This is a genomic window from Neorhizobium huautlense, from assembly GCF_030811685.1.
Taxonomy (GTDB): Bacteria; Pseudomonadota; Alphaproteobacteria; order Rhizobiales; family Rhizobiaceae; genus Neorhizobium; species Neorhizobium huautlense_A.
Genome location: NZ_JAUSRF010000009.1, coordinates 109,357 through 163,748, shown reverse-complemented (window position 1 = coordinate 163,748; position 54,392 = coordinate 109,357). Strand labels below are relative to the sequence as shown.

General features: G+C 59.4%; 62 protein-coding genes and 1 pseudogene (2 of these 63 only partly in view). 39 read left to right on the top strand and 24 right to left on the bottom strand.

What is annotated here, in order from left to right:
- A protein-coding gene (locus J2T09_RS15135) for an invasion associated locus B family protein (RefSeq protein WP_306836049.1) crosses the window boundary here: on the bottom strand, nt 1–172 show its 5' portion. Its footprint begins 407 nt before the window's first position; only the first 172 of its 579 coding nucleotides appear in the window; its start codon is at nt 170–172; its stop codon lies off the left edge, out of view.
- A 321-nt stretch (nt 173–493) separates the two neighbouring features.
- On the opposite strand from J2T09_RS15135, the gene coxB reads away from it, so the two are divergent.
- The 13 genes from coxB to rnhA all read left to right on the top strand — a co-directional run bounded on the left by coxB (nt 494) and on the right by rnhA (nt 11,996).
- A complete protein-coding gene (gene coxB, locus J2T09_RS15130; RefSeq protein ID WP_306836047.1) occupies nt 494–1,375 on the top strand; it encodes a cytochrome c oxidase subunit II in 882 nt (293 codons plus the stop codon).
- Nucleotides 1,376–1,391: 16 nt separating this feature from the next.
- Nucleotides 1,392–3,104, top strand: coding sequence for a cytochrome c oxidase subunit I (ctaD, locus tag J2T09_RS15125; protein ID WP_306836045.1), 1,713 nt, complete (start codon nt 1,392–1,394; stop codon nt 3,102–3,104).
- 71 nt (nt 3,105–3,175) lie between these two features.
- Nucleotides 3,176–4,147, top strand: a complete 972-nt coding sequence (locus J2T09_RS15120) for a heme o synthase (RefSeq protein ID WP_306836039.1) — start codon at nt 3,176–3,178, stop codon at nt 4,145–4,147.
- Complete coding sequence (locus J2T09_RS15115; RefSeq protein WP_306836219.1) at nt 4,144–4,284, top strand: hypothetical protein; 141 nt, start codon at nt 4,144–4,146, stop codon at nt 4,282–4,284. The genes J2T09_RS15120 and J2T09_RS15115 overlap by 4 nt, the downstream gene beginning before the upstream one ends.
- Before the next feature lie 96 nt (nt 4,285–4,380).
- The gene (locus J2T09_RS15110) at nt 4,381–4,971 is read left to right on the top strand and encodes a cytochrome c oxidase assembly protein (protein WP_306836215.1); all 591 of its coding nucleotides are present in this window, start codon (nt 4,381–4,383) and stop codon (nt 4,969–4,971) included.
- 51 nt (nt 4,972–5,022) lie between these two features.
- Complete coding sequence (locus J2T09_RS15105) at nt 5,023–5,898, top strand: cytochrome c oxidase subunit 3 (RefSeq protein ID WP_306836036.1); 876 nt, start codon at nt 5,023–5,025, stop codon at nt 5,896–5,898.
- Between the two features lie 143 nt (nt 5,899–6,041).
- Nucleotides 6,042–7,292 carry a glycosyltransferase family 4 protein gene (locus J2T09_RS15100; protein WP_306836034.1) on the top strand — a complete coding sequence of 417 codons (1,251 nt, stop codon included), beginning with the start codon at nt 6,042–6,044 and terminating at the stop codon, nt 7,290–7,292.
- A 61-nt stretch (nt 7,293–7,353) separates the two neighbouring features.
- Entirely contained in the window at nt 7,354–7,497 is a 144-nt protein-coding gene (locus J2T09_RS15095) for a hypothetical protein (RefSeq protein WP_306836032.1), read from the top strand.
- Between the two features lie 241 nt (nt 7,498–7,738).
- Entirely contained in the window at nt 7,739–8,221 is a 483-nt protein-coding gene (locus J2T09_RS15090) for a L,D-transpeptidase family protein (RefSeq protein WP_306836030.1), read from the top strand.
- Between the two features lie 29 nt (nt 8,222–8,250).
- Nucleotides 8,251–9,054: an SURF1 family protein gene (locus J2T09_RS15085; RefSeq protein ID WP_306836028.1), complete on the top strand. Its 804-nt coding sequence runs from the start codon at nt 8,251–8,253 to the stop codon at nt 9,052–9,054.
- Between the two features lie 132 nt (nt 9,055–9,186).
- The gene (gene ispH / locus J2T09_RS15080; protein ID WP_306836027.1) at nt 9,187–10,239 is read left to right on the top strand and encodes a 4-hydroxy-3-methylbut-2-enyl diphosphate reductase; all 1,053 of its coding nucleotides are present in this window, start codon (nt 9,187–9,189) and stop codon (nt 10,237–10,239) included.
- Between the two features lie 303 nt (nt 10,240–10,542).
- A complete protein-coding gene (locus J2T09_RS15075) occupies nt 10,543–11,517 on the top strand; it encodes a homoserine kinase (protein WP_306836025.1) in 975 nt (324 codons plus the stop codon).
- Complete coding sequence (gene rnhA, locus J2T09_RS15070) at nt 11,514–11,996, top strand: ribonuclease HI (RefSeq protein ID WP_306836024.1); 483 nt, start codon at nt 11,514–11,516, stop codon at nt 11,994–11,996. Before J2T09_RS15075 ends, rnhA begins: the two co-directional genes overlap by 4 nt.
- Before the next feature lie 195 nt (nt 11,997–12,191).
- On the opposite strand, the gene J2T09_RS15065 is transcribed toward rnhA, so the two are convergent.
- Nucleotides 12,192–13,268: an NAD(P)-dependent alcohol dehydrogenase gene (locus tag J2T09_RS15065; protein WP_306836019.1), complete on the bottom strand. Its 1,077-nt coding sequence runs from the start codon at nt 13,266–13,268 to the stop codon at nt 12,192–12,194.
- Nucleotides 13,269–13,459: 191 nt separating this feature from the next.
- The gene (locus J2T09_RS15060) at nt 13,460–14,569 is read right to left on the bottom strand and encodes a peptidoglycan-binding domain-containing protein (protein ID WP_306836017.1); all 1,110 of its coding nucleotides are present in this window, start codon (nt 14,567–14,569) and stop codon (nt 13,460–13,462) included.
- Nucleotides 14,570–14,866: 297 nt separating this feature from the next.
- Here J2T09_RS15060 and J2T09_RS15055 point away from each other — a divergent pair, with 297 nt between their 5' ends.
- Nucleotides 14,867–15,175, top strand: coding sequence for a Dabb family protein (locus J2T09_RS15055; protein WP_306836016.1), 309 nt, complete (start codon nt 14,867–14,869; stop codon nt 15,173–15,175).
- A 38-nt stretch (nt 15,176–15,213) separates the two neighbouring features.
- Here J2T09_RS15055 and J2T09_RS15050 read toward each other — a convergent pair whose 3' ends face one another.
- The 4 genes from J2T09_RS15050 to J2T09_RS15035 all read right to left on the bottom strand — a co-directional run bounded on the left by J2T09_RS15050 (nt 15,214) and on the right by J2T09_RS15035 (nt 17,704).
- Nucleotides 15,214–15,699, bottom strand: coding sequence for a peroxiredoxin (locus J2T09_RS15050; RefSeq protein ID WP_306836013.1), 486 nt, complete (start codon nt 15,697–15,699; stop codon nt 15,214–15,216).
- A gap of 51 nt (nt 15,700–15,750) precedes the next feature.
- Nucleotides 15,751–16,395 carry a PIN domain-containing protein gene (locus J2T09_RS15045; RefSeq protein WP_306836011.1) on the bottom strand — a complete coding sequence of 215 codons (645 nt, stop codon included), beginning with the start codon at nt 16,393–16,395 and terminating at the stop codon, nt 15,751–15,753.
- Between the two features lie 3 nt (nt 16,396–16,398).
- Nucleotides 16,399–16,755: a hypothetical protein gene (locus tag J2T09_RS15040; RefSeq protein ID WP_306836008.1), complete on the bottom strand. Its 357-nt coding sequence runs from the start codon at nt 16,753–16,755 to the stop codon at nt 16,399–16,401.
- A gap of 76 nt (nt 16,756–16,831) precedes the next feature.
- Nucleotides 16,832–17,704: a protein-disulfide reductase DsbD domain-containing protein gene (locus J2T09_RS15035; RefSeq protein ID WP_306836006.1), complete on the bottom strand. Its 873-nt coding sequence runs from the start codon at nt 17,702–17,704 to the stop codon at nt 16,832–16,834.
- Nucleotides 17,705–17,869: 165 nt separating this feature from the next.
- On the opposite strand from J2T09_RS15035, the gene J2T09_RS15030 reads away from it, so the two are divergent.
- From J2T09_RS15030 to J2T09_RS15020, 3 genes are all read left to right on the top strand, one after another.
- The gene (locus J2T09_RS15030) at nt 17,870–18,475 is read left to right on the top strand and encodes a YqgE/AlgH family protein (protein WP_306836003.1); all 606 of its coding nucleotides are present in this window, start codon (nt 17,870–17,872) and stop codon (nt 18,473–18,475) included.
- 129 nt (nt 18,476–18,604) lie between these two features.
- On the top strand, nt 18,605–18,796 hold the full coding sequence (locus J2T09_RS15025; protein WP_112734162.1) for a CsbD family protein: 192 nt from the start codon (nt 18,605–18,607) through the stop codon (nt 18,794–18,796).
- A gap of 102 nt (nt 18,797–18,898) precedes the next feature.
- A complete protein-coding gene (locus tag J2T09_RS15020) occupies nt 18,899–19,963 on the top strand; it encodes a zinc-binding metallopeptidase family protein (protein ID WP_306836000.1) in 1,065 nt (354 codons plus the stop codon).
- Nucleotides 19,964–19,989: 26 nt separating this feature from the next.
- Here J2T09_RS15020 and J2T09_RS15015 read toward each other — a convergent pair whose 3' ends face one another.
- The 4 genes from J2T09_RS15015 to J2T09_RS15000 all read right to left on the bottom strand — a co-directional run bounded on the left by J2T09_RS15015 (nt 19,990) and on the right by J2T09_RS15000 (nt 22,100).
- Nucleotides 19,990–20,448 carry a type VI secretion system tube protein Hcp gene (locus tag J2T09_RS15015; protein WP_306835998.1) on the bottom strand — a complete coding sequence of 153 codons (459 nt, stop codon included), beginning with the start codon at nt 20,446–20,448 and terminating at the stop codon, nt 19,990–19,992.
- A gap of 77 nt (nt 20,449–20,525) precedes the next feature.
- Nucleotides 20,526–21,230: an alpha/beta fold hydrolase gene (locus tag J2T09_RS15010; RefSeq protein WP_306835996.1), complete on the bottom strand. Its 705-nt coding sequence runs from the start codon at nt 21,228–21,230 to the stop codon at nt 20,526–20,528.
- Nucleotides 21,231–21,367: 137 nt separating this feature from the next.
- Nucleotides 21,368–21,769 carry a hypothetical protein gene (locus J2T09_RS15005; RefSeq protein ID WP_306835994.1) on the bottom strand — a complete coding sequence of 134 codons (402 nt, stop codon included), beginning with the start codon at nt 21,767–21,769 and terminating at the stop codon, nt 21,368–21,370.
- Between the two features lie 97 nt (nt 21,770–21,866).
- Nucleotides 21,867–22,100: a hypothetical protein gene (locus J2T09_RS15000; RefSeq protein ID WP_306836214.1), complete on the bottom strand. Its 234-nt coding sequence runs from the start codon at nt 22,098–22,100 to the stop codon at nt 21,867–21,869.
- Nucleotides 22,101–22,351: 251 nt separating this feature from the next.
- Here J2T09_RS15000 and J2T09_RS14995 point away from each other — a divergent pair, with 251 nt between their 5' ends.
- Nucleotides 22,352–22,729: a hypothetical protein gene (locus tag J2T09_RS14995; protein WP_306835993.1), complete on the top strand. Its 378-nt coding sequence runs from the start codon at nt 22,352–22,354 to the stop codon at nt 22,727–22,729.
- 24 nt (nt 22,730–22,753) lie between these two features.
- Here the strand turns inward: J2T09_RS14995 and J2T09_RS14990 are convergent, their stop codons facing one another.
- The 4 genes from J2T09_RS14990 to thrC form a co-directional block, all read right to left on the bottom strand.
- Complete coding sequence (locus J2T09_RS14990) at nt 22,754–25,624, bottom strand: EAL domain-containing protein (protein ID WP_306836212.1); 2,871 nt, start codon at nt 25,622–25,624, stop codon at nt 22,754–22,756.
- 23 nt (nt 25,625–25,647) lie between these two features.
- Nucleotides 25,648–26,277, bottom strand: coding sequence for a GNAT family N-acetyltransferase (locus tag J2T09_RS14985; protein WP_306835990.1), 630 nt, complete (start codon nt 26,275–26,277; stop codon nt 25,648–25,650).
- Between the two features lie 312 nt (nt 26,278–26,589).
- On the bottom strand, nt 26,590–27,888 hold the full coding sequence (locus J2T09_RS14980; RefSeq protein ID WP_306835988.1) for a M16 family metallopeptidase: 1,299 nt from the start codon (nt 27,886–27,888) through the stop codon (nt 26,590–26,592).
- Between the two features lie 28 nt (nt 27,889–27,916).
- Entirely contained in the window at nt 27,917–29,323 is a 1,407-nt protein-coding gene (thrC, locus tag J2T09_RS14975) for a threonine synthase (RefSeq protein WP_306835986.1), read from the bottom strand.
- Between the two features lie 245 nt (nt 29,324–29,568).
- Between thrC and J2T09_RS14970 the strand changes: the two genes are divergently transcribed.
- From J2T09_RS14970 to fdhA, 4 genes are all read left to right on the top strand, one after another.
- Complete coding sequence (locus J2T09_RS14970) at nt 29,569–30,201, top strand: PilZ domain-containing protein (RefSeq protein ID WP_306835985.1); 633 nt, start codon at nt 29,569–29,571, stop codon at nt 30,199–30,201.
- Between the two features lie 105 nt (nt 30,202–30,306).
- Nucleotides 30,307–31,224, top strand: coding sequence for a hypothetical protein (locus tag J2T09_RS14965; RefSeq protein ID WP_306835982.1), 918 nt, complete (start codon nt 30,307–30,309; stop codon nt 31,222–31,224).
- Between the two features lie 6 nt (nt 31,225–31,230).
- Nucleotides 31,231–31,527, top strand: a complete 297-nt coding sequence (locus J2T09_RS14960) for a hypothetical protein (RefSeq protein ID WP_306835980.1) — start codon at nt 31,231–31,233, stop codon at nt 31,525–31,527.
- A gap of 194 nt (nt 31,528–31,721) precedes the next feature.
- The gene (fdhA, locus tag J2T09_RS14955) at nt 31,722–32,912 is read left to right on the top strand and encodes a formaldehyde dehydrogenase, glutathione-independent (protein WP_306835978.1); all 1,191 of its coding nucleotides are present in this window, start codon (nt 31,722–31,724) and stop codon (nt 32,910–32,912) included.
- A 180-nt stretch (nt 32,913–33,092) separates the two neighbouring features.
- Here fdhA and J2T09_RS14950 read toward each other — a convergent pair.
- From J2T09_RS14950 to J2T09_RS14945, 3 genes and pseudogenes are all read right to left on the bottom strand, one after another.
- Nucleotides 33,093–33,245: pseudogene (locus tag J2T09_RS14950) on the bottom strand (HAD family hydrolase); the annotation flags it as partial.
- A gap of 151 nt (nt 33,246–33,396) precedes the next feature.
- On the bottom strand, nt 33,397–33,816 hold the full coding sequence (locus J2T09_RS27595) for a GtrA family protein (protein WP_373458469.1): 420 nt from the start codon (nt 33,814–33,816) through the stop codon (nt 33,397–33,399).
- Entirely contained in the window at nt 33,801–34,493 is a 693-nt protein-coding gene (locus tag J2T09_RS14945; protein WP_306835975.1) for a class I SAM-dependent methyltransferase, read from the bottom strand. Before J2T09_RS14945 ends, J2T09_RS27595 begins: the two co-directional genes overlap by 16 nt.
- A gap of 113 nt (nt 34,494–34,606) precedes the next feature.
- Between J2T09_RS14945 and J2T09_RS14940 the strand changes: the two genes are divergently transcribed.
- From J2T09_RS14940 to J2T09_RS14930, 3 genes are all read left to right on the top strand, one after another.
- Nucleotides 34,607–36,628, top strand: coding sequence for a hypothetical protein (locus tag J2T09_RS14940; protein ID WP_306835973.1), 2,022 nt, complete (start codon nt 34,607–34,609; stop codon nt 36,626–36,628).
- 8 nt (nt 36,629–36,636) lie between these two features.
- Nucleotides 36,637–37,614 carry a glycosyltransferase family 2 protein gene (locus J2T09_RS14935; protein ID WP_306835971.1) on the top strand — a complete coding sequence of 326 codons (978 nt, stop codon included), beginning with the start codon at nt 36,637–36,639 and terminating at the stop codon, nt 37,612–37,614.
- Nucleotides 37,615–37,827: 213 nt separating this feature from the next.
- Complete coding sequence (locus tag J2T09_RS14930; protein ID WP_306835969.1) at nt 37,828–38,367, top strand: SMI1/KNR4 family protein; 540 nt, start codon at nt 37,828–37,830, stop codon at nt 38,365–38,367.
- A 33-nt stretch (nt 38,368–38,400) separates the two neighbouring features.
- Here the strand turns inward: J2T09_RS14930 and J2T09_RS14925 are convergent, their stop codons facing one another.
- Together J2T09_RS14925 and J2T09_RS14920 are read right to left on the bottom strand one after the other, a co-directional pair.
- Nucleotides 38,401–39,087: an HAD family hydrolase gene (locus J2T09_RS14925; RefSeq protein WP_306835968.1), complete on the bottom strand. Its 687-nt coding sequence runs from the start codon at nt 39,085–39,087 to the stop codon at nt 38,401–38,403.
- A 76-nt stretch (nt 39,088–39,163) separates the two neighbouring features.
- Nucleotides 39,164–39,847 (bottom strand): ArsR/SmtB family transcription factor, encoded by a 684-nt coding sequence (locus J2T09_RS14920; RefSeq protein ID WP_306835965.1) that lies wholly within the window; start codon nt 39,845–39,847, stop codon nt 39,164–39,166.
- A 106-nt stretch (nt 39,848–39,953) separates the two neighbouring features.
- Here J2T09_RS14920 and J2T09_RS14915 point away from each other — a divergent pair, with 106 nt between their 5' ends.
- The 3 genes from J2T09_RS14915 (at nt 39,954) to J2T09_RS14905 (ending at nt 40,955) form a co-directional block, all read left to right on the top strand.
- On the top strand, nt 39,954–40,283 hold the full coding sequence (locus J2T09_RS14915) for an NIPSNAP family protein (protein ID WP_306835963.1): 330 nt from the start codon (nt 39,954–39,956) through the stop codon (nt 40,281–40,283).
- The gene (locus J2T09_RS14910) at nt 40,280–40,627 is read left to right on the top strand and encodes an antibiotic biosynthesis monooxygenase family protein (RefSeq protein WP_306835961.1); all 348 of its coding nucleotides are present in this window, start codon (nt 40,280–40,282) and stop codon (nt 40,625–40,627) included. The genes J2T09_RS14915 and J2T09_RS14910 overlap by 4 nt, the downstream gene beginning before the upstream one ends.
- A gap of 64 nt (nt 40,628–40,691) precedes the next feature.
- Entirely contained in the window at nt 40,692–40,955 is a 264-nt protein-coding gene (locus J2T09_RS14905; RefSeq protein ID WP_306835959.1) for a hypothetical protein, read from the top strand.
- Between the two features lie 116 nt (nt 40,956–41,071).
- Here the strand turns inward: J2T09_RS14905 and J2T09_RS14900 are convergent, their stop codons facing one another.
- Nucleotides 41,072–41,440, bottom strand: coding sequence for a type II toxin-antitoxin system ParD family antitoxin (locus J2T09_RS14900; protein ID WP_306835958.1), 369 nt, complete (start codon nt 41,438–41,440; stop codon nt 41,072–41,074).
- Nucleotides 41,441–41,561: 121 nt separating this feature from the next.
- Between J2T09_RS14900 and J2T09_RS14895 the strand changes: the two genes are divergently transcribed.
- From J2T09_RS14895 to J2T09_RS14885, 3 genes are all read left to right on the top strand, one after another.
- Nucleotides 41,562–42,695 (top strand): site-specific DNA-methyltransferase, encoded by a 1,134-nt coding sequence (locus J2T09_RS14895; protein WP_306835955.1) that lies wholly within the window; start codon nt 41,562–41,564, stop codon nt 42,693–42,695.
- A gap of 196 nt (nt 42,696–42,891) precedes the next feature.
- Nucleotides 42,892–43,713 carry a hypothetical protein gene (locus J2T09_RS14890; RefSeq protein ID WP_306835953.1) on the top strand — a complete coding sequence of 274 codons (822 nt, stop codon included), beginning with the start codon at nt 42,892–42,894 and terminating at the stop codon, nt 43,711–43,713.
- A gap of 84 nt (nt 43,714–43,797) precedes the next feature.
- A complete protein-coding gene (locus J2T09_RS14885) occupies nt 43,798–43,956 on the top strand; it encodes a hypothetical protein (RefSeq protein WP_306835952.1) in 159 nt (52 codons plus the stop codon).
- 81 nt (nt 43,957–44,037) lie between these two features.
- Here J2T09_RS14885 and J2T09_RS14880 read toward each other — a convergent pair whose 3' ends face one another.
- Together J2T09_RS14880 and mutY are read right to left on the bottom strand one after the other, a co-directional pair.
- Complete coding sequence (locus tag J2T09_RS14880) at nt 44,038–44,652, bottom strand: HAD family hydrolase (RefSeq protein ID WP_306835951.1); 615 nt, start codon at nt 44,650–44,652, stop codon at nt 44,038–44,040.
- Between the two features lie 30 nt (nt 44,653–44,682).
- Nucleotides 44,683–45,762: an A/G-specific adenine glycosylase gene (gene mutY, locus J2T09_RS14875; RefSeq protein ID WP_306835949.1), complete on the bottom strand. Its 1,080-nt coding sequence runs from the start codon at nt 45,760–45,762 to the stop codon at nt 44,683–44,685.
- 84 nt (nt 45,763–45,846) lie between these two features.
- Here mutY and J2T09_RS14870 point away from each other — a divergent pair, with 84 nt between their 5' ends.
- The 8 genes from J2T09_RS14870 (at nt 45,847) to J2T09_RS14835 (ending at nt 53,608) form a co-directional block, all read left to right on the top strand.
- Nucleotides 45,847–47,052 carry an O-antigen ligase family protein gene (locus tag J2T09_RS14870; protein ID WP_306835947.1) on the top strand — a complete coding sequence of 402 codons (1,206 nt, stop codon included), beginning with the start codon at nt 45,847–45,849 and terminating at the stop codon, nt 47,050–47,052.
- A complete protein-coding gene (locus tag J2T09_RS14865) occupies nt 47,049–47,570 on the top strand; it encodes a DUF721 domain-containing protein (protein ID WP_306835945.1) in 522 nt (173 codons plus the stop codon). The genes J2T09_RS14870 and J2T09_RS14865 overlap by 4 nt, the downstream gene beginning before the upstream one ends.
- A 196-nt stretch (nt 47,571–47,766) precedes the next feature.
- On the top strand, nt 47,767–48,477 hold the full coding sequence (locus J2T09_RS14860; RefSeq protein ID WP_373458475.1) for a DsbA family protein: 711 nt from the start codon (nt 47,767–47,769) through the stop codon (nt 48,475–48,477).
- An 81-nt stretch (nt 48,478–48,558) separates the two neighbouring features.
- Nucleotides 48,559–52,020, top strand: coding sequence for a chromosome segregation SMC family protein (locus tag J2T09_RS14855; protein ID WP_306835941.1), 3,462 nt, complete (start codon nt 48,559–48,561; stop codon nt 52,018–52,020).
- A gap of 85 nt (nt 52,021–52,105) precedes the next feature.
- Entirely contained in the window at nt 52,106–52,351 is a 246-nt protein-coding gene (locus tag J2T09_RS14850; RefSeq protein WP_306835939.1) for a hypothetical protein, read from the top strand.
- A gap of 90 nt (nt 52,352–52,441) precedes the next feature.
- Nucleotides 52,442–52,672 carry a hypothetical protein gene (locus J2T09_RS14845; protein WP_306835938.1) on the top strand — a complete coding sequence of 77 codons (231 nt, stop codon included), beginning with the start codon at nt 52,442–52,444 and terminating at the stop codon, nt 52,670–52,672.
- A 14-nt stretch (nt 52,673–52,686) separates the two neighbouring features.
- Nucleotides 52,687–53,115, top strand: a complete 429-nt coding sequence (locus J2T09_RS14840) for a hypothetical protein (RefSeq protein WP_306835937.1) — start codon at nt 52,687–52,689, stop codon at nt 53,113–53,115.
- Between the two features lie 31 nt (nt 53,116–53,146).
- Nucleotides 53,147–53,608: an Ivy family c-type lysozyme inhibitor gene (locus J2T09_RS14835; RefSeq protein WP_306835934.1), complete on the top strand. Its 462-nt coding sequence runs from the start codon at nt 53,147–53,149 to the stop codon at nt 53,606–53,608.
- Between the two features lie 354 nt (nt 53,609–53,962).
- Here J2T09_RS14835 and J2T09_RS14830 read toward each other — a convergent pair whose 3' ends face one another.
- Nucleotides 53,963–54,392, bottom strand: the final stretch of a protein-coding gene (locus J2T09_RS14830) for a VOC family protein (protein ID WP_306835932.1). The gene runs 551 nt beyond the window's last position; the window shows 430 of its 981 coding nt (coding positions 552–981); its start codon lies off the right edge, out of view; it ends in the stop codon at nt 53,963–53,965.

The following is a 54,392-nucleotide window of genomic DNA, read 5'->3' as shown; positions in this document are numbered from 1 at the left end:
CGTGGCTGCCGCGCACATTGCCGGGCTGCTGCGGCGTGGTGGCTTCCGGCCGCGGCTGCTTTTCGTTCGAGGTCGGCGGCGCCAGCTGCGCGGATGCCGAAAAGGCAAAGCCGGTGGCTAAAGCTGCAACGCAGACGGACAGAACACGGTGGCGGAAAAGGCGAAGCGCCATGGAAACCTCAAGATATCGAATCACGGCGCCATTGTTGCCGCCGAGCCCAGGAATGAAAAGCCTTATGCCCTCTTTCCAGCCGAGTGCGGCGAAAGTGGGACTTTGGGCTTGGAACGGACCGGTCTTGCTCTACCGGGGATAGGCCGTTGCCGCAAGGGCTTGAAACTGCGCGCAAAGATTGTGTGAATGCGGGCTAAAATGCCGCAGCAGGGCGAAGGAGCGCATATTGCGACAAAACGCAAATTATGATTGAACCGAGGTGTATAGCAGGGAAAACTGCATTGCGATTTGAGCCGGATCAAAATGTAAGGGAGGTGCAGGATGATTTACAGGGCTTTCGCGGGGGTCGGTACGCTGATCTGTCTGCTCTTGGCGACCGTGGCCGTCGCCGACCAACCAAAACCCTGGCAACTGGATCTCCAGGAGCCGGTGACGCCGATCATGCATCAGATCAAGTGGTTCAATCACTACTCGCTCTGGTTTATCGTGCCGATCACGCTTTTCGTGCTGGCGCTGCTGGTCGTCGTGGCCGTAAAATTTCGCGCCGCAAAAAATCCGGTCGCCTCGCGCACCAGTCACAATACCGCGATCGAAATCGTCTGGACTGTCGCGCCGGTGCTGATCCTGCTTTTTCTCGCCATTCCCTCGTTCAATCTTCTGAACGCGCAGCTGACCATGCCGGAAAATCCGGATGTCACGGTCAAGGCGACCGCCACCCAGTGGCAGTGGAATTACGAATATGAAGGTGGTGACAATCCGCTCGCCTTCGACAGCTTCATGCTGAAGGAAACCGACCGCACAGCCGCCGGCAAGGAAGATGTGAAGACCTATCCGCGTCTTCTCGCCGTCGATAATGAAGTCGTGCTGCCGGTGAACAAGACCGTGCGCATGCTGGTGACGGCGGCGCCGACCGATGTCATCCACGCCTTCGCCATGCCCGCCTTCGGCGTCAAGATCGACGCCGTTCCCGGCCGCCTCAACGAAACCTGGTTCAAGGCCGAGAAGGAAGGCCTTTATTACGGCCAGTGTTCCGAGCTTTGCGGCAAGGACCACGCCTATATGCCGATCGCCATCCGCATCGTGTCGCAGGAGCGCTACGACACATGGAAGGCCGCCGCCGCCGCCGATCTGCCGGCCGCGAACAAGGCATTGATGGCCGCAACCGATGCGCCTGATGCATCCGTTGCCGTGGCTTCGAACTAAGGGGAGGGACAAAATCATGGCTGGACATAACGATCACGCACATGCCGATCATGGGGCCGATCACGGGCACTCCCATGACCACGGGCATGACCATTCACACGACCATGCACACCACAAGCCGTCGTTTTTCACGCGCTGGTTCCTGTCGACCAACCATAAGGATATCGGCACGCTCTATCTGATCTTCGCGATCATGGCGGGCATTGTCGGCGGCCTGATGTCGGTCGCCATGCGTATGGAACTGCAGGAACCCGGCATCCAGATCTTTCACGGTCTGGCGGCGATGGTTTACGGTTTCGAAGGCGATGCCGCTCTCGATGGCGGCAAGCACATGTTCAACGTGTTCACGACAGCGCATGCGCTGATCATGATCTTCTTCATGGTCATGCCGGCGATGATCGGCGGTTTCGCCAACTGGATGATCCCGATCATGATCGGTGCGCCGGACATGGCGTTTCCGCGTCTCAACAACATTTCCTTCTGGCTGATCGTGCCGGCCTTCCTGCTGCTGATGCTGTCGATGTTTGTCGAAGGCCCGGCAGGCGCTTATGGCGCAGGCGGCGGCTGGACCATGTATCCGCCGCTTGCAAGCTCCGGCCAGCCGGGGCCGGCGGTCGATCTGGCGATCTTTGCGCTGCACGTGGCCGGTGCCTCGTCCATTCTGGGCGCCATCAACTTCATCACCACGATTTTGAACATGCGCGCACCGGGCATGACGCTGCACAAGATGCCGCTGTTCGCATGGGCCGTGCTGGTCACAGCCTTCCTTCTGCTTCTGTCGCTGCCGGTTCTGGCGGGTGGCATCACCATGCTTCTGACCGACCGCAATTTCGGCACCGCCTTCTTCTCGCCGGAAGGTGGCGGTGATCCGATCCTCTACCAGCACCTGTTCTGGTTCTTCGGTCACCCGGAAGTCTATATCCTGATCCTGCCCGGTTTCGGCATCATTAGCCACATCATCTCCACCTTCTCGAAAAAGCCGGTTTTCGGTTATCTCGGCATGGCCTATGCCATGGTGGCGATCGGTGCCGTCGGCTTCATCGTCTGGGCCCACCACATGTATACGGTTGGCCTGTCGCTGGATGCGCAGCGTTATTTCGTCTTCGCAACCATGGTCATCGCCGTTCCGACAGGGGTAAAGATCTTCTCGTGGATCGCGACGATGTGGGGCGGCTCGATCACGTTCGCGACGCCGATGGTCTGGGCGATCGGCTTCATCTTCCTGTTCACGGTGGGTGGTGTCACGGGCGTGCAGCTGGCCAATGCCGGCCTCGACCGCTCGCTGCACGACACCTATTACGTCGTCGCCCACTTCCATTACGTGCTGTCGCTCGGCGCCGTCTTCGCCATTTTTGCGGGCTGGTATTACTGGTTCCCGAAAATGACCGGCTACATGTATAACGAGTTCGTCGGCAAGCTGCATTTCTGGGTGATGTTCATCGGTGTGAACCTGGTGTTCTTCCCGCAGCATTTCCTTGGCCTTGCCGGCATGCCGCGCCGTTATATCGACTATCCGGATGCGTTTGCGGGCTGGAACTATGTCTCGTCGATCGGCTCCTACATTTCCTTTGTGGGTGTACTGATCTTCCTCTTCGGCGTATGGGAAGCCTTTGCGAAAAAGCGCATCGCCGGAAACAATCCGTGGGGCGAGGGTGCCACCACGCTGGAATGGCAGCTGTCTTCACCGCCGCCGGTCCACCAGTGGGAACAGTTGCCCCGCATTCGCTAAACGACCTTGAAGCCAGGATGCTGCGCGGGAGGAGGCTCGCGCAGCTTTGAAAACACGAAGTAGGACTACGCATGACAGTCATTCAGGATCACGACACATTCGGCACCGAACAGGGTTCTGGCCTGTCGGAAGCCAATGCGCGCGATTTTTTCGAACTCCTGAAGCCGCGCGTCATGTCGCTTGTGGTTTTCACCGGTTTTGTCGGCATGGTTCTGGCGCCGGGCCATATCAACCCGATCCTCGGGGCAATTGCCATTCTCTGTATCGCCGTGGGTGCAGGAGCATCCGGCGCTCTCAACATGTGGTATGATGCCGATATCGACAAGGTGATGACCCGCACCGCCAAGCGCCCGATCCCGGATGGCCGCGTGCAGCCGCGCGAAGCCTTGGCTTTCGGCCTGACGCTTTCGGTGTTTTCCGTCGTTATCCTCGGTCTGGCGGTCAACTGGTTCGCCGCCGGCCTTTTGGCCTTCACCATCTTCTTTTACGCCGTCGTTTACACGATGTGGCTGAAGCGCTCGACGCCGCAAAACATCGTCATCGGCGGTGCGGCCGGCGCATTCCCGCCCATGCTGGGCTGGGCCTGCGTCACCGGCGACGTATCGCTTAACAGCACCATCCTGTTCATGATCACCTTTATGTGGACCCCGCCGCATTTCTGGGCGCTGGCGCTTTTCAAGATGCGTGATTACGGTTCCGTCGGCATTCCGATGATGCCGAATGTCGCCGGAGAACGGTCCACCAAGCGCCAGATGTTCGTCTACACGCTGCTGACCATGGCGGTTGCCGTCGCACCGGCGATCACCGGTCTTGCCAGCATCGGCTACGGAATCTTTGCCTTCGTCCTGAGCGCCATCTTCACCTTCTATTCCATCCTCGTGCTGCGCATGCCGGATGGCGATGAAAAGATGGTGCCGGCGAAAAAGATGTTCTTCTATTCCATCTTCTATCTGTTCGCCATTTTCAGCGCGCTGCTGGCCGATCACTGGCTGGCCGGCGTATGGGGCATGTTTGGCGGCAATCTCACTGGAGTGAGTGGATGATCGAAACGGTCAAGCTCAATGAAGCGCAGAAGAAATCCAGGCGAGGGCGCAATGTGGCGCTTGGCCTGCTTCTGGCGGCGCTTGTCGTGCTGTTCTACATCGTGACGCTGATCAAGATCGGCGGCTTCGCAAACTGACGGGAGGCAGGATTGACGGAGGAGACAGGGAGGAAAGAGCCGGGTTCGCCATCTGATGGCGTGACTTCGGCTGGCCTGAAAACGCCCGCCAAGCGGATGAGCCCAAAAAGAATGAGCAATGGCTCGATCATGGTCTTCTGCTTCGTCTTTGCCTTTGGCATGGTCGGTGCTGCCTATGCATCGGTGCCGCTCTACCGGCTGTTCTGCCAGATTACCGGCTATAACGGCACGACCCAGCGCGTCGAACAATATTCCACCCGCATTCTCGACCAAAAAATCCGCGTCACCTTCGACGCCAATACATCGAGCGGCCTCAACTGGGATTTTCGTGCCGTTGATCGCGCCATCGAGCCAAGGCTCGGCGAGACGGTGCAGATTTCCTACAAGGCCACCAACCGTTCTGCGCATGACGTGACGGGTACCGCCGTCTTCAACGTCACGCCGATGGAAGCGGGCGCCTATTTCAACAAGGTCCAGTGTTTCTGCTTCACCGAAACGACGCTGAAGCCGGGCGAAACGCTGGACATGCCGGTGGTGTTCTTCGTCGATCCGGATCTCGCGACCGCCGAAGAGACAAAACATATCCGCACGATCACGCTGTCCTACACGTTCTATCCGAGCACGCCGGCGGCAAAGCCCGTCGCGGCACTGCCGGACAAGAACAAGGCAGCAGGCAAACAACTGTAAGAGGGTCCGCCTTTTTGGGCGGAAAAAGGTTCAGGTCAGGGGAGTGACGACATGGCCGATACGCATCAGAAGAACCACGATTACCATATCATAGACCCGAGCCCCTGGCCCTTCCTGGCCTCGGTCGGCGCTTTCGTCCTCACCTTCGGCGGCGTCGGCTACATGCGGTACCTGCATGGTAGCGAGTTCAAGCTGTTCGGGCTGAATTTTGCCACGCCGTGGCTGTTCTTCATCGGCCTTGCCATCGTTGTCTACACGATGGTCGGCTGGTGGGCCGATACGATCAAGGAAGGCCGCGAAGGCCACCATACCCGCGTCGTCTCGCTGCACCTGCGCTACGGCATGATCATGTTCATCGCCTCGGAAGTGATGTTCTTCGTGGCGTGGTTCTGGGCATTTTTCGATGCCAGCCTTTATCCGCATGAAGCCATCCAGGCCTCGCGTCTGGAATTCACCGGCGGACAGTGGCCGCCCAAGGGTATCGAGGTTCTCGATCCCTGGCACCTGCCGATCTACAACACCGTGATCCTGCTTCTTTCCGGCACCTGTGTCACCTGGGCGCATCACGCGCTTCTGCACGGTGATCGCAAGGGCCTGATCAACGGTCTGGCACTAACGGTGGCGCTCGGCGTGCTGTTCTCCTTCGTGCAGGCTTACGAATACATGCACGCGCCGTTCGACTTCAAGAATTCGATCTATGGCGCCACCTTCTTCATGTCGACCGGTTTCCACGGTTTCCACGTTCTGGTCGGCACCATCTTTCTCCTTGTTTGCCTGATCCGTGCGATCAATGGCGGGTTCACACCGGAGAAGCATTTTGGCTTCGAGGCTGCTGCCTGGTACTGGCACTTCGTCGACGTCGTCTGGCTGTTCCTGTTCTTCGCAATCTATATTTGGGGCGATTGGGGCGCGCCGCTGGCTCACTAGCCGGCTGGTGAAGACCGAACAGGAAACAGGGAAGGCGGGTGTTGGGAGGCGCCCGCCTTTTCTCATTTTTTGCGGGACTGGACGTGGCGCGGCTGCGGATGCCATGATTTGCCATTGCGCAATTCCTCGACACAGAACCCGTCATGCCCATCCATCATTTCTACAGCACCGATTACGAACAGAAGACCGGCGGCTGGATCTATAATCGCCACCTGATCGCATGGCTGGACCGTCTTCTGGGCGGTGTCCGCGAAATGACGGTACCGGTGTGTTTTCCGGCGCCCGATGCGGCTGTGATGGCGGAAATCGAGACGCTGTTCGACGGGATCGAGCCGGGCGCGGTTCTGGTGATGGATCACATCTATGGCTGCATGCTTTGGCCGATCCTGCAGAGGCGGCCGTTCAGGCTGGTGCTGATCTATCATCATTCGATGATGGAGGAGCGGGGCGCTGGCCAATTGCCGCTCTCCCCGATTGGTACCGGGGTATTGAATGTGGAATGCGAAGAGTGCGCGCATCCGATCTCCCCCCTTGAGGGGGAGATGTCCGGCAGGACAGAGGGGGGTGGTTCTGGCGCAAATGCTGCTTTCGAAACACCTGCCGGACCGTTGCTCACCCCCCTCTGTCACCTTTCGGTGACATCTCCCCCTCAAGGGGGGAGATCAGAGGGAGTGCGCGGCACCGAACACAGCTCAATCGAACATTCCGCCCTGCAACTGGCCGACGCCATCATCGTCACCTCGGATGAAAGCCGTGATTATGTGACCAGCCATTACGGCATTGCCGAACAAAAGATCATCATCGGCAAACCGGGCAACGATCCCGCACCACAAAGCCGGGCGCATGATGGCGGACCGTGGCATATGCTCTCCGTCGGCGCCGTCATTCCAAGGAAACGCTACGAGTTTCTGGTCGAGGCTTTTGCAAAGGTCGAGCGATCCGACTGGTCCCTCACCATCGCCGGCAATCCCGACCGTTATCCCGATTACGTCGCGTCACTGCAAAACCTGATCGAAACCCACGACCTCGCCAACCGCATCACCCTCGCTGGCGAACTGCCGACAGAGGCACTCGAGACGCTCTGGGCCAAAACCCACCTCTACGTCGCCTCGTCTCTCTACGAGGGTTACGGCATGGCGATATCCGAAGCCATCTGCCGCGGTGTGCCGGTCATCTCCACACCCTCGGGCGCGGTCGCAAGCTGGGCGGGGGAGGCGGCGACGCTGGTCGATGCGGATGATGTCGGCGAGATGGCGCGGCAGATCACGGCTGTCATGGCTGACCCGGCGACCTATGAGACGGCGCGGGAAAAGGTTTTGCGTTTTGCGGTAGCGCTGCCGTCGTGGGAGGAAAACATGGCGCGCGTGGGTGAGGGGTTGAGGCAGCTGGTGTGAGCTGTCGGCTTGTTGGGCGCTCAGAATTGTCTTACAGTGTCTTGCATCCATGGAGGTGCCCATGACCAAGACCAGTCCTACGGAATCCGTCACACTGCGGGTGCCCGGTGATGTCCTGAGCGATATCGAAATCATCGCCAAGGCGACCGACCGATCGCGCAGCTATGTCCATCGTGCGGGCGCTTCGGACCTATCTGATGAATGAAGGTGCCGATGTCATGAACGCCCTGCGCGGCAAACAGCAGATCGCCGATGGTGAATATGAAGACATGGATGATGTCATCGCCGATATGGATCGGATCATAGCAACCCGTTAGCACACTTGACTGGGGGGCAAGTGGTCGTCGGTAGGCTAACTTGATAATCCTGGCCACGCCGCCATCCGCCCGCCTTTTTCCTCTGAAATCGATCTCCTCACCCGCGCTCGATTCAGGAGACATGCCATAATGCAATGGTTTGCCCTCGCATTCATTCTTTGCTTCTCCGCGTCCACCGCCGCAGCGCAATCCGTTTCCCACGTGCTGGTCATGAAGGCCGAGCGCCGCATGCAGATCATGGATGGCGATCAGGTGGTGAAAACCTATTCCATTGCGCTCGGTGGTTCACCCGTCGGCCACAAGCAAAAGGAAGGTGACGAGCGTACACCCGAAGGCATGTATACGCTCGACTGGCGCAATCCCGGCAGCGGGTATCATCGCTCCATCCATGTCTCCTATCCCAACGAGGCAGACAAGGCGCGGGCGGCAAGTGCGGGTGAAGACCCCGGCGGCATGATCATGATCCATGGCCAGCGCAATTATCTCGGCTGGCTTTCGCCGCTTACGCAATGGTTCGACTGGACCAATGGCTGCATCGCCGTCTCCAATGCCGAAATGGACGAGATCTGGGATCTTGTGAAAAACGGCACGCCCATCGAGATCAGGCCGTGATAGGGTCTTTTCGGTAAGGGGAGGCCGTAATGAGCGATCAGGTGAATGGTTCTGTCGTGAACGCGCAGGCGAAGGCGCGGGAGAAGGCAGATCTGCCGCGCGCATCGTCGCGTAGTCGCACCGTCCTCACCGGCGGCCTCGTTCTCGTCTGTCTCGCCATTCTTCTTTCACTCGGCACATGGCAGGTGGAACGCCTGCACTGGAAGGAAGGGCTGATCGCAAAAATCGCCGAGCGTCGTGATGCCGCCCCCGTGCCGCTTGCCGATATCGAGGCCGCCGAAAAACATGGCGATGATTTCGAGTTTCGCCGCGTCACAATCTCCGGCACGTTCGATCATACGAAGGAGCGGCATTTTTTCGCCACCCATCAGGGCCAGACGGGTTTTTACGTCTATACGCCGCTGGCACTCGATGATGGCCGCACGCTGCTCGTCAATCGCGGTTTCGTTCCTTACGAGATGAAGGAGCCGGCGAAACGCGGTGAGAGGCAGGTGGCGGGCGAGATCACACTCACCGGTTATGCCCGCGCAAAACTCGACGCAAAACCATCTTCTCTGGTGCCGGATAACGACCTTGCCAAAAACATCTTTTACTGGAAGGACATCGCCGCGATGACCACGAGCGCCGGTCTCGATGCCGGCAAGGTTCTGCCGTTCTTTGTCGATGTCGATGCGGCGACAAAAAATCCCGGCGGTTTTCCGGTGGGTGGCGTCACGCAGTTCGATCTGCCCAACAATCACCTGCAATATGCGGTGACATGGTACGGGCTGGCTCTGGCGCTTGCCGGCGTGGTCGCCGCCATGTGGGTTAAGCGCCGCCGTTCGCCGTCTTGATCTTTGTCATGATTGAAAAGAGTTGGCGGTAAATTTTGTTTGGCGGATTTCGCCGGCCTCGCCTATATGGGACCCAAGAGGCCCTCTATCGCGGCTTGCCATTATCTGGCTCGCCCCTTCGTGTGGAACGGAATGAACATTCAGGTGACTGAACAGGCCGAAGCCCGGCTCATCGATACAAAACCCGAACTGACGATCCGCCTGTGCGGCCCGCGCGGTTTCTGCGCCGGTGTCGATCGCGCCATCCAGATCGTCGTTCTGGCGCTGAAAGCTTATGGCGCGCCGGTCTATGTTCGCCATGAGATCGTTCATAACCGTTATGTCGTCGAGGGTCTGGAAGCCAAGGGCGCCATCTTTGTCGAGGAACTGAACGAGATCCCGGTCGAACACCGCGAGCAGCCTGTGGTGTTTTCCGCTCATGGCGTGCCGAAATCGGTGCCGGAAGATGCTCAGTCGCGCAATCTCTTCTATCTAGATGCGACCTGCCCGCTGGTTTCCAAGGTGCACAAACAGGCCATGCGCCACCAGCGCCTTGGCCGCCACGTCATCCTCATTGGCCATGCCGGCCACCCGGAAGTGATCGGCACGATGGGCCAGCTGCCGGAAGGCACTGTCTCGCTGGTCGAAACCATCGCCGATGCCGACGTTTATGTGCCGGCAGACCCGGACAATCTCGGTTACGTGACCCAGACGACGCTGTCGGTGGATGATACGGCCGGTGTGATCGCCCGCCTTCAGGAACGTTTTCCGAACCTGACTGCGCCGGCGGCGGACAGCATCTGTTACGCCACCACCAACCGCCAGGAAGCGGTGAAACAGGCGGCCGATGGCTGTGACCTGTTCATCACCGTCGGTGCGCCGAATTCCTCCAATTCCAAGCGCCTTGTCGAAGTGGCGCTGAGGGCCGGTGCCAAACATTCGATCCTCGTGCAGCGCGCCTCGGAACTGAACTGGGACGAGATCGGCGATATCAGGACACTCGGCATTTCCGCCGGTGCATCCGCGCCTGAGGTGATCGTATCGGAAATCATCGAGGCGTTTCGTGAGCGGTTCGATGCCAAGGTCGAGCTGGCTATCACCACGGAAGAGACGGAAAATTTTCTCGTCAACCGCGAATTGCGGGAGGTGCCGCTGACCCAGGAAGACATGGCCTGGGTGAATGGCGAGCGGCCGCTTTCGGTGTGAACCGAAGCTGCGGTTCCATTGGCGACAGATGTCGCCTGTGAACGATCTGCCACGCCGTTACCCCCCTCTGTCCTGCCGGACATCTCCCCCTCAAGGGGGGAGATCGGCATGGGGCCGGGCTCGTTCCCAAACTTTGATCGATGCGAGTTAAACAAAACTTGCGTCGACATCCTTTCTGCGTTGAAAAGAATGTCGATGATGGCCTCTTTCCGATCTCCCCCCTTGAGGGGGAGATGCCCGGCAGGGCAGAGGGGGGTAAGTTTCCTCGACTTTGATTCTGTTTCCCGCACCTGAGAGTTTCCATTGGCCGTCTATACCGACATCACCGAAATCGACCTGAAACAGTTTCTCGCCCAATATGAGGTCGGCGAGTTGACCTCCTACAAGGGCATTGCCGAGGGTGTCGAAAACACCAATTTTCTGCTGCACACGACAAAAGATCCGCTGATCCTGACGTTGTATGAAAAGCGCGTCGAAAAATCCGACCTGCCGTTTTTTCTGGGCCTCATGCAGCATCTGGCCGATCGTGGCCTGACCTGCCCGTTGCCGCTGCCGCGCAATGATGGCGAACTGCTGGGCGAATTGTCCGGTCGTCCGGCGGCGCTGATTTCCTTCCTCGAAGGCATGTGGCTGCGCAAGCCGGAGGCCAAACATTGCCGTGAAGTGGGGGCGGCGCTGGCAAAAATGCACATTGCCGGCGAGGGTTTCGACATCAAACGGCCGAACGCGCTGTCGCTCGAAGGCTGGGTGTCGCTCTGGCAGAAATCCGAGACCCGAGCCGACGAAGTCGAGACCGGATTGCAGGACGAGATTGCCGGCGAACTGGATTTCCTCACGGCCCATTGGCCTAAAAATCTGCCGGCCGGTGTCATCCATGCCGATCTGTTTCAGGACAATGTCTTCTTCCTCGGTGACACGCTGTCCGGCTTGATCGATTTCTATTTCGCCTGCAACGACATGCTGGCCTATGACGTGTCGATCTGCCTCAACGCCTGGTGTTTTGAGAAGGACGGCGCCTACAATGTCACCAAGGGCAAGGCGCTGCTGGAAGGCTACCAGTCGGTGCGGCCGCTGGGCGCAGACGAACTTGCCGCCCTGCCGATCCTTGCGCGCGGTTCGGCGCTGCGGTTTTTCCTCACCCGCCTGTATGACTGGCTGACGACGCCGGAAGGTGCGCTGGTGGTAAAAAAGGACCCGATCGAATATCTCAGAAAACTGCGCTTCCACGCGAAGGTGGAAAGCGTCGCGGATTACGGCATTTCGGGAGAACCGGCATGAAACAGGTCGAGATTTTTACCGATGGCGCCTGCTCGGGCAATCCCGGTCCCGGCGGCTGGGGCGCCATCCTGCGGTATGGCGAAACCACCAAGGAACTGAACGGCGGCGAGGCGGAAACCACCAATAACCGCATGGAACTGCTGGCGGCGATTTCGGCTCTCGATGCGCTGAAAAGCGAATGCGAAGTCGATCTTTATACCGACAGCAAATACGTCATGGACGGTATTTCCAAGTGGATTTTTGGCTGGAAGAAAAACGGCTGGAAAACCGCCGACAAGAAGCCGGTCAAGAATGGCGAACTCTGGCAGCGGCTCGATACCGCCAACCAGCGTCACAAGGTGAAATGGCACTGGGTCAAGGGCCATGCCGGCCACCCGGAAAACGAACGGGCCGATGAGCTAGCGCGTCTCGGCATGGCACCGTTCAAGAAATCCGGCCCCGCCAAGCCGCTGCTCGGCCGCTCGCTGCTGGTGAAGTAACCACAAAAAGGACATCGGCCCGGGGAATGCGGCCGGGCCGATGCCATGCGGGACGTTACGGTTTCGGCGTGTCGTCCCACCTCCTCCCGTATCCCGGCATTGGATGTCTTGTCGGATGTCTTGGCGATATGTCTGCCTGCGCGCACCCGCATCGATACGCGCAGGCATCCGGCCATTGCCGTTTCGGTCTTCGGCTTACGGCGTAATCGCCACTTTCAGCACACCATCCCGCTGATTGGCGAAGAGGTCGTAAGCCTCTTCGATCTGATCGAGCTTGAAACGGTGCGTGACGAGACCGGACAGGTCGACGCGGCCGGAAGAGATGACATCCTGCATGCGGCGCATGCGTTCCTTGCCGCCGGGGCAGAGCGTGGTGCGGATCGATTTGTCGCCAAGCCCGGCGGAAAAGGCATCGAGCGGAATGGTCAGGTCCGTGGAATAGACGCCGAGGCTGGAGAGTACGCCGCCGGGCCTCAAGACCCGCAGCGCCGCCTCGAAGGTCGATTGCGTGCCGAGCGCCTCGATCGCCACATCCACACCGCGCCCGTCGGTGATGCGCATGATGGCATCGACCGGGTTTTCCGCCCGGTAATCGACCACGAAGTCCGCGCCCAAACGCTTGGCCATGTCCAGCCGCGCCGGCAACGTATCGACGGCAATGATTTTGGTGGCACCCATCAGTTTTGCACCGGCCGTGGCGCAGAGCCCGATCGGTCCCTGCGCAAACACCGCCACGCAATCGCCGATCTTGATCTGCCCGGTTTCTGCGCCGGAAAGACCCGTCGACATGATGTCCGGGCACATCAGCACCTGTTCGTCGGTCACACCGTCATCGATCGGGGCGAGGTTGACCATGGCGTCAGGCACGCAGAGATATTCGGCCTGCGCGCCATCGATCGTATTGCCGAACCGCCAGCCGCCCATGGCCTTGAAACCGTGCTTCGTGCCCGCGCCATCCTGCGCGCCGCAGCCGCACAGGCAGGCCGTGCTCCAGCCGGATGGCGTGATCGCGCCGGCAATCACCCGCTGGCCTTCCGACAAGCCTTTGACGCCGGAGCCGAGTTTTTCGATGATGCCCACCGGCTCGTGGCCGATGGTCAACCCCTTGGCGACGGGATATTCGCCCTTGAGGATATGAACATCGGTGCCGCAGATCGTCGTGGTGGTGATCTTGATCAGCGCATCGAGCGGGCCGATTTCGGGGATCGGCTTTTCATCGAGGACGATGCGTCCTTTTTCGACAAATATCGCCGCCTTCATCATCTGAGCCATGACAGGTCCTCCCTCCCGTATGTCTTGTCGATGGGGATAGAGTGGACAGGTGCGTAAAACCGCTCAAGGTTGCATTTTGTCGCAGGGTCCCGCTAAATTTCGCCTATAGGTGACAATCGTCAATTCTGCCGGCAAGAGAAAAGGCCGGCGGGTTTCCCGGCCGGCCTTGTGTTCTGGATGATCCGTTCTGCTTAGCGGTGGTGACGGAACGGGCGGCCGTGACCGCGATAATAACGCGGGCCATGGTGGCGGTGACGGTTGCTGATGGCAGCCCCACCGATGACGCCGGCGGCAAGGCCGAGAACGCCGAGCGCAATCGCCGCATCGGCACCCGAATTATCCGGCACGCGACCGACGAGTTCATCCCCCGCAGCAGGACGGGCACGCACGCGGGCCGGTCTTGGCTTCGGCTGGGCGGCAAGCCAGCTCTGATATGGCTGTTCGGAATCGGTGCGCAGGCGGGCCAACTGGTCATAGGAGATGTAACCGGTGGCCGGCGCATCGACAAAACCCTGCCACTGCATGATGGCATTGCGGCTTTTGGCGCCAAGCGCGCCATCGACGCCACCGGTGGCAAAACCGATCGATGTCAGGCGGCCCTGCACTTCGCGGCGGGTGGCACGTTCGCTGAGGAGAGCGGCTTCGGTATCCGGCGTGCCGGTGGAAAAGGCCGGCTCGACAGGGGCTGCCTGCGCGGCCTGTGCGTCTGCGGCGGCTTCGTTATCCACCAGCTTGACGATGCGCGCCTTGGCGATGGTGGCAAATTTCCCGGTCGGGTAGGCGGTCAGATAACCGTTATATTCCTCGATCGTGTTGCCGCTGGCGGCAGCCTGCCAAAGGGCGAATTCCTGCTCCCAGCCGGTATCGGCGCCATTGGCGCCGGCATTGGCGGGCGCTGCCTGCGTGGCAACCGTAGGCGCTTGAGTTTCGGGCGCTGCCAGCGGTGCCGTCGCAGCCGGGGCAACAGGCGCTGCGGCCTGTGTTTCGGCAGGCGTTTCCGCCGGTGCGGATGCGGCGGTATCGGATGCAGGCGTGGATGGCGCGGCCGTCACGGTTTCCGCAGCGGGTTTTGCCTCCACGGCGGGCGCGACGGCGGTTTCCTTCGCGCTTTCTGCTGCAAGGGCAGCACCAATACTCTGCGGTGCGGCAGCCGGCGGCAGTTGCAGAGGCGCGCGGTTCGGAGCCGTGTTTTCGCTGGCGGCAGCGGCCGGCGGCGGCGTCTGCGCCAGCACCTGCCCGGAAACCAGCGACAGGCTGACGACACTGGCCGTCAGGAATTTCAGATGCTTGATCGTGCCCATGACCCTATACCCCTATGGAAAATGCCCGATATGTCTGGAAAGGCGGCTTTTTTGACCCGGAAGGCCGCCGCGAATGAGATTGGAAACCGTAACGTCTTCAGATCGCTTTCGAATTCATCGAAAGTGGTTGTGCCACGGTTTAGTCGCAATCGCCTTAAAGACGCCATAATGTACGCGGTAAACGCGTATTGAAGAGGGCGAGGTATATCTCCCCTCGCAAGATGCAGATTGCAGGCTCTTTGCGAAACCTGAACCAGTGACTATGTGTTTCGGATAGGCTTTTGGGAGAATTTTCACATGATCCTGCACACCGTCCTGATCCGTTTCAAATCCTCGATTTCACCGGATGACAAGAAGGCGATCTTTACGGCGATCGCCGCGCTCAAGGAAAAACTGTCCGGCATGACGGATGTCAAATACGGGCCGAACGTTTCGCCGGAGGGTCTGGGTGGCGGTTTTGCCGATGCGCTGGTGGTGACATTCGAAAATGCCGAAGCGCGCGACGCCTATCTCGTTCATGCCGATCATGTGGCGGTCGCTGAAAAGATCGTGGCGTCCGCCGAGGGCGGGCTGGCGGGTCTGCTGGTGTTCGATCTGGAAATATGAAAAAAGGGCGCCGAAAGCGCCCTTCGAACCCTTAACGGTTACAGCCGTTCCAGCATCGCCTGCGCGCTGGAAACCGTGGCCTGGCCCGGGCTTTCCTCGATGTCGAGGCTTTTCACCACGCCATCTTCCACCAGCATCGCATAACGCTTGGAGCGCACGCCGAGACCGCCGCCGGACAGATCGACGTCGAGGCCCATCGCCTTGGTGAAGGCAGCATCGAAATCGGCGAGGAAATGAATCTTGCCGAGGCCACCGGACTGTTGCGCCCACGCGCCCATCACATGCCAGTCGTTGACGGCGACGACGGCGATATCATCGACACCCTTGGCGACGAGCGCATCGCGATTTTCCAGATAACCCGGCAGATGGTTGAGCGTGCAGGTGGGCGTAAACGCGCCCGGCACGGCAAAAAGCACGACGCGCTTGCCGGCAAACAGGTCCTGTGTGTTGACCTCGACAGGGCCGTTTTCGGTCTTTTCCTTGAAGGTTGCCTGCGGCAGCTTTTCGCCAATCGCAATCGTCATGCACGTCTCCTCATAATACCCCGTTTCCTGACAATCGTCAGGTCGGGGCGACTATAGGGGGCGTTGGTCGGATGGCAAGGTGGAGTGGGGCCTCTCTCGCGATTTTACCAGGGTGGTCCAGAGCGCCTCCGGCTCGAAATCATACCCCAGCCGCATCCATGCCATCACATCGAAAGGATGGGCAATGATGAGGTCCGCCTGTCCGATCCGGTAGCGCAGGACCTGTAGCGTGCGTTTGCCGGGCGACATGGTTTCCACGACCTGCGTATCGAGGATGGCGGCATCCTTGCTGATGAAATCCTTGAGATTGTCGGTGACGAGAATATCGGCGCGGGTGCCGAAAGCGGTCGCCAGAACACCCGCATCCTCGATGTCGGAGATGGCGAAACGTTCCTCGCCACCTAAAATGAGATAGGGATCGAGAGCGTCCGGTCCGTATCTCATCATGTCGATAATGGCGCTGGAATAGGCCTTGATACGCTCCGGTGAAAACTGCAGCCGGTCTAGAACCGTCTCGAGCGTGTCGATCATCTCATGCGAGATGACCAGTTGGGCCTTGTCTGCGAAACCCCATCGGTGGTGACTGACCATGGAGACCAGGGTCTGGGTTGCCGTTTCCTTGTGGCTTCGGTCATGGGCGATGATGTTGCCCACCAGCACGTTGACATCGAGCAACACGCGGACAGGGCGTTGCATGCTTTACGTCCGGCGTGTTGCGATACGTGTCAGCGCCGTTGCCTCTTCCATCATGTCGATCTCGCGCGATCCGTTTTCCGGCCCGCCGAAACGCTGTTCGCCTGCCAGATCGGCAGTGGCCTTTTCAAGCCGAACCCTCGCTGCAGCAGCCATCATTTCCCGCCCGAGCTTGCCGATCGTCTCATGATCGTCCTGCGCGTTCAACTCCAGCAGAAAATCCCGGATTTCCTTGGGCAGGTCGACAAAGACCGTGATGGCGCTCGAAACCGCATTCGATACGGATCTGTTTTCCATGGCAGCCACGCGCTTCAATTTCATGGCGGTGCCGTTATCGACATTTGCCGAGATCGTCGAAGACATTACTGGCTCCTATGGAAATGCCCCATTTCTATATAGCCGATAACCGCGGTGCTGGCCAATGGTCGTCCAAAGGCCTTCAATCGAAAGCCAAACTCGTTTCCATCGCACGCGTGCCGGAAATCACCAAAATGTCCCAGCGCTTGCCCTTGATGTCGTATTTGACCGGCAGTTTTTCGATCGGCATTTCCACGGTGTAGCTGTCACCTTCGCGCGTGCCGGATTGCTCGTCGAACAGCACATATCCTTCCGGCCCCGTTACCAGAACCTGTGGTTTGGTCCCGGTGTCCTGCGGCAGGCGCAGCGCCAGCTTCAATGTCTTGTCGGCATCGGTCAACGAATAATGGGTGACGGCGAAATCCATGGAGGGCGGATCGGGCAGGAAGGCACCGGCCTTCTGCAGGATCATGAATTCTTCCGGCGGCGTCATGTTTTCCGGCTTGAGATTTAAGAGGAAATCCGCCTGGAAGGGAATGCAGATATCGCGACACAGGCCGATGAAACCCGACAGCGTCACCGGCTTCGGTTCCTTCGGGTCACTCACCGTCAGTTCGAAGGGCAGCGTTACCGGCTTGTCGTAACCGATATCCAGCAGCTTTCCGTCACCGACGCGTTTGGGCACCGGGTAGGAGAGTTCGCCGATCGTGGCCGCACTGCCCTCGGCAACGGACAGTTTCGGCGGGATGCCGGCTTCGCCCGGTTCGCGCCAATAGGTGATCCAGCCCGGTTTCGGTTCGATTTCAAACCCGCCGCGCACGCGGCCCTGCGCATCCGGCGGCAGGGTGACGATGCGCATGCGTCCGCCTTCGTTCTGCGCCCAGGGCGTTGTTTCGGCAACCGCGCGGGATGAGGGGAAAAACGACGCGGCAAGGCAAAGACCAGCGGCCACAAGGGCCACGGCCATGTGCCGGAAGCGGTGATCGGTATCAGAATAGGGCAGGGTGATGCGCATGATTAGGCACGTATTGCATCTCTCCGGCATGAGCCAGTCAACAAGCGAAAAAACGCAATCATTTTCGGTTGATTGACAAAGGGCAGTGCCCCATGTTGCTCTTGGGGGATAAGCAAACTGACGCTGTTCGCCGGCATGTCCGGCCGGCAGCAGGCTGGAGGCACGATGACATTCCCGACGCTTGGAGACAAACGCGAACGTGGCTTTCTCGATGGCCAGTTCCTGATTGCCATGCCGGGCATGGAGGATGGGAATTTTGCCCGCTCCGTCGTGTATGTCTGCGCCCATTCGGCCGATGGCGCCATGGGTTTCATCATCAACAGGTCGCAGCAGATTTCCTTTGTCGATGTGCTGCTTCACCTGAAGATGCTGGACGAACACGACGCCATCCTTCTGCCGGAAAAGACGCGTGCCTTTCCGATCCTCTCGGGCGGTCCGGTGGAAACCGGTCGCGGTTTCGTGCTGCATTCGGACGATTATACCGGCGACAGCAGCATTCCGATCAGCGACGATATTTCGCTCACCGCAACGCTCGATGTGGTACGCGCCATCAGCGAGGACCGTGGCCCGTCGCGCGCCACGATGATGCTCGGTTATGCCGGCTGGGGCGCCGGCCAGCTGGAAGCGGAAATCGCCGGCAATGGCTGGCTCAACTGCCCCGCCACGGAAGAGATGATTTTTGATCATTGCCTTGAGGGCAAATACGAGCGCGCGCTCGCCACCATGGGCATCAGCGCCGCCATGCTCTCCACCGATGCTGGGCATGCCTGATATTTTTGCCGAAATTTTCTCCTGACGTTTTTGCAGCGCGGAACAAAAGCCAAAACAGTTCGTTCTATTTCCAGACACGATGCCAAGCACAATGCAAAGAATAAGCATCGGCAACCAAGGAGAACGACAATGGGAAGCACCGCTGACAAGATGGCCGGCAAAGGCAATGAAGTAGCCGGCAAGGTTAAGCAGGCTGCCGGCAAGGCAACCGACAATAATTCCCTGCGCGCCAAGGGCGCTGCACAGGAAGCCAAGGGCCATGCACAGCAGGCCAAGGGCAAGGCCAAGGAAGGCCTGAAGGATATTGTTGATCGCGCCTGATGCGCGTTCGCAAGTGTTGAGTTTCGAAAACCTGTTTCGGCATTCGTCGGGGCAGGTTTTCTGTATCCGCCTTTCCTCGTCTCTCGATCTCCGGAAAATCCCATGCGCCTTTTCGACTGTGATCACTGCGGCCAGCCGATCCATTTCGACAATCGCAATTGCGTCAATTGCGGTCACCGCCTCGGTTTCGTGCCCGAGCAACTGACCATGCATGCGCTCACGGAGGATGTGGAAGAGGGCGGCTGGCAGCTGGCCTCCGATCCGCTGAAACGCGTCATCTTCTGCGCCAATGCGGATAACGATATCTGCAACTGGACGGTGCCGGCCGGCAGCGGCGAGAGTTTCTGTCAGGCCTGCCGTCACAACCGGCTCGTGCCGGATGCATCGATAGAAGAGGGCTTGCTGCAATGGCGGCGTATCAGCCAGGCGCAGCGGCACCTGTTCTATTCGCTGCTGAAATGGGATCTGCCGCGCACCACCCGTGCGCAAGACCCGGAAGGCGGGCTGGTGTTCGATTTTCTGGTCGATGAAGTGCTTACCGACGGCACGGTGGTGGCGCCACTCACCGGCCATGAAGACGGCCTGATCGCCATCCGCGCTGCCGAAGCCGACGACGCGACGCGCGAAAAGATCCGCGTCGACATGAACGAACCCTACCGCACCATGCTCGGCCATTTCCGCCACGAGGTGGGCCATTACATGTGGGACAAGCTGGTACGCGACCGTGATCGGCTCGCTCCTTTCCGTCTCGCCTTTGGCGACGAGCGGCAGGATTATTCGGAGGCGCTGAGGCGCAATTACGAGGAAGGCCCGCCGGCCAACTGGCAGGAGGATTTTATCAGCACCTATGCCAGTTCGCATCCGTGGGAGGATTTTGCCGAAAGTTTTGCCCATTACCTGCATATCGTCGATACGCTGGAAACGGCGCGCTCGTTCGGCATGGTGGTGGAACCGCGCGGCCACGCGGAAATGGCGGCGGAAGTGGCGTTCAATCCCTATTTTGCCCATGATGCCGAACAGCTGGTCTCGGCCTGGATCCCGTTCAGCGTGGCGCTCAATGCCATGCACCGCTCACTGGGGGTGCCGGATTTGTATCCGTTCATCCTGGGCCCGACCGTGGTGGCCAAGCTGGAGTTCATTCACGGGCTGGTGCATCAGCGGCATTGAGCGGATCCATTTAATAATGAACCGCTCTAGAAAATGCGCTTCATTTCCAAGTCGTAGCCGGAGAGCCAGCGGGTCAACGGACCGTGGTGACCATCATAAACGGTGGTCAGCATATCGATTCTGCTGAAGCAGATGCTGAGCGTCTCATGCAGGCCTTCGTCATCCGGCACGAAGGCCAATGACGGATTGAAAAGGTCATACTTGATATCGTTATGTCCCGGCATCGACAGGACATGGACGAAAACCTTGTCTCCCAACCTGTTTTCCTCTGCCGCTTTCACCAGCGCGGCCGACATTGCATCGCTTGTCCTGACCAGTTGAAGCTCGGAAACGAAGGGATCTGGCGTCGGCTCTTGTTCCGTTTGTCGCGACGACGAGATGTCGCGATCCACGTTGAGCTTGAGCGAGTTCACGCTGATGCAGCCTGCAAAATTTTCGGCTTCGACATCGCCGCGAACGCCATTTATTTCCAGGTAAATCGGCATGGCAACACTTCCTCGGGCTTCGAACGGAGTATTGCCAGCATATCAGCAAAACGGAATTTTTGCACTGATGGATCCGTTCAGCGCAGCGACGTGGATTTTTCAGCCACGCATGGGGCATCGTTCTCTTCAAACGATCCGGTCTGCAGAAAGCGGCTCACCGCCGCTTTCACCTTCGGGTTCTGCGGCATGAATGTGTGGGTGACCGGCAGGACGAGATGCTGTTTCATGCCCGCAACCTTCGTGCTCTCCACCGAAACCTTGCCGTCATTCGGCCGCGGGATGATCAGTGAGCTGACCGGATCGATCGAACGCGTTCCGGCAATGATGCCGAGTTCGAAATCGATGACGTCGTCCAATACGGGTTTCAGGGTCTGGGCCGTGATCAGTTCCTGACCGGCCGGGCCATAAAACCAGCGATAGGCGCCATTGCCCGCCAGAAGATCCGCGACCTCGCTGCCGTGATTGGGCGTGCCGAGCATGACGACGCGGCCGAGCGTTTTGGGGCGGTGCCGGTGCAGGAAGGATCGCGTGACGAGGCCACCCATGGAATGGGCGACAATGTGCAAGGGCCATTCCGTTGCGGTGAACTCGGCGGACGCCTGTGCCACGAAATCGGCAAGTGCGGAGATCGGCGCGCGCGTGGAGGGATAGGTGATATTGAGAACCTCATATCCCTCGCTCACAAGCGTTCGTTCCAGACTGCGCATGTGCCGCCCGCTGCGTGCGATGCCATGCAGCAGGATCACCCGTTGTGGGGATGGTGTCGATACCTGTTCGTCCATTCACTCATGCATCCCTGTTGAACCTGCCGCAACGACGACCGTTTTTCTTGTCGAACAGATGGCGAGCCGATCCGCCTTCCAAAACGGCGGTGTTCTTGCGGTCGCCATCCATGCCGGGACCATCCACAGCCGAAAAATTACCTAATTTGCTTTGGAAGGACGAAGATGGCTATCAGCAGCGAGCTGGCCGCGCCGAAAGCGAAGGTGACGACGGGTTTCATGTCGAGCGGAACGAGATGGCTCCACATCAGCGCGGTGCCGCCGCCGGCCAGGCCTGCGAGGACGATGTGCTTGAAACATTTTCGAAATTCAAGGCAGGCATAGATGACGGCGAGAAGAAGTGCCGGCAGGCCGTAAAATGACAGGCCAAGGATGGAGGATAGGATCCCGAACCCCATTGTGGCGAAGAGAACGTCGGTGACAACCATGGTTTCGGCGGAAGAGAAAAGCCCGATGGCTGCGAAATAGAGGGCTATGAAAATGCCGGGCAGGGCAGGTGCCAGCGTGAAAAAGATCACGGTTTTCTTGAAAGGATACACCGTCTGTTCGCGCCTTGCCTCTTGTTTGAAAAGATCGCCGTGATGAGATGCGGCGGCAGTTGAACTGCGGCCGCTCTGATCCTGTCGGCTTGTGCCGTCAGGCCGAAAATTTCACCGCTACGCCGCGCTGGCGAAAATAGGCCTGCATCAGCTTGCGGCCGGAGCGGTTGCCATGCGCAAGCTTAGACGGATCGAAAACGGCTTCCTTCTTGCCTTCGCGGGCAAGTGCTGCCTTGAGGGCGGCGATATGCGTGTCGATATCGAGATTGTCGGCATTGATCGACTGGTAGATCTGGTCTGTTGCTTCCGCGACGGTCTTTTCGCTCACGATGGTACTCCTGATATGTGTCTGGCGGGCGTTTAGCACGCTTTTCGGTCCGCGCCTATTGTGGGGAAATGGCTGCTTTTACGGTAAATGCCACAATTGGCTGATGCCGATGAAGTCGTTATCCTTCGTGTATCGCGGAGCACAATGCTCCGGTTCCCGTCACGCGTCATGGTCATGACAAGCTGTTATCTCGAAGACATGGACGATGATGTTGCGAGATTTCAGCCCCGTTTTCCCAAGCCGAGGATTTTTAGGTGATACGTCCGGATGATTGCCTCGTGACCGTCGCCACGGGTTATGGTTTTGCCGAAACGGCAGTGACGGTCTCGTTTCTCGAAGGCCACGGCATTCCGGCCGTGGCACTGCCGTATCAGCTGGCCTCGGTTTCCTGGGACATGACGGTTGCTCTGGGCGGCATGGAAATTCGTGTGCCCGCAAGACTTGCGGATGCGGCGTGTTTTCTGCTTGCCGAGGACGCGCAGCCAGCAAGGCCGGAGAAGGGCAGGTCGCCATGGACGCTCTGGCCGCGGCGGATCGCGCTGGTGCTGATCTGTCTCCTCACCCAGGTGCCGCCGCCGCCACGCGGAATTTATGTCGTGGGGCGGGCGGAGGTGGCGGGCTATCGGATATAGCGTCCTCTGAAAGTCGGCGGGCGATCACGCCCGTTTCGTCAGCGGAAACCGCTCCTTCAGCAGCCGCTGCACCGACGCCGCATCCATCGGCGGGCCGAAGAGGTAGCTCTGGCCGTAATGGCAGCCCATTTTCACCAGATCGGCGGCATCGTCGTCGGTTTCCACGCCTTCGGCCACCACCACCATTTCCAGCGAGCGTGCCATGGCGATCACGGAGCGGAGCAGCAGCGCGCGCTTTTCGGCCGCCCCTGCGACCAGCGCCTTGTCCAGCTTGATCGTGTCGAACGGGAACTGCGTGAGGTAAGCGAGCGACGAGTGACCGGTGCCAAAGTCGTCGAGTGCGAGGCTGATGCCGGTTTCCTTGAGCTTGTTGAGCACAAGGCGGGCCTGTTCCGGGTTCTCCATCATCACGGATTCGGTCAGCTCCAGCTTGAACCGGTTCGGGGCGCAATGGGTTTTTGCGAGGATCGAACGCACGTCGTTGCACAGATCATTGTTGATCAGCTGCGCGCTCGACAGGTTGACCGACATGAAGATCGGCAGGTCGCCGGTCTGGGTTTCCCAATCCTTCAGGTCATTGGCGGAACGGTCGAGCGCGAACAGGCCGAGCGGGCCGATCAGGTCCGACATTTCGGCGATCGGGATGAATTCACTCGGCGGAATGGTGCCGCGCTTGGGGTGTTCCCAGCGCATCAGCGATTCGAAACCGGCGATCTCGCCATTGTCCAGCCGGATGATCGGCTGGTAGGCCATGGTCAGTTCCTTGCGGTCCAGTGCGCGGCGCAGGTCGGTTTCCAGCAGCAGGCGGTCGGTGCCGGTGGAGCGGAAGGCCGGGCGGAACGGTTCGACGCGGTTGCCGCCGGCGCGTTTTGCCCGGTACATGGCAAGTTCGGCGTCGCTGAGCAGCCCTTGCGCGTTTTCCTGCTGGTCCACCCATGAGGCAAGACCGATCGAAGCCGTCAGGATGATTTCGCGGTGCGCAAAGTTGATCGGCACCATGATGGCCTTCGACACGGCATCGGCAAAATCCGCCACCTTGGCCGGGTCGCGCTCAGACACGAGGATAAGGCCGAACTCGTCGCCGGAAAGGCGGGCCAGCGTATCCTGCGGCTTCAGAAGACGGCGCAGGCGGCGGGTCAGCGCAATGAGGATATTGTCGCCGGCAGCGATGCCGAGACTGTCGTTCACCTGCTTGTAGCGGTCGATATCGATCGACAGCACGGTCGGGCGCACGCCGTCGCTGGCAGCCGCAATGGTCAGCACGGATTGCAGGCGGTCGAGAAAGACCTGACGGTTCGGCAGGCCGGTGAGATTGTCGTGCAGGGCATCCTGCAGCAGGCGTTCGACGGAATTTTTCTGCTCGGTGACATCAACGACGGTGCCGACGCAGCGGATGATTTCGCCGTTCGATCCCAGAACCGGCCGGGCGCGGATTTGCAGCCAGTGGAAATGGCCGTCTTCGGCGCGGATGCGGAATTCGTGGTTGAGGCGGCCGCGGCGGTGTTCCAACAGCACGTCGAGTGTCGCCTTGAAGCGGTCGCGGTCTTCCGGGTGCAGGCGCGGGATCCAGTTGCGCACCGGCCCGTGCATGGTGCCCGACGAGAGGCCGAGCTGCTGCGAAATGTCCGGCGTGGTGATGACGCGGTCGCGCGCCACATCCCAATCCCAGACGGTATCGCCGGAGCCGGTCAGCGCCAGGGACTGGCGTTCGAGATCGGAAAACAGGCCCTGCTGATAGGCGCCGCCGGCAAAGGCGTGCTGCATGACCGTGAAGCCGATCAGGAGAACGATGAGGACGAGGCCACCGCCCAGCGCCGGCTGGATGATGTCGTTGTCGAGCCGGCCGGTAATCGTCAGCCAGCCGCCGAACAACCAGACCAGCAGGATCGCCCATGTCGGCACCAGAAGAATGGCGCGGTCAAAACGGTTCATGCCGAGATAGATGATCAGCAGGATGCCGGCAGTCCCCGTCAGCGCGAAGGAGAGGCGGGCAATGCCGGATGCTATCGACGGATCATAGATGGCGACGCCGAACAAGAGGCCAAGGCCGATGATCCAGGCGAAAGTCGCGTAACCCAGATGCACGTGCCAGCGATTGAGGTTGAGGTAGGTGAACAGGAAGATGACCAGTGAGGAGGCCAGCGCCACTTCCGCGCCGGCACGCCATATGCGCTGGTCGCTCGATGTCACGGTGATCAGTTTTTCGAGGAATCCGAAATCGATGCAGACATAGGCGAGCACCGCCCATGCGAGCGCTGCGGCAGCGGGCAGCATGGACGTGCCCTTGACCACGAAAAGAATGGTCAGGAACACGGCGAGCAGGCCGGCAATGCCGAGCACGATGCCCTTGTAGAGGGTGAACGAGTTGATCGAATCCTTGTAGGCATCCGGCTGCCAGAGATAGAGCTGCGGCAGTTGCGGTGTCGAAAGTTCGGCCACGAAGGTGATGACGGCGCCGGGGTTGAGCGTGATGCGGAACACGTCGGCATCCGGGCTGGCGATCCGGTCGAGCGCAAACCCTTCCGACGGCGTGATCGAGATGATGCGCTGCGACCCGAGATCGGGCCAGAACAGCTGCGATTTCGCCAGGCGAAAATGCGGTGCGACGATGACGCGCTCCAGCTGTTCGTCGGTGACGTTGGCAAGCGCGAACACGGCCCAGTCGCCCTGATGGCTCTGCGAGGAGGCGCGCACCTCGATACGGCGGCGAATGCCATCCGTGCCGGCGGCGGTGGAGACCTGGAAGGCCTCGCCCTGGTTGGGATAGATCTCGGTGGTCGGCGTCAGGTCGAGGGCCGTGTCGTCACGCGACAGTTTGACCGGTTCGGCGGCAAACACGCTCGTCGAAATGAAGGCGGTCACGATGAGGACCAGCGCCGCGCAGACGCGCTGCATGGTCGATATGGAGGCAGTGTTGATCATGGTGTCAGCGTATTCCCGAATTCCGTCTTTCCGAACTCGGGCGTTTCGCCCGCCAGTCGTGAGAACATCAGGTGGTCACGCCACTCGCCGTTTATCTTCAGGTATTTTCTCAACAGACCTTCCCGTTCGAAACCGGCCTTCTCGAGAAGACGCACGCTTTTCCAGTTCTCCGGAATACAGGCTGCCTCGATACGGTGCAACTGAAGACCATTGTGGATGTAGGGTACTGCGAGCTTGAGTGCGGCGAACATATGGCCTTGGCCCGCATAATTTTCGCCCATCCAGTAACCGATCATGCAGCTTTGCGCCGCTCCCCGGCGGATCAGCCCGATCGTCAAGCCTCCCATCAGCGCCATATCCTGCCGCCGGAACAGGAAAAACGGTACGGCGATGCCTGAGGAGAATTCCTGTGTATTGCGCTGCACGCGCAGTTTGAAGGCGCTTTCTGTCAGCTCGTCGGCCCGCCATGTCGGCTCCCATGGCTGCAGGAAGGCACGGCTTTCATCACGTGCGGCGTGCCATTTTCGATAATCGGCAAAACGCGGCAGGCGCAAAAGGTGGTGGTCGCCGTAAAGTTCCGGCGTTTCCGGTTGTCGCGACAGGAACCCAAAGACCGATCTCGTCATGTCAGGTGCACTCCGCAGGGAGGGGCATATAAAACAAGTCCCCCTCTGGCCTGCCGGCCATCTCCCCCACAAGGGGGGAGAAAATTTGCGGCACGCACCCCGCACAAAATCGAACCCCGGCGGCTCGACCGGGTTAAGCCCTCCCCCTTGTGGGGAGGGTGGGGAGGGGACTTTTTTTTATAAACGACAGCCCTGCCCAAAAGCGGGAAGCTCAAAGAGAGTTCGCGGCGCTGTCTCGGGTCCATATGCGATAACCCTCTGTCGGCAGGGATGGACTTCGGCCGGAGCGTTTGCCGCACCGGCCGGGCCGGATCAGCCGGTGGCCTGTTGTGTCTTGATTTGCGGCGCAGACAGCGCCGAGGTGATGTCTTCGAACGGTGCCAGCGTTTCCACCGGGCCGATGGCGGAGAGTGTCGGAACCGTATCGAAAAACAGTCGTCCGGCAAGATCGGTCAGGCGCTGGGTGGTGATGCCTTCCAGTCGCTCCATCATCTCCGCGCTCGGGATCGGGCGGCCGTAAAGCAGCATCTGGCGGGCCAGCTGGCCGGCGCGCGCACCGGCACTTTCCTGGCCCATCAGCAACTGGGCGCGGATCTGCGCGCGTGCGCGGTCGATTTCCACCTGATGCATGACTTCCGAAGACTTGCGCAGCTCATCCAGAATGACCGGAACCAGCTGCGGCAGGTCGTTGGCCCCTGTCGCCGCGTGGATGCCGAAAATGCCGGTATCGGAAAAACCCCAGTGGAAGGCATAGACCGAATAACACAGGCCGCGATGCTCGCGCACTTCCTGGAAGAGACGCGAGGACATGCCGCCGCCGAGAATGTTGGCGAGGATCTGCGAGCAATAAAAGTCCCGCATGTGATAGGCCTTGCCCTCGAAGCCGAGAAGCACCTGTGTGTCCATCAGGTCGCGGGTCTGGCGCACGTCACCGCCGATATATTTGGCGGCTTCCATGACCGGCGGGGCAGACGGCGTCTGCGGCAGCGAGGCGAAACGCTGTTCCACCTGTTTGACGAAGGCATCGTGATCGACGGCACCGGCAGCGACGACGAACATGCGGTCGGTGGTGTAATTGCGCGAAAGATAACCGCGGATATTGTCGGGCGTGAACGCCAGCACCGTGTCCGGCGTGCCGAGGATCGGGCGGCCGAGTGTCTGGCCGCGATAGGCAACCTCGGAAAACTGGTCGAAAACGATGTCGTCGGGCGTATCGTTGGCCGCGCCGATTTCCTGCAGGATGACATTCTTTTCGCGTTGCAGCTCTTCTTCCTCGAAGGCGCTTTCGGTCAAGATGTCGGCAAGGATATCGACGGCCAGCGGCACGTGATCCTTGAGGACGCGGGCGTAATAGGATGTGGTTTCGGTCGAGGTGGCGGCGTTCAGTTCGCCGCCGACATTCTCGATCTCCTCGGCAATGTCGCGGGCACTGCGGCGCGCGGTGCCCTTGAAGGCCATGTGCTCGAGAAGATGGGCGATGCCATGCTCGTTATCCATCTCGTTGCGCGAGCCGGATTTGATCCACACGCCCAGCGCAACACTTTCCAGATGCGGCATGTTTTCGGTGACGACGGTCAACCCGGACGCGAGCCGGGTGATATTAACATTCATTCTGTATCTCCGGCGTCTTCTGATCTCTTCAGGCGGTGGCCCGAGCATGTTTGCCGATAAAGCCTTCAACGGCTTTCAGGTCGGCATCCAAGAGATCGAAACGCTCCTCCCGTGTCATTAAATCAGCAAGCCATAGTGGAAGTGCCGGAGAAATTCCGCAAGCGGATTCTACTGCAGCCGGGAACTTGGCCGGGTGCGCGGTCGACAGCGTCACCATCGGAACGCCCGGTTTTGCGAGTTTTTTCGCCGCAAAAACGGCGGTCGCGGTATGTGGATCGATCAGGTAACCGGTCTCTGCCAGCGTTTCCTTGATCGTTGCAGCCACCTGTTTTTCGGTAGCGCGGGCGGCACGGAACTCGCGGCGGATGCTTTTCAGCGCTTCGGGCTGGATCTCGAACGAACCCGACTGTTTCAGGCTTGCCATGGCATTGCGCACCGCACCGGCATCACGGCCATAAGCTTCGAACAGAAGGCGTTCGAAATTGGACGAGATCTGGATATCCATCGACGGCGAGGTGGTCGCGTGCACGCCCTTCATCTCGTAACGGCCGGTCTTCAGGGTGCGGGCCAGAATGTCGTTGTCATTGGTGGAGATCGCCAGACGCTCGATGGGCAGGCCCATCTTCTTGGCCACGTAACCGGCAAAGATATCGCCGAAATTGCCGGTCGGCACCGTGAACGACACCTTGCGATCGGGTGCGCCGAGCGAGAGGGCGGATGTAAAATAATAGACCACCTGCGCCATGATGCGCGCCCAATTGATCGAGTTCACGCCCGACAGGCCGACCTTTTCGCGGAAGGCAACGTCGTTGAACATCTCTTTCACGAGGTTCTGGCAATCGTCGAAATTGCCCTTCACGGCAACCGCATAGACGTTCGATGCACCAGAGGAGGTCATCTGGCGCTGCTGAACGGGGGAAACTTTTCCGTGCGGGAAGAGGATGAAGACATCGGTGCGCTCGCGCCCCGCAAAGGCGTCGATGGCGGCACCGCCGGTATCGCCGGACGTGGCGCCGACGATGGTGGCACGCTGGCCGCGCTCGGCCAGCACATGGTCCATCAGGCGGGCGAGCAGCTGCATCGCCACGTCCTTGAAGGCGAGCGTGGTGCCGTGGAAAAGCTCGAGAACGAAGTCATTGGGACCGGTCTGCACCAGCGGCACGACGGCGGGGTGGCGGAATGTGGCATAGGCTTCGTCGATCATCGCTTTGAGCTTGTCGGCTGCGATCTCATCGCCGACGAACCGGCTGATCACCGCGAAGGCGACGTCCTGATAGGTCTTGCCGCGCAGGGCCTTGATGTCTTTTTTGGAGAAGGTCGGCCATTCGCGCGGAACATAAAGGCCACCATCGCGGGCAAGGCCGGCCATGAGTGCGTCGCGAAAGCTGAGCGCGGGTGCTTCGCCGCGTGTCGAGATGTATTCCACGAAGTTCATTCCCCAGAACAAAGAAGGCGTATAAAAGTTGAGCCTTCAATACAGAAAGCCGATGGGGATTGCGAGCCCGGATTGCACGCCAGCGGTTCGACTGCACGAATTTCGCCGCATTCGCATGTGTTTCAACGTGCAGGTGATTTTCGTCTCATGACGGATCGATTTTTGATTTTGCCACTGCTATAGACCTTGGCTTGAAGAGGTGCCGGAAGGTTCCGGGCGCGCCAGAGATCAAGTCAGGATCGGCCATGCGGCAGATCAGATATGCAAAAGGGTTGAGTAACGTGTTTGGAAAAACATCCCTGACCACGGCATCTTTCAAGACGGTTTTGCGCGTTGGCGCCGGCGTATCTGCCGTGGCCGTTCTTGCCGGTTGCACGACGCCCGATCTCGGTGCCGCCAGCCGCGCCGAGGCACAGGCCAATGTCACGCCGGTGGTACAGGCCTATTGCCCGCAGGTGGTGATCCGCGCCGATACCGGCTTCCACCGCTCTTACGCTGGCAAGGCCGCAGAGGGCGACGACAGCAAGCTGATCTACCAGGCATCCTTCGCCGACGTGACACGCTCCTGCACCGCCAGCGAAACCACGCTGACCATCAACGTGATGGCGCAAGGACGCATCGTGGCCGGCGCCGCCGGCAAGACCGGCGACGTGTCGCTGCCGGCTCTGGTGGAAGTGGTGGATGGCAACGATATCATCTATTCGCAGAAGGTCGCCTTCAACGCGACCATCCCGCCGGAAGGCAGCGGCCAGTTCATCTTCCAGAAGCCGGACGTTGCGATCCCGAATGCCGTCGGTGGCGCTTCGCGCTTCACCACGGTGCGCATCGGTTTCGATACGGGCAAGGCCGCGCCGAAAAAGCCGGCACGCCGGGGGTGAGTTTAAACAAATGCAAGAAAAGGCCCGGCCTCACGCAAGCGTGGCTGGGCTTTTTTGTTTTTGAAGCCATTTCGACGACCTGATATTGCGCATGGAGCCTGAAGCATGTCCGACGCCGATCGTGTGAAAAAGGTGCTGCAGAAGAATTTTCGCGAACAGCGGGATCACGTTGCTGAATGGATGTCCGAGCCGGCCAATCGCGCGCGAATGTATGACAGAAGAGTTGAGAAAATTCTCGAACCCTTTCTGGCGGATGGTGCCCAGAAAAAGCTTGTTCCCGCTGCGATGCGCGATATCCGCTACTGGCATCTGATGCAGGCGATGCAGCAAAGCTTCAACAATGGCCCGCATCCGCAAGAACAGATTGCTCTCGCAGGCCTGCATGCATTCTGGCATCTGGAATGCGCCCACGCAATCATGGAGTCCGACGATCCCGCCGGCTACAAACTCTATCTGAAAGATTTCGACACCGTGTCGCTGATGCTGGCGTTGGGCTGGCCGGATCATGCCATTCGCCTTGCCGATACGCTGTTCGACCGATGGGACGAACAGGAGGGCGGGGCCGGCAACATCGCCTGGGAGGCCCTGCCGCAATATGTGCCCTGGCTGTCGATCAAACTCTACCGGGCGTGGAGCGGTGATGAGATCGACCTTTACGCCGAACCCGAGGATGACCAGCTGGACGGTTTTGCCGGGCTTGCAAAACATGTGCTGCACGAAGACCCGGCGGTGTTTACTAAAGCCCTGCTGCAGGCTGCCGACTTCCATGTTCTCGGCAGCGGTGTCGATGATTACGATCCGGTGCGCGAGTATAATCACTGGTTCCTGCCGGTCGAACTGCTGGCCGCTTGTCGTATTCGCGAGCTGAAAGGGCTGGAGATGCCGGAGGTGGCGCATCCGCTGTTCGAGGCCAGCCCGTTGTGTCGGCTTCACCCACCTGTCGCCGTGCCGGAGGATGCGCTTCTGGCAAAGGTTCTGCCCGCCTTTGCAAAGGTAACAGGCACGCTCGATCTCGACGTGTAGAACACGATGCGACCTTACGATTCCGAATCCATTCCTGCGTCCAGGCTGCTCGTCAGCTTTTATTACGAAGGCAATCCGGTCGGTTCTTTCGAGGGTGATGTTATCCCGACTGAACCCGGCACTTACCGACATATGCCCTTTCGCAGTGTCGGGCACCTCTGGATGGGGCAGGCTTTGGCGGCAGGCCGCACGGTCTTTTGCACCTATTCGCAAGGGGCCTCGACCATCCAGTTCCAGGTGATGGCGTATCCCGCCTATGGCACGCTCGTCCTCGACAACTTTTCCGTTCTGGACTGCGAATAGCGCCTTTTTTGCCCTCACGGTTCCCTTGCGCCTATTCCAGACCATATGTCGTCTTTATCGGCCGGCCATGTCGTTTTCGTAGGCGTTCGAATGCGCCCCGCATGGTCTCATGAAACAGCAGAACGAATGGAAGGTTGCGCGCCCGTCCGAGGAGGGATGGCCGTGCAGAAAAGTTCAACCAGGGAGGAAATGGTATGAGCAGGAACCGAGGCGTCGTTTATCTGAAACCCGGCAAGGTGGAAGTCCGCGATATCGATGATCCGAAACTGGAGGCGCCGGATGGCCGGCGCATCGAGCACGGCGTCATCCTGAAAGTCATTTCGACAAACATCTGCGGGTCCGATCAGCACATGGTGCGCGGCCGCACCACCGCCATGCCCGGCCTCGTGCTCGGCCATGAAATCACCGGCGAGGTGATCGAAAAGGGCGTCGATGTCGAGATGCTGGAGATCGGCGATATCGTTTCCGTACCCTTCAACGTCGCCTGCGGCCGTTGCCGTTGCTGCAAAAGCCAGGATACTGGTGTGTGCCTGACGGTGAACCCGTCACGTGCCGGCGGCGCTTATGGTTATGTCGATATGGGCGGCTGGATCGGCGGGCAGGCGAAATACGTCACCATTCCGTACGCCGATTTCAACCTGTTGAAATTTCCGGATCGCGACCGGGCGATGTCAAAGATCCGCGACCTCACCATGCTGTCCGACATTCTGCCGACCGGTTTTCATGGTGCGGTGAGGGCAGGGGTGGGTGTCGGCTCGACGGTTTATGTTGCCGGTGCCGGCCCGGTGGGGCTGGCGGCCGCCGCCTCCGCCCGCATTCTCGGCGCTGCCGTGGTCATGATCGGCGATTTCAACAAGGAGCGTCTGGCGCATGCCAAAAAGGTCGGGTTCGAGCCGATCGATCTCTCACAATCCGACCGTCTCGGCGACATGATTGCGCAGGTGGTCGGCAGCGATGAGGTGGACAGCGCCATCGATGCCGTCGGTTTCGAGGCGCGCGGCCATGCCGGTGGCGAGCAGCCAGCCATCGTCTTGAACCAGATGATGGAGATTACGCGTGCTGCCGGTTCGATCGGCATTCCGGGGCTTTACGTGACGGAGGATCCAGGTGCGGTTGATGCGGCGGCCAAGCAGGGCAGCCTGTCCCTGCGGTTCGGTCTGGGTTGGGCTAAGGCGCAGTCATTCCACACCGGCCAGACACCGGTGCTGAAGTATAACCGCCAGCTGATGCAGGCCATCCTGCACGACCGCCTGCCGATCGCCGATATCGTCAACGCCAAAGTGATTTCGCTGGAAGATGCGGCGCAGGGGTACGAGAGTTTTGACCAGGGCGCGGCGACAAAGTTCGTGCTCGACCCGCATGGGGCGCTTGGCAAGGTGGCGTAAGGGCTGGGTGGCCTCTCACTTCCGTCATCCGCCCTCGGGTCAAACCCGAGGGTTGAGCCGGGATCCAGCCAGCCCAAGGACTTGGGCTGGAAAGACTCCTCTGACCGCGCAGACGCGCGGTCGCTGGATTCCTGTGACGAGCACAGGAATGACGGTGTGGGGGCTCAGTTCCCCCGAATCTCACACCACTTCCCATTCCGCCAGCGCCGCCACCATGGCGGGCAGGTGGGCCATGCGGGAAATCACCGTTTCCGCGCTGGCATCGGTCAAACGGTCGGCATGGCTGGGATAGGTGTGCGAGGCGCCGGTAAAGCCGATAACCCGCATGCCGGCCCTGCCTTCCGACAACGCCAGTTCCCGCCCACGAAAGAGTTTACTCGACAGAAGCGGGCCACTGACGAGCGCAAGGAAGCCTTGAACGCACAAGCCCGCGCCGCCAATACCATGATAGGTACCCGTTCCAGCTCCGTTTTTTGAACGATGGCTATCTTCTCGGTCTGCGAGCGGCAAAAACCCATAATTGCATGATGACGAAGCTGAGCGCAGGTATCAGGATGCTGATGGCGGCAAAACTGAGCCAGGTGGGAAACGCAGGGTAGCTGTTTGCTGCCGCGTTCACCCCGCCGATGATGCAGAGGCATAGAGCCTGCATGACGCAGAAGCGAAGCCATTCGGACAGCGGAGGAGATGACGATCTGAAAGTGAATTTCCTGTGCCCAAGGAACGACAAGGGCAGAACAAGGCCATACGAAACATAGGATGAAATATCTCGTTCAACCCCAAGGACATAATGTAGCGCATTAGCGGTCAAGAAATAGAAAATGGTATTGCTGGCGCCTACCAATATGAAGCGTAACGTCTGGGCCAGATTTTTCTCTGCTGCGGATCTCAAGGGTGGCCACATACGAAATATTGTGCGCCGAGCGGAATGCCGCCGAAAACATCGTCAACTCTTCGCGGGAATTTGCTCAAGGCCGGTATCGTCAGAATATACCGCCCTTCGATGTCTTTCAGGCCTGCGGACTGGAAATGTCGGGTGGTCTGCGATTTCGTCAGCAGGACGGCATCTGCATCGAACGGGCAAGTGTTGACGGCGCGCCGCGTCAGAGGGTTGAAGGGATTGTGCTCGAACACGATCACCAATCCGCCGGGACGCGTCACGCGAACCATCTCGCGGCTGAAGGTCGGCCACTGTTGCGGAGGTACGTGGTGCATGACGCAGATTGCAAAAGATGCATCGAATGTATCGTCCGGGAAGGGGACATGGCCCCCGTCATAGTGCCGGTAATCCACATTCGGGTTTTTGGATTGCCCTTCCATGACGCATTCAAGTGAAGGATCGATGCCGGTGATCGTTCCAATGTCCGCACCAAGAAGCGGGTGATATGTACCGACTCCGCAGCCGACGTCGAGAACGGAGAGGTCTCGGGGATCGCCTACCTTTTCCCGCAGGAGATCCAGCAGTCTGACCGCCTTGACCTTGGTGAAGAAGTCAACGTCAAGCCCCGAAAACGAGATCGACTGGTTGACTGTATCCTTGTAGGTGGTCCGGTAGGCGTCAAATTCGCTCTTATCGTCCATAGGTCTTTCGGTCCCTCAACCTCAATTCAACTCGGCACGCGCTGGGTGCGACTCTGCTGCTTGACAACCTTTGTACATGGGTGTTGTGGTGCGGGCAAATTGGAGGGTGGTCATTGCTCGTTTCAAGTCAACGCTGGATTGTAAGTGTCGCTTTCCTATTTGTATTTTCAATTACGTATGTATTGTTTTGCTTGTATTTCGTGAGCCTCGAAGATCCTGTCTATGTCTGGGATTTTGGTGAATTCTGGCGAATGTATCAACGCTTAGGCGCGGCGTTTGGCGGCTTCGGCTGGGTTCGGGAAATTGCGCAATCCATATATGCTATGGATTATAATATCTCCGGTGCCGTACCTCTTATGCCAACCTATTTGCTTCTTGGGGGAGGACGCGCTGCCTATGTCGCGACAATCGCGGTCCTATACGGGATTCCTGCCTGCATCCTGATGGCTTGTCTGGCAAACAGAACGGCGCATGTGCGTGATCGTTTTTCCCAGTTCGCTGTTCTCGTCGTTGCTTTGTCAAGCATCCCCTTGCTGGCTCCCACCCTGCGCGGCATGTGGGACATCATTGGCCTCATTCCGCTTGCCGTTGCAACGATCGTTATTCTTGACACGGGTTACCTGGCAAAGGCACGATTTCGGCAGTTGCTCTTCGTGGGCCTGGCGTTATGGGCGGCTTTTCTTTTCAGGCGATGGTATGCCTATAGCGTTGTCGGGCTGATGGCGGTTGCTCTCATATTTGCAATCATTGCCAATCGCCGGACTTTGATCGAGGCTAAGGTCTTTTTCCGCCTCGTGCTGAATTTCGCGGTTGTAACCGGGGTATTCTGCATTCTTGCCCTGACCATGCAATATGGTCTCGTCAGTCGAATAATCGCCACGGATTACGGTGACATCTACGCCGCCTACTACCAGTCCCCCGCCGCAAATCTCTCGGTAGCCACCCAGCGCGTGGGCGTGGTCGGTTGCGGCTTGATAATGCTGGGCGTTTTTTGCGCAGCCTGGAAGAAGGCGCATGAGGTACTTTTCTGCGCGGCCGTTGCGATCGTGGTCTACGTATTGTTCACGAAAACCCAGCTCATGGGCGTTCACCACTTCATGCCGGTTGCATTCTGGCTCTTCCCGCCGCTGATTTTCGGGGTCAAATCCATCGGTGCAATCTTCCGGTTGCGTGATCGGTATCTGATGTCCGTTTATGCAATATATGCCGTAGTGTTGCTCGTCGGATCGACTGTGGCGCCGCGCTGGTTGCCTGATAATTTGTATCCGCTTGAGAACAGACCGCTTCTTCTCGACAATCGGGAGGGTTACGACGAGCTTTTGACTGCCATCCGCCAGAACCGGACCGATCGCGAAAAGATCAACACCTTCGGCTCGAGCCTTGTCTTGTCAAGTGAGCTCCTGAAGAGCCTTGCGCCAGATGTTTCGGCTCATGTTACGACAGTACCTCATCTGGCTTCGGTGCAGCCTTTTAGATTTGAGCCGATGCGGGCGAAGTATCAGGTGGCATCCATACCCGCAATGACGCATCTGGCGCCCGGTACGCAGCGACACTTGCAGGTTCCCAACGACCTGATCGTTGAAGGGAAGGATTTCGGCAGTGGGTTTACGAAGATCGGCGGGCCGTACCGGTTATCGGCAGGCGTTGATGCCTTTCTGTACAAGAAAAACCGGCCGTTGAATGCGGATGATATCGAACGGCTGCTTCCCGTTCTCTACGAAGTTAATCCGGCGTGGCGCGAGCAGTTCAGAAACTCCATGGAGGCAAGATTTGCTCTGCGAGAGGAGGTTTTGGGAGATGTTTGGGGAAATATCGGGCCAATCGGCGACAACTGGCTGTCGGTCCATCCGGGGGCAACCAGTGAGACGTCGTTGACCGTGCCGTTGAAGCTGTTGGACAGCGCGCCGCCGAAATCGGTTTCTTTTAGTATACCTGCCGACGCCTTGAAATCCTGCCCGAATGCGGACGGAGTGTCTATCGTCTTGTCTGTTGACGGAAAGGTCATCTGGAAGGAGCCCGTTTTGCCGGGCAAGGTAAAGGCCGCTTCCATCCCTGCCGGTGATATTCTTGCTCTTTCAATAGCGAACAACGGCACGCCGTATTGCGACACTGTCACAGTGCAGTTTTCCATGTGAGGAGAGTTATGAGCACAGGTGCTATGGAAATTTCAGTCGTCGTACCCGTTTATCGAAGTGCTGGCATCCTTCCGGAACTCGTCAGGCAAGTTTCCGACGAACTTTCGATTTTGGCTCCCGATCGTTATGAGGTGGTTCTCGTAAACGATCGCAGTCCGGATCACAGCTGGTCGGTGATGCGGGACCTGTCGAAAGATCGGCCATGGCTCAAATGTATCTCGCTTCGCAAGAATGCGGGGCAACATAATGCGATCATGGCCGGCCTCAACTTTGCTGTCGGTCGGATCGTGATCATCATGGACGACGATTTGCAACACCCGCCTTCGGCTTTATCTACCTTGGCCGAGAAAATCCGGGAAGGTGCCGATGTCTGCTACACGCGTTATCTCGAACGTAAGCACAGCACCTTCAAAACGCTGGGCAGCAAGGTGAATGATATTGCCGCGGGCCTTCTCCTGAAAAAGCCGAAAGGTCTGTATCTGTCTTCCTTCAAGGCTTTGAGTGGAAGCCTTGTGAAAGAAATCATCCGTTATGATGGTCCCTTCACCTACGTCGATGGCTTGATTCTTTCGGTGACCGACTCCATCGCCGTCGTCGAAATAAAGCATGGGGCAAGGGCCGAAGGCGATAGCGGGTATACCCTCAAGAAGCTGCTTTCTCTCTGGTTGAAGATGGCAACCCGGTCAAGCATTCCACTTCGCGTGGCAACTGTTTCCGGTTTCGTCCTGTCTTTATTGAGCATGCTTCTGTTTGCGGCCGTTATCATCGAGAGGCTCATTGCTGGAACCGATCAGCCAGGCTGGGCCTCCACCATCGCCGTACTGCTTTTCGTCAGCGGCGTTCAAATGTTTTTTCTTGGTGTTCTTGGGGAATATGTCGGCCGTATATATTCCAGGGTGAATAAAGAGCCGCAGTTTACGGTGCTTGATGCGATCAATACAAATGGGACGGCGCCAAACTGTCGAACATCTGCTCAGACGGTGTGAGACTGCTTCTCAGGGGAAACTGCTGGAGGACGCAGCGGAGAGTTACGCGAGTTTTGACCAAGGGGCGGCGACGAAATTCGTGCTCGATCCGCATGGGGCGCTTGGCAATATGGCTTGAGCTTTACGCGAAAAAGAAACCAGCTGTGGTCCGTCATGGCTGGTTTTTTGCTTCCAGCACACCAGATCATGGCTGTCGAAAAACGGAGCTTGTTCATGGAAATATCGATCAGCCCTGTCGAGGACGATTGGCGGACGGACGGTATTGCCGAGCTTGTTTCCGGTTGGGAACGGGAAAGCGGTCTCGTTCTGCCCGCCGGCTATCGCACTTTCCTGATCGGTTTTAATGGCGGCCGGCCCTATCCCAACATGTTCAGGCATACCGCACTTCTGCCCGAAGACGGATGCGGGAACCCGACCGAGCATTTTCTCGATTGTCTTTATTCCGTTGACCGGGTCATGTCCTGGAGCAAGGAATTGGGTGACCGCTTGCCGGCCGGATGTCTGGCCATCGGTGGTGATCCGGGGTTGCTGGAGATAATCCTGTCATTGCGACCGGAGGATTACGGCGACACCTATAGCTGGGTGCGCAGTTGGGCGAGCTGGGGAAGCCCTGACAACAGCTATCTCTGCCCGCAGGCTTCATCCTTCAGCGCATGGCTGGGCATGTTGTTCGATGACGATGAGCGGAGCGGCCACGACCACTGGCACACGCCACGTGCCGAGCGCTTGAAACGGTCACTCGAAATCGCGTGACTGTTTGTATTCCCCGGATTTTCGGGCTGTCTGTTACACAACTTCCCATTCCGCCAGAGCCGCCACCATGGCAGGCAGGTCGGCCATGCGGGAAATCACCGTTTCCGCGCCGGCATCCGTCAAGCGGTCGGCATGGCTGGGATAGGTGTGCGAGGCGCCGGTGAAACCGATGACACGCATGCCGGCCGCACGGGCGCCATGCACGCCATGCGAGGAATCTTCGATGACGATGCAGCGTTCCGGCGCGACGCCGAACTGTGCTGCGCCGTGCAGGAAGATATCCGGCTTCGGCTTGACCCGGTCGGGCCCGAGATCCTTGGCCGAATAGACATGGCCGTCGAAATAGGGTTTCAGCCCCACCTTGGTCAGCATCATGTCGAGCCGCGCCGAGGAGGAGTTGGAGCAGATGCAGCGCTGCGTCGTCAGCCGTGCCAGCGCGAATTTCACGCCCTCGATAACCTTCACGTCGCGAGCAAGACGGGCGTCGAGCAGCTTTTCCGACTTGTCGAGCAGCGAGGCAGACAGCGGAATATCGGCTTCCTGCTCGATTTGCAGAAGAATGTTGCGCCAGGTCATGCCGGCAAAACGCTCGCCCATTTCTTCCGCGCTGATCGGGTAACCGGCTTCGGTCAGGAGGTGGGATTCCACCTGCGCCGCGATGATTTCCGAATCGACCAGAACGCCGTCACAGTCGAAGATGATGAGGTCGAAACCGCTCATGAGCAAAAAGTTCTCTCAAAACTGATGGGTAAGCCGCATCTACACGAGGCGGACTGGCTGAACAATGCGAAACGGCTCAATCGACCGGAAAAACGGCCATAAAGCGGCGTTCGCCCTCCGGCGTGAATGTTATCACGCGGCTGTCTGCCATTCTTCGCGCCCAGCCCTGATCGATGAAATGAGCAAGAAGCGCCCGGCCGAGAGAGCCGGCCAGATGCGAGCGCCTCTCGCTCCAGTCGAGGCAGGATTTGCAAAGCGGACGGCGCGGCGAATGCAGTTTTTCGATGTTGATGCCGAGCGCTGAGACACGTGCCTCGCCGGCTTCGCTCAGCACCAGATTTTCGCCCTCGGCGATAATCGTGCCTTCGCAGATCAGGTTATCGAACATGCGCACGCCAAAATCGCCGGCGAGATGATCGTAACAGACACGCGCCTTGCGCAAGGCCGGGTCCTTTGGCCCAGGCTTGTGGCGCAGATGGCCACGGCTGGCGGCAAAACCCATCAGGCTTTCCAGCATGGCACCGGTGGCGGTGTCGGCCAGTGCGAAATAGCGATGCCGGCCCTGCTTGCGCTGAGACAGCAGCCCGCCATCCTCCAGTTTGGAGAGATGCGAACTGGCGGTCGGCAGCGACACGCCGGCGGCCTGCGCCAGTTCGCTCGCGGTGAGCGCCTGCCCGCCCATCAGCGCGGTCAGCATGTTGGCGCGGGCGGGGTCGCCGATCAGCGTGCCCAGGCGGGCGATATCCGGTCCTTCTTTCATGGCGCGAGTTTTAGCACGGATTTTGCTCGCATGCTTCGATCAAGACCAAAACATCGGCGCAAATCGGCATGGCAGAAGGTGGCGTGCCAACAGAAGGAAATTTTTGATGATCACCTGCTTTATCCGCTACGAGATCGATCCGTTCAAACGCGAAGAGTTCGCCGAATATTCGAAGGTCTGGGGCCAGTGCATTCCGCGCAACGGCGCCGATCTGATCGGCTATTTTGGCCCGCACGAGGGATCGGCGACCACGGCTTACGGTGTGTACAATATCGAAAACCTCGCGGCTTATGAGGCCTATCGCGCAAACCTTGCGGCCGATCCGCTGGGGCGGCAGAATTACGAATTCGCCAAGCGCGAACGGTTCATCCTGAAGGAGGACCGGATTTTTCTGAAAAACCTGTCGCTGCCGCATGGATTGGGAGGAAAACCATGATTGCCGTCATTTTCGAAGTCATGCCCTTCATGGGCGAACGTCACCATTATCTCGATATCGCCGGAGAGTTGCGCAAGGAACTGGAGACGATCGACGGTTTTGTGTCGATCGAACGGTTCGAGAGCCTTACTAATCGCGGCAAGATCCTGTCGCTGTCTTTCTGGCGCGATGAGGGGGCGGTGAAACAATGGCGCAATCTAGAAAGCCACCGCGCCGCCCAGAAGGCGGGAAGGGGCGGCATCTTTGCCGATTACCGGCTGCGGGTGGCGCATGTGCTACGCGATTATGGGATGAATGAGCGGGAGGAGGTGCCGGAGGACAGCAGGGTCGTGCATGCGGGGTGAAGGGATTGCAATACGGTGCGACTTATAATTGTATTTGGGCCGGAGTGAACGGGCGGGCCCAAATATGAAAATCCTATCAAAGCGTGACGTAGCGGTCTTTAATGAACTCAACAAACATCATGCGGCCTGGTGTAATCAACTGGCGACCGCGATAGGTGCTGCTGGTGCGATCGTTCCTGTAACCGCGACGTTTTTGAGCTTCCAGCTGAAGCTCGCCAATTTCATCAGTGCGCTTCTTTGGCTATTCTTTGCAGCTGTGCTACATTGGATTGGCGCATTGTTGCTGAGAAGGATCAGGACCGATGATGACATCGATGTCGATGTTTGATGTTCTTTTCATGACGATACCAATCGTCGGTATCGTCATTGCCGGTGCATTCGCGGCCTATCTCATCTATCAGGAGAAGCGCGGCAATTCTTGAGCGCTAAAGTCTTTCCGCATCTCTAAGCGCGTTCGTTCCGCTCGCGCGGAACGACGTCACCGATATTCCTGCTACGCTCGTTGGCGTCTCGGCGTTTGGCTTCAAAACGTGCTCGCACGTCTTCGGCAGGCACGCCTTTGGAGGGATCGTTCATCAGTTCGTCGTATCGCGCGGGGATCTCTTCCGTCAGCCAGCGCTCGTGTTCGACTTCATGATTTTCCAGCAGCCGCAAGCTGGCGCGGATAACCTCGCTGGCATCGTCATAGCGACCTGTTTCCAGCTGCTTCTTAATAAACTCGTCGTAGTGGCTTCCGAGAGCAACATTCGGCATGGGCTTATCTCGTGTCGGCGTCGGGATATTGGTTTGCAGCGAGTCTACCGCAATTGCCATCTCCCCACCACGCCAAATCTTTTCCCGAAATCGTCCGCCCGTTCAGTGTTTGGTAACCAAAATCAGTAACCATAACAGTCAATAAACACGTATCCGAGTAAGCGTAGAGGCGAGTATCAAAATGGCGTTCGTATTCCCGCTGGCCGATATCACATCGACCCGCCAGCAGCCAAAGAACTGGCTTAACTCCATCATCAAGGGCGATTGCGTCGCTGCTTTGAACGCTCTGCCGGATCATTCGGTCGATGCGATCTTTGCCGACCCGCCGTATAACCTGCAGCTCGGCGGCACGCTGCACCGTCCCGATCATTCCGTGGTCGATGCCGTCGATGACGAATGGGACCAGTTCGCCTCGTTTGAAATGTACGATGCATTTACCCGCGCCTGGCTGCTCGCCTGCCGCCGCGTGCTCAAGCCCAATGGCACGATCTGGGTGATCGGCTCCTACCACAACATCTTTCGCGTCGGCGCGATCATGCAGGACCTGAATTTCTGGCTCCTCAACGACATCGTCTGGCGCAAGACCAACCCGATGCCGAATTTTAAAGGCCGCCGGTTCCAGAACGCTCACGAGACGATGATCTGGGCCAGCCGCGATGCCAAGTCCAAGGGCTATACGTTCAACTACGATGCCCTCAAGGCCTCCAACGACGACGTGCAGATGCGCTCCGACTGGCTGTTCCCGATCTGCTCGGGCGGCGAACGCCTGAAGGGCGATGACGGCAAGAAGGTGCATCCGACCCAGAAGCCGGAAGCGCTGCTGGCGCGTGTCATCATGTCCTGCACCAAGCCGGGCGATATCATCCTCGATCCGTTCTTCGGCTCGGGCACGACCGGTGCCGTTGCCAAACGTCTCGGCCGCAACTTCGTCGGCATCGAACGCGAGCAGGACTATATCGATGCGGCATCTGCCCGTATCGAAGCCGTCGAGCCGCTCGGTGGCGCCGAACTCACCGTCATGACCGGCAAGAAGGCCGAACCGCGCGTCGCCTTCAACACGCTGGTTGAATCGGGCCTCATCCGTCCGGGTCAGGTGCTCACCGATGCAAAACGCCGTTACAGCGCCATCGTGCGTGCCGATGGCACGCTGGCATCCGGCGGAGCCGCCGGTTCGATCCACCGCCTCGGCGCCAAGGTGCAAGGGTTCGATGCCTGCAATGGCTGGACCTTCTGGCACTACGAGGAAGACGGCGTTTTGAAACCCATCGACGATCTGCGGACCGTCATCAGAAACGATATGGCAAAGGCAGGCTGATCCACCAGTTCAAAGGCCGCAGGATGACCCGGCGGCCGCCATATCGCGATATTCCTCTTCCGGTCATGTACCTCTAGTCCCGGAAGAGGATCCTTGACGCCCGGTTTCGATGAGACCGGGCGTCTTTTATTTGTGCTTTGCGACCAGGCGATTATGCGGCAAGCTCCACGCATTGCTGCCAACCGGAGAAGACCTGATGTCGGCCATCGCCTTGCGCGCCACGATTGCGCTTGCCGGCTCGCTTGCAGCCATGCCGTTTGCTCATGGGGCGGAAAATGCGTGTGGTTCACGTGTGGTGGAAATCGTCCGGAAGGCCTATCCGGGCGCAAAGGCGCTGCCGGAAAACATGTTCGAGATGGATGGCAAGACGCTGACCGTGCCCGAGGCCGATAGCGGCGACGATCCGCAAGCCGTGCTCTGCCGCACCTGGCCGGCCCGGCCGGGCCTGATGCTGGTTGGCGTGCCGCTGATGGGCAAGCCGCCGGAAGAGGGCATGCACGAGGGCGATCTCGATATTCTCGTGCTCGACAGCGCCAGTCTGGATGTCAAGCACCGGCATCGGCTGGACGGCATGATGGATGACGATGCGATCTTCATCGAAGAGCTTGCCTTCGATACGGCATTTTATCAGCTGGCACCGGGAAACGTGGCATTTGGATTGCGACGGATGATGCGCGGCAGCTCTGGGCCGAACCCTTACAACAACGCCGGTCTCTGGCTGTTCGCCATTGAGGGGCAGCAGTTGAAACCGGTTCTCGAAAATCTCGTTGTCGCCAAGTTCGGTGGAGAATGGGATACCAATTGCAACGGTGAGTTCGAAGACCTGAACCGCACGCTCACCATGGTGCCTGCCAAATCACCGATGGCCGATATCGTTGTGTCAGATACGCTCATTCACCGTCTGACCGAAAAGACCGCCGAGGATTGCAGGAAGACCGAAAAGGCGACGACCGCCAAACATCGCCTGCGTTTCAAGGATGGCGCCTATGTCGTGCCGCAAGCGTTGCAGGGGTTTTAGCGCGATGCGTACCAAGCCCGCTAACAATTTTTGTTAGTTCTTGTGATGCGTGTTAAGTTGCCCTTTCAAACGAAAGGCCGGTCCATGCGCACTCTTACCGTCTCGCTCACACCGCATCAGGCAGAGATGATGCAAAAGCGGCTTAAGAAGGCTTATGCCGAAGGCATGGCGAGCGGTGAAGGTCGCGAGGTTCGTGCTGAGGTGCTTCTTGCCGAGCTGAAGGCGGAAGCGCGGATAGGCTGAGGACCCTTTCACCACGCAGACGTGCGTCAGCTGGATCCCGGCACAAGGCCGGGATGACGGAAAGATAGAGCGTTGTCCGGCCTAATACGCCACGCCCAACGCATCCAAATCCCTCTTCAGCGTCTCGGCATCGACAAAATGAACCGCCTGCCATCCGGCTTTCCGCGCGCCTTCGACATTCGGATAACTGTCGTCGATGAACAGGGTCGCTTCCGGTTTCAGGCCGAAATCGCGGGCGTGTTTTTCATAGATCGCCACATCCGGCTTGATCAGCTTGATATCGCCGGACACCGTCACGCCGCGCGGCTTTTTCAGGAACGGAAACAGTTCCTGCGCATGGCGAAACGTGTCGGAGGCAAAGTTGGTGAGCATAGTCACGTCGCGGCCCTGGTCGATCAGGCTTTCCATGATTGCAACCGAGCCCTCATAGGCATGCGGCACCATCTCGCGCCAGTGTTTTCGAAACGCGCGGATCTGTTCCTCGCGGTCGGGATGTTCCGCAATCAGCAGGTCTTCCGCCTCTTCCCAGGTGCGGCCGCGGTCCTGTTCCAGGTTCCAGTCGTGGGTGCAGACATTTTCGAAAAACCAGCGACGTTCGCCATCGTCGGGAATGATGCGGCTGAAGGGAATGTTCGGGTCGTAGTGGATCAGCACCTTGCCGATGTCGAAGACGATGTGGTCGATGTGAGCGGCCATGAAACCTTCCTGATATCCGTATTACAGTTTTTAAAACGCGAGCGGTATCGCCTGCACGATTGCCTTTTTCATGACGGTCGGCAATGCCTGTGCTTCGAGATTGGTCACCGGTTCCCACCAGCCGCCGCCTTCCGTCTCGATCTTCTCGTGCTGCAGACGATAGACCGAAAGCCGCAGTTCGAAATGGGTGAAGACGTGGACGATCTGGCCGCAGGCTTCCCAGTTGCCGGGAAAAGGTGCGTGCTCCGGCGTCGTGCCGCCATCGAAACGCGCCGTCCATGCCGTGGTCGGCACTTCCGTCATGCCGCCCAGAAGCCCGGTCTCGATACGGCGGCGCAGCAGAATTTCGCCATCGGGGGTTACGGCCACGAAAGCGGCGCCGACGCGCACCGGTTTTGCCTTTTTCGGCGCCTTTACCGGAAAACGTTCGGGCTCGTCATTTGCGAATGCCAGACAGCGGCTATTGAACGGACAGAGCGCGCAGGCAGGCCGTTTTGGCGTGCAGATGGTGGCGCCGAGATCCATCATCGCCTGCGCGAAATCGCCGGGACGATCTGCTGGCGTCAGTTCCGCCACCTTCTGCTTCATCAGCGGTTTCGAGCCGGGAAGCGGGCCATCGATGGCAAAGAGCCGGGAAATCACCCGCTCGACATTGCCGTCCATCACCGCCGCCTGTCGGTTGAACGCGATGGCGGCAACGGCTGCGGCGGTATAATCGCCGATACCCGGCAGCGCCTTCAATCCGGCTTCCGTATCGGGAAAGATGCCGCCATGATCACGCGCCACCGCTTCGGCGCATTTTTTCAGGTTGCGGGCGCGGGCGTAATAACCCAGGCCCGCCCATGCGGCCATCACGTCATCGGCAGGGGCTGCGGCGAGATCTTCCACCCTGGGCCAGAGCGCCAGGAATTTTGCGAAATAGGGTTTGACGGCCTGCACGGTCGTCTGCTGCAGCATGACTTCCGATAGCCAGATGTGATAGGGGTTCGCAAATTTTCCGGCTTTGGCTGCGGAAGGGCTGACGCGCCATGGCAATTCGCGATGGTGACGATCGTACCAAGTCAGCAGTTCGGCACCATAGGTGTTGGGTATTTTTACGCCAGAGTGCAAAGTCAGCTTCCAATCACGGGCCTCTCTCCTAAATCCTCCCCGTGTGATGCGTCAATGAAAAGAGCCGGAATGAAACTGCCTTCGATGCAACGAAACAACGTTGCCTGTCTTGCCATGGTCGGCGGCGCGGCCGGTATCGCAGGCTCGATCATCACCATCCTGCTGGGCATTTCCATGGGCTGGGCGCTGATTTCGCTGGCATTAAAGCGCTTTCCGGCGCGCTTCCAGCGCAGTGATCTCTATATCATCGGCCCGGCATGGCTTTATGCGGCAACCATTCTTCTGGCGGCTCTGGTCAATTACGATCCGGCGACGGCAGACCGGCTGCTCAGTCGTCTCGTTGCACTGTCGGCCTTCGTGTTTTTCCCGCTCGTCCTGCCGCGCCTGCGCGTCGGTTCCACCTCGGCTCTGATCGATGCCTTCGTCGTCGGCGCCGCCTTTTGCGGCATCCTGGCGCTGCCCGTCGCGGTGATCCAGGTGGAGTTGTTCGCGATGCGCGCCCATGGTGGGCTCGGCAATGCGCTGCCGTTCAGCATGATCTGCGCCATGCTGGCTTCGGTGTCGCTGCTCAGCACCGTTTCGCCGCGGCCGCAACGGCAGGCGCTCGGCTGGGTCGGTTTTGTTGCCGGCATTCTTTGCATTCTTCTTTCGCAATCACGCGGCGTGCTGCCTATTCCCGTCATCGCGCTGGTCATGCTGTTCGTGCTGTTTCCGCAAAAACTGCGGCGGTTCTACAATCGGAAGGGCGCGGCCCTGCTGGCCGTCGCGCTGCTTGCGATCATGGCGCTCGGATTGCAACATTCCGAGCGGCTGATCGACATGCTGGGTTATTTTGCCAACGACACAGGCGCCGACGAATCCTACACGGCGCGCATGGCGCTGTGGCAATATGCAAGCGGACTGATCGTCGAAAATCCCTGGCTGGGTTATGGCGTGCAGAACCGCCAGGAATTCATTTCGAAACTGGGATATTCCTATTCGCATTTCCATAACGGTTTCATCACCGTCACCTTCGATGCCGGTTTCGCCGGTCTTGTCGCAACGCTGCTGATGCTGTTTTCGCCGCTTTTGTGCGTGCTGCGCAATCCGACCACGGTGGCGCGCCGCAAGCGGCTGTTCATGGCGCTGCTGATCCTGTTCGGTTATGCCGTTGCCGGGTCCACCAATATCCTGTTCTTCCAGGACATCTATGATAGCATCTTCCTGTGGTTCGCATTGATCGTGGCAATGCCGCTTTCGCAAAAGGTGATATTGCTGCCACCGAAAAGACGCGCCGGGCAGGGATCATGAGCGAGACGAACAAGAAACAATTCATACGCCGTGGTGCGCACCAGATCGCCGAGGTGGCGAACGGTATCATCGATCCGGTTCTGGCCAAGCGCGCCGGCATTTCCACCGCGCTGCTCGGCTCCTGGGATGAAATCGCCGGCGAGGATTTTGCCGAGTGCACCCGGCCGGAAAAGATCGCCTGGCCACGCCGCGAACCCGGCACGGATACCGGCTATCAGGCCGGCACGCTGACGATTGCCTGCGAAGGCGCGCGCGCGCTGTTTCTTTCCCATGCGCAGGGCGAACTGATCGGCCGCATCAACGCATTTTTCGGTTTTCCGGCGATCCGCCAGATCCGCATCCTGCAGAAGCCGGTGGTACAGGCGCCGCGCCATCGCCCCAAACCGCCGCCGCTGAAAGGCGAGGCGGCGCGAAAACTGGACGAGATGATGGAGGGCATCGACAATGATGCGCTTCGCAATGCCGTCACGCGGCTCGGCACGGCGGTGCTGCAGAAGAAGCGGACGTTGCGGCGGTGATTGTCGCATCTGCGATCCTGCGCCCAATCGTCCCATTGCCGCCCCATCGCCGCCCCCGGGCTTGCCTTGTCCATTCCTCGTCACAATTGTTTGAAAAGAGTAATCCAAGCCGCTCTTGTCGGACACAATTCGGCAGGCTACGGAAATCTCGACAGTTTTATTCCTCTCAACAGGTGTCTTCATGACCACTCAGACGATGACCAACGAGACTTTTGCCGCGAGCCTCAGCCGCCGCGCCGTTCTCGCAGGATCCGCCTCCACCGCTCTCGGCCTGACCTTCGTCGGTTCGATCGCCACGGCACAGGCTCAGGAAAAGCCCACATCCGATGGCAAGGTCGATATGGCCGAAGTTCTGAAGCCCGGCCCGCTGCCGGAAATGCAGGTCGGCAAGGATGACGCGCCGATCACCGTTGTCGAATACATGTCGATGACCTGCCCGCATTGCGCCCATTTCCACGCCACGACATTCGATCCGATCAAGGAAAAATATGTCGATACCGGCAAGGTGCGCTTCATCATCCGCGAATTCCCGTTCGATCCGGCTGCGACCGCTGCCTTCATGCTGGCACGCTGCAACCCGTCCAAGCCGACCGAGCTTGCCACGTCCGATCAGTATTACCCGATGATTTCCATGCTGTTCAAACAACAGCGCGCCTGGGCCGCCCCCGGCGACGGCAATGTTCGCAATGCCCTGATGCAGGCCGTCAAGATTGCCGGTTTTTCACAGGAAAGCTTCAACGCCTGCTTGACCAACCAGAAGCTTCTCGATGATGTGAACGCGACGATGCAGCGCGGCGCCAAGGACTTTGGTGTCAACTCGACGCCGACCTTCATCATCAACGGCGAGCGCTATGCTGGGGACATGACGGTTGAGAACATGTCGGCTCTTTTCGACAGCCTTCTCTAAACCTGTCTGCGAGATGATCGCGGACGGTCGTTTTGGCACGTCCGCGATTTCTTCATCAACCGAAGCGGGGAGGCTGAACCGTTGAAGTTCAATCGCCTCCGCGTCGTCGGTTTCAAATCCTTTGTCGAACCCACCGAATTCATCATCGAACCCGGCCTGACCGGCGTTGTCGGCCCCAATGGCTGCGGCAAGTCCAATCTTGTCGAGGCGCTGCGTTGGGTGATGGGCGAAAATTCCTACAAGAACATGCGCGCGTCCGGCATGGACGACGTGATCTTTTCCGGTTCCGGCAACCGCCCGGCCCGCAACACCGCCGAAGTCGGCCTTTATCTCGACAATTCTGACCGCACCGCGCCGGCCGCGTTCAACGATGCCGACGAGATTCAGGTGTCGCGCCGCATCGAGCGCGAGCAGGGTTCGGTCTACCGCATCAACGGCAAGGAAGCGCGTGCCAAGGATGTGCAGCTTCTGTTCGCCGATGCCTCCACCGGCGCGCGCTCGCCTTCCATGGTGGGGCAGGGGCGTATCGGTGAGCTGATTTCGGCCAAACCGCAGGCCCGTCGCCAGTTGCTGGAAGAGGCCGCCGGTATTTCCGGCCTGCATTCGCGCCGCCACGAAGCGGAACTGCGCCTGCGGGCTGCGGAAACGAACCTTGAGCGTCTTGAAGATGTCGTGGCGCAGCTGGAAAGCCAGATCGAAAGCCTGAAGCGTCAGGCGCGTCAGGCCAACCGGTTCAAGAGCCTGTCTGCCGATATCCGCGCCCGCGAGGCCATGCTTCTGCATATCCGCTGGGTGCAGGCCAAGGAGGCCGAGGGCGAGGCCGTCAGCACGCTCAACCAGGCCACCGCCATTGTCGCCGAAAAGGCGCAGGCGCAGATGGAGGCGGCCAAGAACCAGGCGATCGTGTCGCACAAACTGCCGGAACTGCGCGAAGCGGAAGCGGCCGCCGGTGCCGCATTGCAGCGCCTGCAGATTGCCCGTGGCCAGCTGGAGGAAGAGGCGGGCCGTCTGCTGCGTCGCCGCGACGAGTTGACCCGGCGCTTGGCGCAACTGGGCGAAGATATTCGCCGTGAGGAACGGCTGGTTTCGGAAAACGCCGAGGTGCTGGCGCGTCTCGATGCGGAAGAGGCGGAGCTTGCCGAACTGCTGGCCGAAAGCGGTGCGGAAGCCGAGGAGTTGCGCGAAGCATTCGAGGGGGCAGCCGCAAGCCTTGTCGATAGCGAGCGGGTGTTTGCGCAAGTGACCGCCGAGCGCGCCGAAGCCGCCGCCGGTCGCCAGCAGCTTGAACGCGTCATCCGTGATCTGGCCGACCGCCGTGGCCGTCTGGAACGCTCGCTTGGCGAGGCGCAGGCGGAGTTGACGGGTATCGATGAGCGTCTGTCCGGTCTGGCTGATCCGTCCGAGCGCCGTGAGGCGGTGGAAGCGGCGGAAATCGCCGTCGAGGATATCGCGGTTTTGATCGAGGACGTCGAGGAGGCGCTTGGTCTTGCCCGCCGCAGGGAGGCAGACGCGCGCGCCCCGGTCGTGGCCGCACGTTCGCATCTGGGCGGGCTGGAAACCGAAAGCAAGACCATCCGCCGCATGCTGGCGGCAGGTGACACGTCCGGCACTTATCCGCCGGTGGCCGAGGTTATCCGTGTTGACCGTGGGTATGAAACGGCTGTTGGTGCCGTGCTGGGCGATGATCTCGAAAGCGCGCTGGATTCTTCCGCGCCGTCCTACTGGTCCGGTGCCGGTGATGCGGGTTCCGATCCGGCTCTGCCCGATGGCGTCGAGGCGATGATTACGCATGTGATCGCGCCGCCGCAGTTGGCCCGTCGCCTGTCGCAGATCGGTATCACCGATCTCGACAATGCCAACCGCCTGATGCCGCAGTTGAAACCCGGCCAGCGGCTGGTGACACGTGAAGGCGCGGTGTTCCGCTGGGATGGCCATGTTACCGGTTCGGAAGCGCCCAGCGCCGCTGCCCTGCGGCTTGCCCAGAAGAACCGTCTGTCGGAACTGGAAGCGGAAATCGACGAGGCGCAGATTGCGCTCTCGGAAGCCGAAACGCTGGCCGCCGCCGCCATCGATGCGATCGCCACCGAAGAACTGCGGCTTCACGATGCCCGTGAGCGCAGCCGTATCGCCCAGCGTCAGTTGGCGGAGGCCCGTGAGGCCTTGGCCGCAGCCGAGCGTGCATCCGGCGACCTGATGCGCCGTCGTGATGTGGCAGCTGCCGCGTTGGAACAGTTGCGCGAACAGATCGCGGAAGTTTCCGAGCAGGACGAAGCCGCCCGCGCAGAGCTGGAAGATGCCCCCAATGTCGATGAGGTCGATGCCCGCCTGCGCGAGCAGCAGGCAACCGTCGCCACCGATCGCGGCCTGTTGGCTGAAGCCCGTGCCCGCTACGAGGGCCTTTCGCGCGAAACCGATGCCCGTCGCCGCCGCGTCGCGGCAATAGGTCAGGAACGCGCCACCTGGCAGGGCCGTGCGGCCAGCGCCGAAGACCATATCGCTTCGCTGCGCGAACGCGAGGAAGAGGCGCGTGAGGAAATGGTCGATCTCGACCTCGCGCCGGAAGAATTCGACGACAAACGCCGGGCTCTGCTCAATGAATTGCAGAAAGCGGAAGATGCCCGCAAGGCTGCATCCGACATTCTGGTCGAGGCCGAAAACCGCCAGCGCGAAGCCGACCGTATCGCTACGATCGCTCTGTCGGAACTGGCCGAAACCCGCGAACGCCGTGGCCGCGCCGAGGAGCGTCTGGTTTCCGCCGCCGAGCGCCGCAACGAGACGGAAGTCCGCATCCGCGAGGCGCTGAGCTGCGAACCGCATGAGGCATGGCGTCTGACCGGCCTCGGCCACGAAGCGCCGCCGCCGGATATCGCGCAGGTGGAGCGCGAGCTGGATCGCCTGAAGATCGAGCGCGAACGGCTTGGCGCCGTCAACCTGCGCGCCGATGAGGAGCAGAAAGAGCTTTCCGAAAAGCTCGAAGCGCTCACCCGCGAGCGCGATGACGTGATCGATGCCATCAAGAAACTGCGCGGCGCCATCCAGAGTTTGAACCGCGAGGGTCGCGAACGCCTGATCGCCGCCTTCGACGTGGTCAACACCCAGTTCCAGCGGCTGTTCACCCACCTGTTCAATGGTGGCACGGCGGAACTGCAGCTGATCGAAAGCGACGATCCGCTCGAAGCCGGCCTCGAAATTCTCGCTCGCCCGCCGGGCAAGAAACCGCAGACGATGACGCTGCTTTCGGGCGGCGAACAGGCGCTGACGGCGATGGCGCTGATCTTCGCCGTCTTCCTCACCAATCCGGCGCCGATCTGCGTGCTGGACGAAGTGGACGCCCCGCTCGACGACCACAATGTCGAGCGTTACTGCAACCTGATGGACGAAATGGCGGCCTCGACCGCGACCCGTTTCGTGATCATCACCCACAATCCGATCACCATGGCCCGCATGAACCGCCTGTTCGGCGTCACCATGGCCGAGCAGGGCGTCAGCCAGCTGGTGTCGGTGGATCTGCAGGCGGCCGAGCAGCTGGCCGAGGCGGTGTGAGGGCGGAGAGGCGAATTGTTGCCGTTTGAACGGCGACGGTAAAAGGCATATGGTCAAGCCGAGCAAGTTAAGCGGAGGGTTGGGCATGCTGAATGCAAAGACACCGCAGCCAGCAGTCGAAAAGACATTGCTGGATTTTTCGGAAGGGCGGATCAGTCGTCAGCGGGCGATGTTCTTGCTGGCTGTCGATTATTCCGAGCTTCGGGATCTGATGGCGGCGCATGAGATCGCGTTGCCGGAATTGAGCGATGCGGAAGCCGCTGCTGAAGGTCGCAAAATGGTAGCTTTTCTGGCGACAAAATTGTATTCTTGCGGTTCTAAGGACCCATGACATACCGCTGCAACGGCGTGCTATTCGGCAGAAATTTGTGGTTTTGATCCTTAAAGACATTTCCCTGATGCCGGCCTGTGGAGAGAAAACGTGACCCGGATTGTGGTGAGTGCGCATTTCTCATACGCGATTGAGAGCGAAGACCTTGCCTCGTGGATGGACGCCGGGGGGCAGACGACGGAAGAGGATTCCGTGCCTGCCGAGTTTCAGCGTGCCAACCGTGCCGGCCCTGATTACGATCCCGCCTACTTTGAAAAGCTCGATGCCCTTGTCCAAGAGGGTTTTGGTGACCTTGGTGAATTGAAGCCGATTTCGACCTGAGCGGAAGCCTATCCTTGAGCCCCGGCGATTGTTACGACACCGGCGTCGTCCCGCTTCCCAGGAGGTGGGACTTTGTCTGGTGTGCATTTCCGCATGTCGATAAACCCTTCGCGCCGGGGCCATATTACAGGCCATGTATTGTCAGGAAGGCCGGATATCGCGAACTTGGAAAGACCGGAACGAACATCCCTTGGGTCAGTATTCTCTATTGCACCAAACAACTGGACAGGCTTGATGAATACAGTTTCATCATCGATGATCCCGATCACCTGAAAGAATGCGGTCTGCGACTGGAGACACTGGTCGTTACAAACCGGACCTCCGGCCTGCCCTGGATGGCACTGTTTTTCGATCGTCGAAAATCGGATAACAAGGGGCCGGTCATCGGGGTTTTGCCCGACGTTCTGAGGGCCAAGGTTCTTGCGCTTCGCCCTGATTTTTAGGTTTCCTCCGGCTTTCTGTGGTGCAGTGCCCATGCTCCGATTTCTCGTCACCTTCCTTCTCGTTTCCGCCGCCGTGCTCTCTCCCGCTCCACTGGTCCTCGCGGAATCCCAGCCCGCCCAAACCACCCAGCCTTCAACGCCCGCCATCGGCAATCGCGCCCTCAATCACGTCGTCGCCACATCGCCTGAACACAAGAAGGCGCTGGTTGCCCTTCTGCGCGGGCGCCGCGACCTGCCGGAATGGGCACGTAGCATCATCACCAGTGCGCGTTATGTCACCGGCATGTCGCGCGTCGTCACGCTGCCGGAGGGCGATTTCGAATTGTTCGGTGCCTGCGATCCGCGCAATTGCCCGAATAGCCATATCCGCATTCTGTTCTCGCCGGATGGGGCCAAGGTCTGGGCGCGGCTGATCGATCCGAAGGATGGGCAGCAACTTTTGGGCGAGCCAAGCGCCGATCAGATGCGGGTTTTGATGACGCCCGGCATCTGAGTCTTTGTTATTTATGACTTCTCCGTGACGCCGCTTAGGGCGTCAAGCAAAAACGGAAAGGTAAATCTACCCGTTTTTCCCGAACGTTACCAAATTTGGTTTTTTGATTTGCGCTGTTTCACCCATTTGTGGGAGGACGAAAAGCCGTTAGCGGTTTATTAATGATTTCAACAAGGGCGGACCGCCGGGGCGCGCAAAAGATGCAACCGGTCTTGTCTGAAAGAACCCCCCGACCGGGTTTTCCTGTCCTGGTCGGAAGGCTTTGCGGGGCCGGAGCAGGCGGCCCCGCAAAGCCTATTTTTTTGGCCGTTGCGCCCGTTTCCCAAAAAGCGTGGTAAGCGTTTCAGGGCGTGTTTACGCCAGCACCAGTCGCAGGCCGGTGCCCCATGGGTCGATGACCTCGAAACCTCTTCCGTCGGTCAGGCTTTTCGGCGCAAAACCGGCAGTCTCGAAACGGCTGCGCTGCGCCTCCAGTGTCTCGTTATCGGTCACTTCAAGCGAAAACCACGCAAGCCCGGTCTGCCCGCTTTCGCGCGCGCCAACCCCCTTGCTGTGCCACATGTTCATCGCCACGTGGTGGTGGTAACCGCCGGATGACAGGAAGGCCGCATCCTCGCGGCCTTTTCGCGTATGCACCAGCCCGGCTGCCGCCACGTAAAACGCGTCGCCCTTCGTCAGGTCTCCGACCTTCAGATGCATGTGGCCAATGCGCATCAGGTCCGGGGCACGCTCAAACGTGTCTTTCGTCGTATCCGCCAGCGCCAGAATGCCGTCGACATCGAGC

Bases quoted from the DNA above. Each gene is read 5' to 3' on its own strand.
- J2T09_RS14885 (WP_306835952.1), top strand. From the start codon at position 43,798: ATGCGCACTCTTACCGTCTCGCTCACACCGCATCAGGCAGAGATGATG.
- J2T09_RS27595 (WP_373458469.1), bottom strand. From the start codon at position 33,816: ATGTGGCCACCCTTGAGATCCGCAGCAGAGAAAAATCTGGCCCAGACG.
- fdhA (WP_306835978.1), top strand. From the start codon at position 31,722: ATGAGCAGGAACCGAGGCGTCGTTTATCTGAAACCCGGCAAGGTGGAA.
- J2T09_RS15020 (WP_306836000.1), top strand. From the start codon at position 18,899: ATGCGCCTTTTCGACTGTGATCACTGCGGCCAGCCGATCCATTTCGAC.
- J2T09_RS14935 (WP_306835971.1), top strand. From the start codon at position 36,637: ATGAGCACAGGTGCTATGGAAATTTCAGTCGTCGTACCCGTTTATCGA.
- J2T09_RS15120 (WP_306836039.1), top strand. From the start codon at position 3,176: ATGACAGTCATTCAGGATCACGACACATTCGGCACCGAACAGGGTTCT.
- ctaD (WP_306836045.1), top strand. From the start codon at position 1,392: ATGGCTGGACATAACGATCACGCACATGCCGATCATGGGGCCGATCAC.
- J2T09_RS14860 (WP_373458475.1), top strand. From the start codon at position 47,767: ATGACCAACGAGACTTTTGCCGCGAGCCTCAGCCGCCGCGCCGTTCTC.
- J2T09_RS15115 (WP_306836219.1), top strand. From the start codon at position 4,144: ATGATCGAAACGGTCAAGCTCAATGAAGCGCAGAAGAAATCCAGGCGA.
- J2T09_RS14990 (WP_306836212.1), bottom strand. From the start codon at position 25,624: ATGCAGCGCGTCTGCGCGGCGCTGGTCCTCATCGTGACCGCCTTCATT.
- J2T09_RS14850 (WP_306835939.1), top strand. From the start codon at position 52,106: ATGCTGAATGCAAAGACACCGCAGCCAGCAGTCGAAAAGACATTGCTG.
- J2T09_RS15100 (WP_306836034.1), top strand. From the start codon at position 6,042: ATGCCCATCCATCATTTCTACAGCACCGATTACGAACAGAAGACCGGC.
- J2T09_RS15085 (WP_306836028.1), top strand. From the start codon at position 8,251: ATGAGCGATCAGGTGAATGGTTCTGTCGTGAACGCGCAGGCGAAGGCG.
- J2T09_RS15030 (WP_306836003.1), top strand. From the start codon at position 17,870: ATGACATTCCCGACGCTTGGAGACAAACGCGAACGTGGCTTTCTCGAT.
- J2T09_RS14865 (WP_306835945.1), top strand. From the start codon at position 47,049: ATGAGCGAGACGAACAAGAAACAATTCATACGCCGTGGTGCGCACCAG.
- J2T09_RS14905 (WP_306835959.1), top strand. From the start codon at position 40,692: ATGAAAATCCTATCAAAGCGTGACGTAGCGGTCTTTAATGAACTCAAC.
- J2T09_RS14895 (WP_306835955.1), top strand. From the start codon at position 41,562: ATGGCGTTCGTATTCCCGCTGGCCGATATCACATCGACCCGCCAGCAG.
- J2T09_RS14980 (WP_306835988.1), bottom strand. From the start codon at position 27,888: ATGAATGTTAATATCACCCGGCTCGCGTCCGGGTTGACCGTCGTCACC.
- rnhA (WP_306836024.1), top strand. From the start codon at position 11,514: ATGAAACAGGTCGAGATTTTTACCGATGGCGCCTGCTCGGGCAATCCC.
- J2T09_RS15050 (WP_306836013.1), bottom strand. From the start codon at position 15,699: ATGACGATTGCGATTGGCGAAAAGCTGCCGCAGGCAACCTTCAAGGAA.
- J2T09_RS14910 (WP_306835961.1), top strand. From the start codon at position 40,280: ATGATTGCCGTCATTTTCGAAGTCATGCCCTTCATGGGCGAACGTCAC.
- J2T09_RS14880 (WP_306835951.1), bottom strand. From the start codon at position 44,652: ATGGCCGCTCACATCGACCACATCGTCTTCGACATCGGCAAGGTGCTG.
- J2T09_RS14900 (WP_306835958.1), bottom strand. From the start codon at position 41,440: ATGGCAATTGCGGTAGACTCGCTGCAAACCAATATCCCGACGCCGACA.
- J2T09_RS15045 (WP_306836011.1), bottom strand. From the start codon at position 16,395: ATGCAACGCCCTGTCCGCGTGTTGCTCGATGTCAACGTGCTGGTGGGC.
- J2T09_RS15060 (WP_306836017.1), bottom strand. From the start codon at position 14,569: ATGGGCACGATCAAGCATCTGAAATTCCTGACGGCCAGTGTCGTCAGC.
- J2T09_RS15055 (WP_306836016.1), top strand. From the start codon at position 14,867: ATGATCCTGCACACCGTCCTGATCCGTTTCAAATCCTCGATTTCACCG.
- J2T09_RS14945 (WP_306835975.1), bottom strand. From the start codon at position 34,493: ATGGACGATAAGAGCGAATTTGACGCCTACCGGACCACCTACAAGGAT.
- J2T09_RS15095 (WP_306836032.1), top strand. From the start codon at position 7,354: ATGACCAAGACCAGTCCTACGGAATCCGTCACACTGCGGGTGCCCGGT.
- J2T09_RS14890 (WP_306835953.1), top strand. From the start codon at position 42,892: ATGTCGGCCATCGCCTTGCGCGCCACGATTGCGCTTGCCGGCTCGCTT.
- J2T09_RS15065 (WP_306836019.1), bottom strand. From the start codon at position 13,268: ATGGCTCAGATGATGAAGGCGGCGATATTTGTCGAAAAAGGACGCATC.
- J2T09_RS14925 (WP_306835968.1), bottom strand. From the start codon at position 39,087: ATGAGCGGTTTCGACCTCATCATCTTCGACTGTGACGGCGTTCTGGTC.
- J2T09_RS14870 (WP_306835947.1), top strand. From the start codon at position 45,847: ATGCAACGAAACAACGTTGCCTGTCTTGCCATGGTCGGCGGCGCGGCC.
- J2T09_RS15010 (WP_306835996.1), bottom strand. From the start codon at position 21,230: ATGGACGAACAGGTATCGACACCATCCCCACAACGGGTGATCCTGCTG.
- ispH (WP_306836027.1), top strand. From the start codon at position 9,187: ATGAACATTCAGGTGACTGAACAGGCCGAAGCCCGGCTCATCGATACA.
- J2T09_RS14965 (WP_306835982.1), top strand. From the start codon at position 30,307: ATGTCCGACGCCGATCGTGTGAAAAAGGTGCTGCAGAAGAATTTTCGC.
- J2T09_RS15015 (WP_306835998.1), bottom strand. From the start codon at position 20,448: ATGCCGATTTACCTGGAAATAAATGGCGTTCGCGGCGATGTCGAAGCC.
- coxB (WP_306836047.1), top strand. From the start codon at position 494: ATGATTTACAGGGCTTTCGCGGGGGTCGGTACGCTGATCTGTCTGCTC.
- J2T09_RS15035 (WP_306836006.1), bottom strand. From the start codon at position 17,704: ATGCGCATCACCCTGCCCTATTCTGATACCGATCACCGCTTCCGGCAC.
- J2T09_RS15110 (WP_306836215.1), top strand. From the start codon at position 4,381: ATGAGCCCAAAAAGAATGAGCAATGGCTCGATCATGGTCTTCTGCTTC.
- thrC (WP_306835986.1), bottom strand. From the start codon at position 29,323: ATGAACTTCGTGGAATACATCTCGACACGCGGCGAAGCACCCGCGCTC.
- J2T09_RS15025 (WP_112734162.1), top strand. From the start codon at position 18,605: ATGGGAAGCACCGCTGACAAGATGGCCGGCAAAGGCAATGAAGTAGCC.
- J2T09_RS14970 (WP_306835985.1), top strand. From the start codon at position 29,569: ATGCGGCAGATCAGATATGCAAAAGGGTTGAGTAACGTGTTTGGAAAA.
- J2T09_RS14835 (WP_306835934.1), top strand. From the start codon at position 53,147: ATGCTCCGATTTCTCGTCACCTTCCTTCTCGTTTCCGCCGCCGTGCTC.
- J2T09_RS14960 (WP_306835980.1), top strand. From the start codon at position 31,231: ATGCGACCTTACGATTCCGAATCCATTCCTGCGTCCAGGCTGCTCGTC.
- J2T09_RS15090 (WP_306836030.1), top strand. From the start codon at position 7,739: ATGCAATGGTTTGCCCTCGCATTCATTCTTTGCTTCTCCGCGTCCACC.
- J2T09_RS14920 (WP_306835965.1), bottom strand. From the start codon at position 39,847: ATGAAAGAAGGACCGGATATCGCCCGCCTGGGCACGCTGATCGGCGAC.
- J2T09_RS14985 (WP_306835990.1), bottom strand. From the start codon at position 26,277: ATGACGAGATCGGTCTTTGGGTTCCTGTCGCGACAACCGGAAACGCCG.
- J2T09_RS15105 (WP_306836036.1), top strand. From the start codon at position 5,023: ATGGCCGATACGCATCAGAAGAACCACGATTACCATATCATAGACCCG.
- J2T09_RS14930 (WP_306835969.1), top strand. From the start codon at position 37,828: ATGGAAATATCGATCAGCCCTGTCGAGGACGATTGGCGGACGGACGGT.
- J2T09_RS15040 (WP_306836008.1), bottom strand. From the start codon at position 16,755: ATGTCTTCGACGATCTCGGCAAATGTCGATAACGGCACCGCCATGAAA.
- J2T09_RS14915 (WP_306835963.1), top strand. From the start codon at position 39,954: ATGATCACCTGCTTTATCCGCTACGAGATCGATCCGTTCAAACGCGAA.